53 protein-coding genes (1 of these 53 only partly in view) are annotated in these 56358 nt (G+C 69.2%); 26 read left to right on the top strand and 27 right to left on the bottom strand.

Annotation, left to right across the window (positions count from 1 at the left end):
• Together GVV86_RS15930 and GVV86_RS15925 are read left to right on the top strand one after the other, a co-directional pair.
• Positions 1 to 321 carry the 3' portion of an FAD-dependent oxidoreductase gene (locus GVV86_RS15930; RefSeq protein WP_343033085.1) on the top strand. The gene continues 1170 nt to the left of window position 1, outside the view, so only the last 321 of its 1491 coding nucleotides appear in the window; its start codon lies beyond the left edge, outside the window; its stop codon occupies positions 319 to 321.
• A 112-nt stretch (positions 322 to 433) separates the two neighbouring features.
• The gene (locus tag GVV86_RS15925; RefSeq protein WP_159803351.1) at positions 434 to 1510 is read left to right on the top strand and encodes a phosphatase PAP2 family protein; all 1077 of its coding nucleotides are present in this window, start codon (positions 434 to 436) and stop codon (positions 1508 to 1510) included.
• A 156-nt stretch (positions 1511 to 1666) separates the two neighbouring features.
• Here GVV86_RS15925 and mscL read toward each other — a convergent pair whose 3' ends face one another.
• Both mscL and GVV86_RS15915 read right to left on the bottom strand, forming a co-directional pair.
• Complete coding sequence (mscL, locus tag GVV86_RS15920; RefSeq protein ID WP_159620508.1) at positions 1667 to 2089, bottom strand: large conductance mechanosensitive channel protein MscL; 423 nt, start codon at positions 2087 to 2089, stop codon at positions 1667 to 1669.
• On the bottom strand, positions 2082 to 2645 hold the full coding sequence (locus GVV86_RS15915) for a TetR family transcriptional regulator (RefSeq protein WP_133403547.1): 564 nt from the start codon (positions 2643 to 2645) through the stop codon (positions 2082 to 2084). The genes mscL and GVV86_RS15915 overlap by 8 nt, the downstream gene beginning before the upstream one ends.
• Positions 2646 to 2707: 62 nt before the next feature.
• Here GVV86_RS15915 and GVV86_RS15910 point away from each other — a divergent pair, with 62 nt between their 5' ends.
• Together GVV86_RS15910 and GVV86_RS15905 are read left to right on the top strand one after the other, a co-directional pair.
• Positions 2708 to 4261 carry an MFS transporter gene (locus GVV86_RS15910; RefSeq protein ID WP_159803350.1) on the top strand — a complete coding sequence of 518 codons (1554 nt, stop codon included), beginning with the start codon at positions 2708 to 2710 and terminating at the stop codon, positions 4259 to 4261.
• A gap of 117 nt (positions 4262 to 4378) precedes the next feature.
• Positions 4379 to 5989, top strand: a complete 1611-nt coding sequence (locus GVV86_RS15905) for a peptide chain release factor 3 (RefSeq protein ID WP_159620170.1) — start codon at positions 4379 to 4381, stop codon at positions 5987 to 5989.
• 101 nt (positions 5990 to 6090) lie between these two features.
• Here GVV86_RS15905 and GVV86_RS15900 read toward each other — a convergent pair whose 3' ends face one another.
• The 11 genes from GVV86_RS15900 to GVV86_RS15850 form a co-directional block, all read right to left on the bottom strand.
• Positions 6091 to 6729 carry a thioredoxin-like domain-containing protein gene (locus GVV86_RS15900; RefSeq protein ID WP_159803349.1) on the bottom strand — a complete coding sequence of 213 codons (639 nt, stop codon included), beginning with the start codon at positions 6727 to 6729 and terminating at the stop codon, positions 6091 to 6093.
• A gap of 82 nt (positions 6730 to 6811) precedes the next feature.
• Positions 6812 to 7459 (bottom strand): DUF305 domain-containing protein, encoded by a 648-nt coding sequence (locus tag GVV86_RS15895; protein ID WP_159803348.1) that lies wholly within the window; start codon positions 7457 to 7459, stop codon positions 6812 to 6814.
• 202 nt (positions 7460 to 7661) lie between these two features.
• A complete protein-coding gene (locus GVV86_RS15890) occupies positions 7662 to 8963 on the bottom strand; it encodes an ADP-ribosylglycohydrolase family protein (protein WP_159803347.1) in 1302 nt (433 codons plus the stop codon).
• 115 nt (positions 8964 to 9078) lie between these two features.
• A complete protein-coding gene (locus GVV86_RS15885; protein ID WP_159803346.1) occupies positions 9079 to 10359 on the bottom strand; it encodes an ABC transporter substrate-binding protein in 1281 nt (426 codons plus the stop codon).
• A 59-nt stretch (positions 10360 to 10418) separates the two neighbouring features.
• A complete protein-coding gene (locus GVV86_RS15880; RefSeq protein WP_159803345.1) occupies positions 10419 to 11180 on the bottom strand; it encodes a ThuA domain-containing protein in 762 nt (253 codons plus the stop codon).
• A gap of 43 nt (positions 11181 to 11223) precedes the next feature.
• Positions 11224 to 12036 carry a sugar phosphate isomerase/epimerase family protein gene (locus tag GVV86_RS15875; protein ID WP_246670017.1) on the bottom strand — a complete coding sequence of 271 codons (813 nt, stop codon included), beginning with the start codon at positions 12034 to 12036 and terminating at the stop codon, positions 11224 to 11226.
• Positions 12033 to 13079: a zinc-binding dehydrogenase gene (locus GVV86_RS15870; protein WP_159620158.1), complete on the bottom strand. Its 1047-nt coding sequence runs from the start codon at positions 13077 to 13079 to the stop codon at positions 12033 to 12035. The genes GVV86_RS15875 and GVV86_RS15870 overlap by 4 nt, the downstream gene beginning before the upstream one ends.
• Before the next feature lie 59 nt (positions 13080 to 13138).
• Positions 13139 to 14053 (bottom strand): carbohydrate ABC transporter permease, encoded by a 915-nt coding sequence (locus GVV86_RS15865; RefSeq protein WP_159620156.1) that lies wholly within the window; start codon positions 14051 to 14053, stop codon positions 13139 to 13141.
• Positions 14050 to 14973, bottom strand: a complete 924-nt coding sequence (locus tag GVV86_RS15860; protein WP_159620154.1) for a carbohydrate ABC transporter permease — start codon at positions 14971 to 14973, stop codon at positions 14050 to 14052. Before GVV86_RS15860 ends, GVV86_RS15865 begins: the two co-directional genes overlap by 4 nt.
• 1 nt (position 14974) lies before the next feature.
• Complete coding sequence (locus GVV86_RS15855; RefSeq protein WP_159803344.1) at positions 14975 to 16264, bottom strand: ABC transporter substrate-binding protein; 1290 nt, start codon at positions 16262 to 16264, stop codon at positions 14975 to 14977.
• A gap of 58 nt (positions 16265 to 16322) precedes the next feature.
• Positions 16323 to 17465, bottom strand: coding sequence for a Gfo/Idh/MocA family protein (locus tag GVV86_RS15850; RefSeq protein WP_159803343.1), 1143 nt, complete (start codon positions 17463 to 17465; stop codon positions 16323 to 16325).
• A 136-nt stretch (positions 17466 to 17601) separates the two neighbouring features.
• Between GVV86_RS15850 and GVV86_RS15845 the strand changes: the two genes are divergently transcribed.
• The 8 genes from GVV86_RS15845 (at position 17602) to GVV86_RS15810 (ending at position 26651) form a co-directional block, all read left to right on the top strand.
• Positions 17602 to 18816: an ROK family transcriptional regulator gene (locus GVV86_RS15845; protein ID WP_159620149.1), complete on the top strand. Its 1215-nt coding sequence runs from the start codon at positions 17602 to 17604 to the stop codon at positions 18814 to 18816.
• 113 nt (positions 18817 to 18929) lie between these two features.
• A complete protein-coding gene (locus GVV86_RS15840) occupies positions 18930 to 19277 on the top strand; it encodes a metal-sensitive transcriptional regulator (protein ID WP_159620147.1) in 348 nt (115 codons plus the stop codon).
• A gap of 33 nt (positions 19278 to 19310) precedes the next feature.
• Positions 19311 to 19535 carry a heavy-metal-associated domain-containing protein gene (locus tag GVV86_RS15835; RefSeq protein WP_159803342.1) on the top strand — a complete coding sequence of 75 codons (225 nt, stop codon included), beginning with the start codon at positions 19311 to 19313 and terminating at the stop codon, positions 19533 to 19535.
• Entirely contained in the window at positions 19532 to 21769 is a 2238-nt protein-coding gene (locus tag GVV86_RS15830; RefSeq protein WP_159803341.1) for a heavy metal translocating P-type ATPase, read from the top strand. The genes GVV86_RS15835 and GVV86_RS15830 overlap by 4 nt, the downstream gene beginning before the upstream one ends.
• A 127-nt stretch (positions 21770 to 21896) precedes the next feature.
• A complete protein-coding gene (locus GVV86_RS15825) occupies positions 21897 to 23027 on the top strand; it encodes a glycosyltransferase family 4 protein (protein WP_201291482.1) in 1131 nt (376 codons plus the stop codon).
• A 15-nt stretch (positions 23028 to 23042) separates the two neighbouring features.
• Positions 23043 to 24401: a UDP-glucose dehydrogenase family protein gene (locus tag GVV86_RS15820; protein ID WP_159803340.1), complete on the top strand. Its 1359-nt coding sequence runs from the start codon at positions 23043 to 23045 to the stop codon at positions 24399 to 24401.
• 14 nt (positions 24402 to 24415) lie between these two features.
• Complete coding sequence (locus GVV86_RS15815) at positions 24416 to 25234, top strand: SGNH/GDSL hydrolase family protein (RefSeq protein ID WP_159803339.1); 819 nt, start codon at positions 24416 to 24418, stop codon at positions 25232 to 25234.
• A gap of 160 nt (positions 25235 to 25394) precedes the next feature.
• On the top strand, positions 25395 to 26651 hold the full coding sequence (locus tag GVV86_RS15810; RefSeq protein WP_159620137.1) for a hypothetical protein: 1257 nt from the start codon (positions 25395 to 25397) through the stop codon (positions 26649 to 26651).
• Here the strand turns inward: GVV86_RS15810 and GVV86_RS15805 are convergent.
• Positions 26611 to 27582: an EamA family transporter gene (locus GVV86_RS15805; RefSeq protein ID WP_159803338.1), complete on the bottom strand. Its 972-nt coding sequence runs from the start codon at positions 27580 to 27582 to the stop codon at positions 26611 to 26613. The two genes, GVV86_RS15810 and GVV86_RS15805, sit on opposite strands and share 41 nt — an antisense overlap.
• 110 nt (positions 27583 to 27692) lie before the next feature.
• On the opposite strand from GVV86_RS15805, the gene GVV86_RS15800 reads away from it, so the two are divergent.
• Positions 27693 to 28235, top strand: coding sequence for a CGNR zinc finger domain-containing protein (locus tag GVV86_RS15800; protein ID WP_159620133.1), 543 nt, complete (start codon positions 27693 to 27695; stop codon positions 28233 to 28235).
• A 123-nt stretch (positions 28236 to 28358) separates the two neighbouring features.
• Here GVV86_RS15800 and GVV86_RS15795 read toward each other — a convergent pair whose 3' ends face one another.
• The 8 genes from GVV86_RS15795 to GVV86_RS15760 all read right to left on the bottom strand — a co-directional run bounded on the left by GVV86_RS15795 (position 28359) and on the right by GVV86_RS15760 (position 35228).
• A complete protein-coding gene (locus tag GVV86_RS15795; protein WP_201291481.1) occupies positions 28359 to 28952 on the bottom strand; it encodes a DM13 domain-containing protein in 594 nt (197 codons plus the stop codon).
• 337 nt (positions 28953 to 29289) lie between these two features.
• A complete protein-coding gene (locus GVV86_RS15790) occupies positions 29290 to 29670 on the bottom strand; it encodes a hypothetical protein (RefSeq protein WP_246199871.1) in 381 nt (126 codons plus the stop codon).
• Positions 29671 to 29737: 67 nt separating this feature from the next.
• Entirely contained in the window at positions 29738 to 29890 is a 153-nt protein-coding gene (locus tag GVV86_RS18780; RefSeq protein WP_246199870.1) for a hypothetical protein, read from the bottom strand.
• Between the two features lie 238 nt (positions 29891 to 30128).
• Positions 30129 to 31478 carry an MATE family efflux transporter gene (locus tag GVV86_RS15780; protein ID WP_159803337.1) on the bottom strand — a complete coding sequence of 450 codons (1350 nt, stop codon included), beginning with the start codon at positions 31476 to 31478 and terminating at the stop codon, positions 30129 to 30131.
• A gap of 43 nt (positions 31479 to 31521) precedes the next feature.
• Entirely contained in the window at positions 31522 to 32346 is an 825-nt protein-coding gene (locus GVV86_RS15775) for a glycerophosphodiester phosphodiesterase (protein ID WP_201291480.1), read from the bottom strand.
• 107 nt (positions 32347 to 32453) lie between these two features.
• Entirely contained in the window at positions 32454 to 33026 is a 573-nt protein-coding gene (locus tag GVV86_RS15770; protein WP_159803336.1) for an MOSC domain-containing protein, read from the bottom strand.
• A gap of 10 nt (positions 33027 to 33036) precedes the next feature.
• Positions 33037 to 34431, bottom strand: coding sequence for an FAD-binding oxidoreductase (locus GVV86_RS15765; protein WP_201291479.1), 1395 nt, complete (start codon positions 34429 to 34431; stop codon positions 33037 to 33039).
• 131 nt (positions 34432 to 34562) lie between these two features.
• Positions 34563 to 35228 (bottom strand): COG4315 family predicted lipoprotein, encoded by a 666-nt coding sequence (locus tag GVV86_RS15760; protein ID WP_201291478.1) that lies wholly within the window; start codon positions 35226 to 35228, stop codon positions 34563 to 34565.
• Positions 35229 to 35481: 253 nt separating this feature from the next.
• Between GVV86_RS15760 and GVV86_RS15755 the strand changes: the two genes are divergently transcribed.
• The 3 genes from GVV86_RS15755 to GVV86_RS15745 all read left to right on the top strand — a co-directional run bounded on the left by GVV86_RS15755 (position 35482) and on the right by GVV86_RS15745 (position 37954).
• Entirely contained in the window at positions 35482 to 36462 is a 981-nt protein-coding gene (locus GVV86_RS15755; RefSeq protein ID WP_201291477.1) for a DUF1996 domain-containing protein, read from the top strand.
• A 225-nt stretch (positions 36463 to 36687) separates the two neighbouring features.
• On the top strand, positions 36688 to 37242 hold the full coding sequence (locus tag GVV86_RS15750; protein ID WP_159803334.1) for a sigma-70 family RNA polymerase sigma factor: 555 nt from the start codon (positions 36688 to 36690) through the stop codon (positions 37240 to 37242).
• On the top strand, positions 37229 to 37954 hold the full coding sequence (locus GVV86_RS15745) for an anti-sigma factor family protein (RefSeq protein ID WP_159803333.1): 726 nt from the start codon (positions 37229 to 37231) through the stop codon (positions 37952 to 37954). The genes GVV86_RS15750 and GVV86_RS15745 overlap by 14 nt, the downstream gene beginning before the upstream one ends.
• 101 nt (positions 37955 to 38055) lie before the next feature.
• On the opposite strand, the gene GVV86_RS15740 is transcribed toward GVV86_RS15745, so the two are convergent.
• Both GVV86_RS15740 and GVV86_RS15735 read right to left on the bottom strand, forming a co-directional pair.
• Positions 38056 to 39096 carry a M14 family zinc carboxypeptidase gene (locus GVV86_RS15740; protein ID WP_159620113.1) on the bottom strand — a complete coding sequence of 347 codons (1041 nt, stop codon included), beginning with the start codon at positions 39094 to 39096 and terminating at the stop codon, positions 38056 to 38058.
• Positions 39097 to 39156: 60 nt separating this feature from the next.
• Entirely contained in the window at positions 39157 to 39753 is a 597-nt protein-coding gene (locus tag GVV86_RS15735) for a hypothetical protein (RefSeq protein ID WP_159803332.1), read from the bottom strand.
• Positions 39754 to 40029: 276 nt separating this feature from the next.
• Here GVV86_RS15735 and GVV86_RS15730 point away from each other — a divergent pair, with 276 nt between their 5' ends.
• The 3 genes from GVV86_RS15730 (at position 40030) to GVV86_RS15720 (ending at position 43558) form a co-directional block, all read left to right on the top strand.
• The gene (locus GVV86_RS15730) at positions 40030 to 41508 is read left to right on the top strand and encodes a glyceraldehyde-3-phosphate dehydrogenase (RefSeq protein ID WP_281406968.1); all 1479 of its coding nucleotides are present in this window, start codon (positions 40030 to 40032) and stop codon (positions 41506 to 41508) included.
• Between the two features lie 131 nt (positions 41509 to 41639).
• Positions 41640 to 42485, top strand: coding sequence for a class I SAM-dependent methyltransferase (locus GVV86_RS15725; RefSeq protein ID WP_159620109.1), 846 nt, complete (start codon positions 41640 to 41642; stop codon positions 42483 to 42485).
• Positions 42486 to 42583: 98 nt separating this feature from the next.
• On the top strand, positions 42584 to 43558 hold the full coding sequence (locus GVV86_RS15720; RefSeq protein ID WP_159620107.1) for a DMT family transporter: 975 nt from the start codon (positions 42584 to 42586) through the stop codon (positions 43556 to 43558).
• Here the strand turns inward: GVV86_RS15720 and GVV86_RS15715 are convergent.
• Both GVV86_RS15715 and GVV86_RS15710 read right to left on the bottom strand, forming a co-directional pair.
• A complete protein-coding gene (locus GVV86_RS15715; RefSeq protein ID WP_159803331.1) occupies positions 43524 to 44642 on the bottom strand; it encodes a glucose-1-phosphate adenylyltransferase family protein in 1119 nt (372 codons plus the stop codon). The genes GVV86_RS15720 and GVV86_RS15715 overlap by 35 nt on opposite strands.
• 103 nt (positions 44643 to 44745) lie before the next feature.
• Positions 44746 to 45963, bottom strand: coding sequence for an ROK family protein (locus tag GVV86_RS15710; RefSeq protein WP_159620103.1), 1218 nt, complete (start codon positions 45961 to 45963; stop codon positions 44746 to 44748).
• A gap of 114 nt (positions 45964 to 46077) precedes the next feature.
• Here GVV86_RS15710 and GVV86_RS15705 point away from each other — a divergent pair, with 114 nt between their 5' ends.
• From GVV86_RS15705 to GVV86_RS15675, 7 genes are read left to right on the top strand one after another with little or no spacing between them, the layout of a single operon-like run.
• Complete coding sequence (locus tag GVV86_RS15705; RefSeq protein WP_159803330.1) at positions 46078 to 47586, top strand: sugar ABC transporter ATP-binding protein; 1509 nt, start codon at positions 46078 to 46080, stop codon at positions 47584 to 47586.
• Entirely contained in the window at positions 47583 to 48599 is a 1017-nt protein-coding gene (locus GVV86_RS15700; RefSeq protein ID WP_159620099.1) for an ABC transporter permease, read from the top strand. Before GVV86_RS15705 ends, GVV86_RS15700 begins: the two co-directional genes overlap by 4 nt.
• Positions 48596 to 49693 (top strand): ABC transporter permease, encoded by a 1098-nt coding sequence (locus GVV86_RS15695; protein WP_159620097.1) that lies wholly within the window; start codon positions 48596 to 48598, stop codon positions 49691 to 49693. Before GVV86_RS15700 ends, GVV86_RS15695 begins: the two co-directional genes overlap by 4 nt.
• Positions 49693 to 50925 carry a substrate-binding domain-containing protein gene (locus tag GVV86_RS15690; protein WP_159620171.1) on the top strand — a complete coding sequence of 411 codons (1233 nt, stop codon included), beginning with the start codon at positions 49693 to 49695 and terminating at the stop codon, positions 50923 to 50925. Before GVV86_RS15695 ends, GVV86_RS15690 begins: the two co-directional genes overlap by 1 nt.
• 33 nt (positions 50926 to 50958) lie before the next feature.
• Complete coding sequence (locus tag GVV86_RS15685; RefSeq protein WP_159803329.1) at positions 50959 to 51816, top strand: sugar phosphate isomerase/epimerase family protein; 858 nt, start codon at positions 50959 to 50961, stop codon at positions 51814 to 51816.
• Positions 51817 to 51828: 12 nt separating this feature from the next.
• Positions 51829 to 53001, top strand: coding sequence for a Gfo/Idh/MocA family protein (locus GVV86_RS15680; RefSeq protein WP_159620093.1), 1173 nt, complete (start codon positions 51829 to 51831; stop codon positions 52999 to 53001).
• 49 nt (positions 53002 to 53050) lie between these two features.
• Positions 53051 to 54049 (top strand): sugar phosphate isomerase/epimerase family protein, encoded by a 999-nt coding sequence (locus GVV86_RS15675; RefSeq protein WP_159803328.1) that lies wholly within the window; start codon positions 53051 to 53053, stop codon positions 54047 to 54049.
• A gap of 198 nt (positions 54050 to 54247) precedes the next feature.
• On the opposite strand, the gene GVV86_RS15670 is transcribed toward GVV86_RS15675, so the two are convergent.
• Positions 54248 to 55999, bottom strand: a complete 1752-nt coding sequence (locus GVV86_RS15670) for a pyruvate dehydrogenase (RefSeq protein ID WP_159803327.1) — start codon at positions 55997 to 55999, stop codon at positions 54248 to 54250.
• Positions 56000 to 56358: the final 359 nt, after the last annotated feature.

Here is a 56358-nt window from a genome sequence, read left to right as displayed (position 1 = left end):
GCGCTGTCGACGGCACGGGTCAACGCCGAGGTCGGGCTGGAGATGCTGACCGGCTGGGTGTCGGGCCTGGCGAAGACGGCCCCGGCGTCCCCGCCGGAGGGGCAGGGTGTCGTGGTCCGTGACGGCAGGAGCCCGATCGGGGTCTGCACCGTCGACGGCGTCGAGCACCGTGTGTCGGCGGTGTGCCCGCATCTGCGCGGAATCGTGAGCTGGAACACCGCCGAAAGGACGTGGGACTGCCCCCTGCACGGGTCCAGGTTCACCGCCGACGGAACGGTGCTTGAGGGGCCGTCAACCTCGAATTTGGGCAGCGGCATCTAACCACAAGTGCGGCCTTGGTGCCATTGGGTGGATGGCCTATGGGAAGATGGGGGTAACTGTTAAGATGCCTGTCACTCTTTTGACACTGTCGCGCATAGGATAGATATATATAATGACCACCCACGTCGGGCCCGAACGCCCACCATGGCGCCGACTGTTCGGCGTTCCCCTGATCGTGACCCTCGCCTTCGCCGGCCTGATGGTGCTGACGGCCGTGCTGACCGGGCTGCCCCTTCGTGATCCGGAGGGCTTCCTCGGCCCCAGCTACGTCCGGTTGCCCCTGACCGTGCTCGGCGTCATCGCCGCCGACGTCATCCCGCGGGTGCTCCTGCAGCGCCCCGCTCCGCGCGACCTCGTGCGCGTGACCCGCAGGATTTTTAAGCAGAGGTGGACCGGGCACCGGATGTCGGTCGCGGCCGCCGGCCTGGCGAGCTTCTACCTCGCTTACGTGGCGTACCGGAACCTCAAGAGCTTCCTGCCCTTCCTTCAGGACCACCTGGCCGACGCCGCACTGGTCGAGACCGACCGCTGGTTCGGGGGCGGCGGCAACCCCGCCGACGTGCTCCAGCAGCTGCTCGGCACCGGCATCACGGCGGAGGTCCTTTCCTTCGTCTACATGATCTTCCTGATCTTCGTGCCGATCTCCCTCGCCGTGGCCCTCGTCTGGTCCAAGGACCTGTCCCTGGGCGCCTGGTATGTGGGCGCGCTCTGCTTCAACTGGGTCATTGGAACGGTGACCTACTACGCGGTTCCCTCGCTGGGCCCGATCTACGTGCAGCGCGCATCCTTCACCGATCTCCCGGACACCGCGGTCTCAAGCCTCCAGGAGTCGCTGTACCGCAACCGGTTGACGGTGCTTGCCGACCCGCATTCGACGCAATCGGTGCACGGCATCGCGGCCTTCGCCTCGCTGCACGTGTCCATCGTCTTCACCGCCGCTTTGGTCGCCCAGATGGCGCGCCTGCCCCGGGTAGTCCGCTGGGTGATGTGGATCTACTTCGCCCTCACAGCCGTGGCCACCGTCTACTTCGGCTGGCACTACGTCATTGACGTCTTCGCCGGCCTCGCGGTGGGCGGACTGTCGGTCTGGCTTGCCGCGGTGTCGGTCGGCCGGGCGAACCTGCGCTTCGGGGCAGGAACGGACCAGAACCTGCTCGACGCACGCACCGGGACCGCCGCGCTGCGCTGACGCACTGCCCGGCTGGGTCCGGCGCCCGGCCGCAGGCCGGGTGCACACCGCTGACTGACCCCGAGAGGGCCGGCACACAAGCTGATCCCAAAAGGGCCGGCGCCTTGGGCGCCGGCCCTTTTGCAGTTCCTGCCGGTTCGCAGTTCCTGCCGGTTTTCAGTTCCTGCCGGTGGATTCGGTGAGCTGGCGGAGCAGGTCGCGCATCTCGGTCAGCAGGGCCGTGTCCACGGGAACCGGCTGCTCCTCCGACTCAGCGGCGGCCGTCCGAGCCAGGGCATGGGCGTTGATCCGGTTCATGGGAAGCACGACGCCGAAGTAGACGACCGCGGCCGTGATCAGGAAGGTGACGGCCGCTGTGAACACCGCGCCAAGGTCCACGAAGGTCTCGGGGTTCCCGGGCCAGATGCGGAATCCGAATCCCTCGGCGCTGACTCCCCCGCCCGCGGCGGCGATCAGCGGCCGCAGCAGGTTGTCCGTGACGGATGCGACCAGGGCCGTGAAGGCCGATCCGATGACGACGGCGGTGGCTAGTTCGACGACATTTCCGCGCAGGATGAAGTTCCGGAAGCCCTTAAACATCGGCGGCACCCCGCGGGATGCAGTGGTTGAGCACGATCAGGTCGACCACCGAAAGGACCCGTTCAAGGTCCTTCTCACTGGGGCCCGCGGCGCCCTCACCCCGGAAGAACGCCGCCTCGTAGTAGAGCCCGTCACCGAGGAGCTTAATGGCCAGGGCCGCCGTACGGTCCCCCAGCCGGTCCTCAAGGGTGGTCAGCCACAGTTCCTGGATGCGCGAGAGCGTCCGGCGGGCCACCGGGTGGCCCTGCTGCGCCAGGCGCGCCATGGAGACGAGCGCCCGGTCCAGCGGACTGTCCTCATAGACCGAGGTCCGCACGTAGTAGCGGCCGGGGCCCTCGGGGTCGGCCGACATCTGCTCGCGGTCCTTTTCGACCAGGGCCAGCAGCCGTTCGGCGAGGGCCTCGACGAGGGCCTCCTTGGCCGGAAAGTGGTACAGCAGGCCGCCCTTGGAGACCTCAGCGGCCGCCGCTACGGCCTCCATGGTGGCGGCCCGTTCCCCGTCGCGGATCAGGGTGTCTTCGAAGCTGTCGAGGATGCGTTCTCGTGAACTTGGCATTCCTCCATGATAGGGGTCACTAAACTTGCACTGTACCGGCTGGACGGTATAGTATCCTCGACATGACTTCGTCCATCTCCACTTCCGCATCCCCGGCCGGGGTGAGCTCAGCGCTGTCACTGGCCTCCACCCGCACAGGGGTGAGGGGTTGGATCTCCCTCGCCGTCCTGATGCTCCCCGTGCTGCTCGTAGCGGTGGACAACACGGTGCTCAGTTTCGCCATTCCCGCCATCTCACTCGCGTTCGCCACCACCGGAGCGACCCAGCTGTGGATCATCGACAGCTACCCGCTCGTGCTGGCCGGACTCCTTGTCGCCATGGGCAGCCTCGGCGACAGGTTCGGCCGCCGCCGCCTGCTCATCATCGGCGCCTGGGGCTTTGCCGCCTTCTCCGTTGCCGCCGCCTTCGCCCCGAGCGCCGGGTTCCTCGTCGGAGCCCGGGTCGGCCTCGGAATCTTCGGCGCGATGCTGATGCCCTCCACGCTGTCTCTGATCCGCAACATCTTCACCGACCGCGACCAGCGCCGCGTCGCCATCGCCGTGTGGGCCGCCGGGTTCTCCGCCGGGGCCGCCCTGGGTCCCCTGCTCGGTGGCGCGCTGCTCGAGCACTTCTGGTGGGGCTCGGTCTTCCTCCTGGCCGTACCCGTCCTGGTGCTGATGCTCATCCTCACCCCGATCTTCGTCCCCGAGTCGCGCGATCCTAGTCCGGGGCGTATCGACATCCTGAGCATCGGGCTCTCGGTCGCTGCGATGCTTCCGGTCGTCTATGCCATCAAGGACTTCGCCATGGAGGGTCCCAACCCGCTGGCCATCTCCGCAGCCGTCGTCGGGCTCACCGCCGGCGTCGTGTTCGTGCGCCGGCAGCTGCGCCGGCCCGGGCCGATGCTTGACGTGCGGCTGTTCACCGTGCGCGCCTTCACCGGCGCGGTGCTGGTGAACCTGCTGGCCATCTTCTCCCTGGTGGGCTTCCTCTACTTCGTCTCGCAGCACCTGCAGCTCATTCTGGGCTACAGCCCGCTTGAGGCCGGAGTGATCCTGCTGCCCGGGCTCCTGATGACAATCGCCGCCGGTTTCGCCGTCGTGCCCGTGGTCAAGCGGGTCCCGCCGCACATCGTGGTCCCGGTGTCGCTCGGATTCTCCGCCGCCGCGTATGCCTTCGTCGCCTTCACGGGCGAGTCCGCCATGGCACTGCTGTTCGCGTTCATCCTGCTGGGCATCGGCGTCGGGGCCTCGGAGACCGTCTCCAACGACCTGATCCTTTCCACCGTCCCGCCGGCGAAGGCCGGAGCGGCCTCGGCGGTCTCGGAGACCGCCTACGAGGTCGGATCGGTGTTCGGCACCGCGGTGCTCGGCAGCATCCTGCTCGCCTCCTACCAGGCCCACCTGAGCCTGCCTGCCGGGCTGAGCGCCGGGCAGGTGGCCGAGGCCACCGAAACCCTGGGCGGGGCGGTCAACACCGCAGCCCAGCTGCCGGCGGCGAACGCCGCCGCGCTGCTCGAGTCGGCCTTCTCCGCCTTCGACAGCGGAGTGATCCTCACCTCCGGGATCGGGGCCGTGCTCATGGTGCTGGCCGCCGGGCTCGGCTGGTGGTCTCTGCGCCCGACCGCCGCACGCTGACCGGGTTCCTGCTGACCGGGTCCGCTGGGCGGGCACTGCCCCGCCCAGCGGACCCCCCGCTGTCCGTGCCCCGCCGGCCCCGGCGGGGCACGGACAGCGGATCAGCGACAATGGAGTGTGCCAGTTCTTACCGAAGCCCCCCTCACCGATCCCGCGGCCGTCCGGCGCGAAGCCTCCCGGCGCCGCACCTTCGCCGTGATCTCCCACCCCGACGCCGGCAAGTCGACCCTGACCGAGGCCCTGGCCCTGCTGGCCCGCGCCATCCAGGACGCCGGGGTAACCCACGGCAAGTCCAGCCGCCACGCCACGGTCTCCGACTGGATGGGCATCGAGCAGGAGCGTGGAATTTCGATCAGCTCGGCCGCCCTTCAGCTCACGTACCGGGACACGATCCTCAATGTCGTCGACACCCCCGGCCACGCGGACTTTTCCGAGGACACCTACCGGGTGCTCGCCGCCGTCGACTCCGCCGTGATGCTCATCGACGCCGCCAAGGGCTTCGAGCCGCAGACGGTGAAGCTGCTGGCCGTCTGCAAGGCCCGGAACATCCCCATCATTACGGTGATCAACAAGTGGGACCGTCCCGGCCTCGACGCACTGGGCCTGATCGACGACATCGGCGAGCGGACCGGCATGACGCCGGTGCCTCTCACCTGGCCCGCGGGGATCGCCGGGGACTTCCACGGGCTGCTCGACATTCCGGGTAAGCGGGCGTTCCGGCTCGAGGCCGTCGACGGCGGTGCCCAGGCGGCGACGGAGACCGAAGTGCGGCCCGCGGAGCTCGACCCGATCGAGGCGGCGCGCTGGGTGGACGCCGAGGAGGAGGCCGGGCTCGTCGAATCCTCGAACGGCGCCTTCGACACCGCCGAGTTCGCCGCGGCCAGGCAGACCCCGGTCCTGTTCGCCGCCGCCGCGAAGAACTTCGGCGTCTCCCAGCTGCTCGACACCCTCGTCGACCTGGGCCCGGCGCCCTCACCGCGGGAGACACTCAGCGATGCGCCCCGCCCGCTGGAATCTCCGTTCTCCGGGTTCGTCTTCAAGGTCCAGGCCGGCCAGGACAGCTCCCACCGTGACCATATCGCCTACCTGCGGATCTGTTCCGGCAGCTTCGAACGCGGCATGGTCATCACCAACCAGCGCACCGGCAAGCCCTTCGCCACCAAGTACGCCCACCGCGTCCTGGGCCGCAGCCGCGAGGTCGTCGACACCGCCTGGCCGGGCGACGTCGTCGGGCTGGTCAACGCCACCAGCCTGCGCGTCGGGGACAGCCTCTTCGCCGAGGAACCGGTGCGTTTCCCCGACATCCCCCGGTTCTCCCCCGAGCTGTTCGCCGTCGCCCGGGCCAAGGATCCGGGCCGGTACAAGCAGTTCCGCCGCGGGATTGAGCAGCTTGAGCACGAGGGCGTGGTGCAGGTGCTGCGCTCGGACCTGCGTGGCGACCAGGCGCCCGTGCTGGCCGCGGTGGGCGCGCTGCAGTTCGAGGTCGCCGCGCAGCGGCTGGGCACGGAGTTCAACGCGCCCACCTCGCTCGACCACATCTCCTACACCCTGGCCATGGCCGTGGCCCCCGAAAGCACCGGGGTCCCGGAAACCTTCCGCGGCGGGGAGATCCTGCACCGCGCCGACGGCGAAATCATCGCCGTCTTTGGCGACAAGTGGAAGGTCGGACACTTCCGCAAGGACTACCCGGGCGTGGTGCTTGAACCGATCGGCGCCGCAATCGACTAGGCCGGCATCGAGAAAGACGGCCGCAAACAAATCGGCTTCACGGAAAACGGCGGGCCCGGTTGTAACGGGCCCGCCGTTCTATGTGTTGCTCGTAGGCGCTGTTACGGGGTGATGCCGCCGGAGCAGGACGCGCCGGGCTCGGGGGTCTGCTCGCCCTGGATGTACTTCTCCATGAACGCCGCCAGCCGGGGATCGTCGGCGGAGTCGACCTCGAGCTGCAGGCCCCAGGCGCTGGCCGCGATCGGGGATTCCTGATCGGGGTGGGGGCTCAGGACCACGTAGCTGCGGGTGCCGACGAGGTCGGTGAGCGCATCGATTTCGGCCGAATCCAGCCCGGGCTGGTAGCTGATCCAGACGGCGCCGTGCTCGAGGGAGTGGACGGCGTTCGTGTCGGGCACCGGCTCGGTGTAGACCCCGCAGTTGAGCCAGATGGGACTGTGATCCCCGCCGACCGGAGGCGACTGCTCGTAGGTGACCTCCTCCTCGGTGTGCTCCCGGCCCAGGTCCTCGAAGGTTGCCACGCCCTCGATCGGCTTGGCGGCGGCCTCCCTGGCGGCGTTGTTGGCCTGGACCTGATTGACGATCACCAGGGTCACGGCGATGATGATCGCGAGGATGACAGCGCCGATGCCGCCGAAAATCAGAGCGCTGCGCTTGCGTTCACTGGCCCGCTGCTGGGCCTGGATGGCGGCAAGCCGTGCCTGGCGGTCCGAGTTCTGCTGGGCTCTCTTCTTATTCAACGGTTATCTGTCCTTCGTGGCGGGATGGGGAGCGCCCTGCACAGGGCGTACCGGCTGTAGTCCAATCTACCGCCGGTGCCGGCTATCGCCGGTCAAGCAGGTCCTGCAGGGCACCGATTTCCGACTGCTGCGCCGTGGCCATCTTGGTGGCCAGCGAGCGCACCTGTTCGGTCTCGGCCAGTTCCGCGCCGGCCTCGGCCATCTCGGCCCCGGCGGTGTGATGGTCGATCATGAGTTCAAGGAAAAGGCGTTCGGCCTCGACGCCGGAGGAGGCCTCCAGCTGGGCCAACTGCTCCGGCGTGGCCATCCCCGGCATGAGTGCTCCGGCGGTGTGTGCCGGGGCGCCGTCCTTCCCACCGTGGTGGCCGTCGGCGGAGGAGTCAAGCCATGCCATCGCCGGCGCGGAGCTGCTCTGGGGCAGGCCCCACTCCCGAAGCCATGCGTACATCTGCCCGATCTGGTGCTGCTGGGTGAGCGCGATGTCGTAGGCGACGGCCCGCAGGTCCTCGTCGGTGCTGCGGTCGCGGATCAGCAGGGACATCTCGACGGCCTGCGCGTGGTGTACCTGCATATCGCGGGCGAACCCGGCGTCCGCGCTGGCCCCGTTCGGGTGGTCCTGTCCGGCAGAGATGCGCCCCGCGGTGAAGACCAAGCCCAGCAGCGCCAGCACCGCGACTCCGGCCAGGATGAGCAGCAGCCGTTTTTGCCAGGAGAGCAGGGAGTTCGTCATGGGTTTCCTCGGTGGAAGGTGGGGTTCAGCCTTCCACCGTAGGCCATCAGGCTGGAAGTTCCCTTGATGCCCCTGCTCCAGGAGTGCACGTGGTTTGGGATTGCAAGTGGTTCGGGAGTGCAGGCAGGAGTGCAGCCTGCACGGAGTGGCCGGCGGTGCCGGGCCTCCGGCACCGCGGGCCGTGGGGAGGGCGGGCGTCCTCCTATCCGGCCTGGCCGGGAACCAGCCGCAGGGTGCGCTGGGCGAGTTCGTCGATGGTGATGTGGTCGTAGCCGCGCACATCGCTGCGTACGTGCTCGTGCGTGGTGCCCACGAGGTCGGCGGGAACCGCGTTCGCCCCGTGCAGGGCACCGTAGGCGCTGCCCACCGTGGCCGCCGTTGAGTCGGTGTCACGCCCGCCGGAGATCGCGATGGCGACGGCGCCGGCGAAGTCCCTGCCCCACAGCAGGCCGATCGAGATCAGGGCGGCGTTGTGGATGGTGTGGACCCAGCTGTAGTGGCCGAGCGTCTCGTCCACCCAGTTCAGGGCCTCCTCGGAGGACGCACCGCCGTCGAAGAGCTCGAGGACCCCGCGGAGGGCCTCGGCCAGCCGGGAGCGGTCGGGGACAACACGCAGTGCGGTGCCCAGGGCGTCCCGCGCCGAGTCGGTGGTGAATGCGGCCGCCAGGAGGGCTGCGGCCCACATCTCTCCGTAGGCGCCGTTGGCGGTGTGGCTCAGGCGGGCGTCGACCAGGGCCAGGCGCGCGGCCTCCGCCGGGTCCCCGGGGTTCACGTAGCCAAAGATGTCCCCGCGGATGAGTGCGCCGATCCACTCCCGGTAGGGGTTGGCCTCGGTGGCGGTCGCCGGCGCCTGCAGGCCAGCGATCAGGTTGCGGTAGGCGGCGCGTTCGGCCGTGTAGATCTGGGTGAACGGGAGCCGGCCCAGCCACTCCGCGGCGATGTGTTCGGTGGTGAGGCCGCGCCCGTACGTTTCGAGCAGGTTCAGCCCAAGGATGGTCCAGTCGATGTCGTCGTCGCGCGGCACCTCGGTGAAGGTCCCCTCGGAGGCCGTCGGGGCCGACGGGTGGAGCCGGTCCACCCCCGCCGGCAGTGGGTCGAGCAGCCGGACGAAACCGGTCTGGGGCCACTGGCCGGCGGCCCGCAGATAGGTCTCGACCTCGCCCCGGGTCAACCCTTCGATCGGCTTACCCATGGTATTGCCCACCGCCCGGCCCAGCCAGGCACCCCGGACCCTGCCGGGGAGTTCGGATGGCTCGTACGCCGTCTTCTCCACCCGGCCGGCCAGTTCGAGCAGGACGGCCTCGTCCCCGGGCTCCTCGTAGGCCCAGTCCGGGTCGCGCTGCAGTCCGGCGAGGGTCTGCCCGATGGCGGCCAGGCGGAGCAGGTCGGAGGCCTCCGCCGCTTCCCGGGCCTGCTGTTCGAGGTCGCCGACGGCGTAGCCGGAGTGCGCCAGCTGTTCGGCCTCGTCGGGAATGATGTCGCGGGGATCGAGTACGTCGTGCATGGTTTTCCTCGTTGCTGGTCAGGAGTGGGGAGATTTGGTGGGGAGTTTGGGAGCGGGGCCCGGGATGGAGCCCCAGGGGATCCTGGGGGACGGCCCGGGCCGTCCTCCGAGCGTGTTACTGCTGAAAGGCGGCGTCAAGATCGGCGGCGACGTCCTCAGCGCTCTTCTGGTTGGTCAGCATGGCCTGCACGCCCTTCCACATGGCGTCGTTGAAGACGTCGGTGGACAGCACGTCGACGTTGGAGCCGAACTCGCCGGTTCCGTCCGAGATCTTCGAGGCGTCCTCGATGACCTGCGCGAACAGGGGGTCCGCGTCGATGCCCTCGGTGTCCACCGGGAACGGCGGGATGGTGTTGAAGTTCTCAACGGTCCACCGACCGTGCTCCGGGCTGACCAGGTAGTCGAGGAACTTCTCGGCCGCCTCGGTGTTCTTCGAGGACGCGGAGATGTACGGGCCGGAGCCGAGGCCGCCGCTGAAGATCCCAGGGCCGTCCTCGGCCGGGAAGGGGATGAAGCCGACCTCGAAGTCGGTGTTCTTGGCGATCTCGTCGGTGGCCCAGCTGCCGGTGGGCAGGATGGCGGCCTCACCGGAGTAGAACAGGGCGTTGGCGCCGTCGTAGGTTAGGGACGTGGGGTAGTCGGGCAGGTACCCGGCCGCGTTGAAGGACTTCCACGTGTCCAGGGCCGCTACTACCTCCGGGGAGGTCCAGGGCATCTCACCGTTGAGCAGCTTGTCCACTCCGTCGGCACCGACCCGGCTGGACAGGGCCATGCTCAGCAGGTGACCGCCCTGCCATCCTTCCTTGTCGCTGGCCGCGATCGGGGTCAGCCCCTCCTTGGCGATGGCGGCTGCAGCGGCCTCGAGTTCGCCGAGGTTCGTCGGTTCGCTGATGCCGAGGTCCTCGAAGACCTGCTTGTTGTAGAACAGGCCGATGGTCTCGATGTCCCCGGGCACCCCGTAGACCTTGCCGTCGAAGGTCACGCCCTCCTTGGCGAACTCGTAGACGGGCCAGTCGTGCTCCTCGTAGGCGTCCGTTAGGTCGTGGAGCAGCCCGGCGTCGGCGAGCGCGCCGGCGTAGCCGGGGCCGGATCCCCAGCTGAAGATGTCGGGGCCCTCGCCGGAGCGCAGCTGGGTCTGGAGCACGGTGCGCATGTTGTCGGTGGGCAGGACCTCGAGTTCGACGTCGATGTCGGGGTTCTGCTTTTCGAAGACGGCGATGTCCTCGTTGATCAGGTCGACGGCGGCCGGGTCCTCGGGCTGCTCGATGAGATAACGGATCTGCTCACCATTCCCGCTGTCGTTCTCTGCGGCCGACGAGGTGCCGGTGCATCCCGTGACGGCGAAGGCGAACGCGGCGGTGACCGCGGGGATCCGGAGAGCTGCAAGGCGTTTCATAGGGTGCTTTCTGGTCGAATCGGTGGGGTGCGTACGGGTGTGCCTGGGGTGCTGCCCGGTCAGGCCGGGGGGTCCTGGAACCAGCCGCGGGTCGGGTTGGTGACCGCGGGCGGTGTCCGCCCGGCGGAGGGCTGCGCCGCCCAACGGACGCCGTTGGCCAGGACCGTCCGGATCTGGGGATGGTGGTAGACGGGATACGCCTGGTCTCCGGGGCTGAAATAAAAGATGCGTCCGCGCCCCCGGGTGAAGGTCACTCCCGAGCGGAAGACCTCGCCGCCGCTGAAGGAGCTGATGAACACCAGGTCATCCGGGGTGGGGATGTCGAAGAACTCCCCGTAGGTTTCCTGTTTCTCGATCACCAGCGGACCCTCGATCCCCGCCGTGATGGGGTGGGTGGGGTTCACATTCCAGACGAGTTCCCGCTCCGCCCCGTTGCGCCACAGCAGGGAGCAGGTGGTGCCCATCAGGCGGGTGAAGATCTTGGAGAAGTGGCCCGAATGCAGCACGAGCAGGCCCATCCCGCCCAGGACGTGCCGCTGGACCCGGTCAACCACGTCGTCGGACACCTGGTCGTGGGCGATGTGGCCCCACCACAGGAGGACGTCGGTCTCCGCGAGGACCTCTTCGCTGAGCCCGTGGTCGGGATCGGCCAGGACGGCCGTCCGGATCACCGGGTCCCCGTCGAGGAGGAGCCGGAGGCCTTCGGCGATGGCGCCGTGGATGCCGTCCGGGTAGATGGCGGCGACCTCCGGTTCGGTTCTCTCGTGGATGCCCTCGTTCCAGACGGTGATCCGCAGGGGCGGGATGGTGTTGTGCTGCATGAGAATCCGTTCGTCGCGGCTTTCGCCTAGTTCTTCAGCAGGCCTAGTTCGCCAGCAGGGCCGGGCTCTTCAGCAGGGCCGAGACCTTCGGGAGGACGTCGCGGACCGGGCCGCTGAGGCGGCACTCCATGGCGAGCCACCCGTCGTAGCCGATCTCCTCCAGCGCGGCGAGCGTCGCGGGCCAGTCGTAGTGGCCGGCGCCCGGCTCAAGCCGGTTGCTGTCGCCGAGCTGGATGTGGCGGATATGCTTCCCGGCGGCCCGGATGGAGGCGGGGATGTCCGCCTCCTCGATGGACATGTGGAAGGTGTCGGCGATGACGGCGACGCCCGGGGAGGCCACCTCCTCGACGATGGAGACGGCGTCGGCGAGGGTGTTGACCATGAAGTCCTCGTACCGGTTCAGGGGTTCGAGCAGGACCAGGGCGCCTTCGGCCTCGGCGTGGGCGCCGAGCTCCGCCAGGGCCTCGACGAGGACTGCACGCGATTCCTCGTCGCTGCGGGGCGGCTCGAACGGGGGAAGCCGGCGGCTGAACAGGGCGTAGGCGTTGGGCGTGACGGCGCCGAACCCTCCGGCCTCGGCGATGCCTGAGAGCAGGTGCTTCATCTGTTCGCGTGCGTCCTTGGCCCGGGCGGGATCGAAGTCACCGATGAAGTGGTCCATGTTGACGCAGACGCTGGGCAGGACGACCCCGGCGGCCCGGGCCTCACGGAGTTCCGCGGAGCGTCCGGCGAAGATCCCGTCGCCCTTGCCCAGCAGCTCGATGCCGTCGAAGCCGCGTTCCTGAGCGAACTCGAACTTGTCCATGAGGTTCCTGCCCTCGAGGAAGTGTTCCTGGATTGCCAACCGGAAAGTCACTGGTTCTCCTCAAAGCTGAGGACGACCTGGAGGGCGTCCTGAGGGTTTTCGTCGAGCATGCTGAAGGCGGCTGCGGCGTCGGCCAGCGGGACGGTGTGGGAGATCAGGTCCACGAGGTTCAGCTTCCCGGCGACGGCCAGGTCGATGGCGGTGGTGTTGAGCCGGTAGGTGTCCCACCGGTGCTGCAGGGCCGGGGACACGCCGGAGATCTGCGAGGAGATGACCTGGATGCGGTTGTGGTGGAACTCCTCGCCGAGGCGCAGGCCCATGCCGTCGCCCTGCAGGAAGCCCGCGGCGCAGACGCGGGAGCTGTAGGCCACCGAGCGGATGGCCTCGTGGAGGGCCCGGTAGTTGCCGGTCACCTCGAGGGCGGCGTCGGCGCCGCGGCCTCCGGTGAGCTCGCGGATGCGCTCGGCGACGTTCCCGTCGGCCGGGTCGAGGACGATGTCCGCGCCGAGTTCCTCGGCGAGCTTTCGCCGGCCGGCGATGCCGTCGACGGCGATCACGCGGGCGCCGTTGAGCCGGGCCAGCTGCGCGACGATCTGGCCGGGAACTCCAAGGCCGAAGACGGCGACCGTCTCGCCGACGTGGATGTCGGCGTCGAGGACGACGTTCAGGGCGATGGCGCCGATCTGGGAGAAGATGCCGATGCGGGGGTCCGCGGAGGGGTCGAGGATGCGCGCGGCGGCGTACTCCTCGGTCTTCACGGTGGAGGACCGGTGGCCCCAGGTGCCCCAGATGCGGTCGCCGAGGGCGACGGTGGTCACGTCGGAGCCGATCTCGACGACCTCGCCGACCTCCTCGTAGCCCCAGCCGTGAACCGGGTAGGAGAGGGTGGATTCGCCGTCGACGAACAGCCGCCGCTCGGGGCTCCACTGCTTCTGCAGGTAGGGGTTGCTGCCGCGGTAGGCGGTGAGCTCGGTGCCGGCGGAGATGCCGGAGTAGAGGGTCCGGATGCGGACCTCGTTGCCGGCGAGTGCTGCTTCGGACTCGTCGGTGATTTCCGCGACGCGGGGGGAGGTGAAACTGACAACGGATGCCATGGGGGCGGTGTCCTTCGTGTGTTGGTGATTCTCGATCTGGTGGGGAAGATGTGTCCTGGTCAGCCCTTGACGGCGCCGGAGATGAAGCCCTCGGCCACCTGGCGCTGCATGAGCAGGAACAGGACGACGACGGGGATGATCGTGATGAGGGTTCCGGCGGCCAGCGGACCGATGTCCAGGGAGCGTCCGCCGGTGAACTGGTACAGCCCGGTGGTGAGGGGCCGGAACTCCCCGCCCGGCAGGTATAGCAGGGGCACCAGGAAGTTGTTCCAGTTCTGGATGAAGGTGAACACGCCCAGCGCGCCGGCACCGGAGGAGACCAGGGGGAGCATGACCTTGATGAAGATCTGCCACTCCGAGGCCCCGTCCACCCGGGCCGCCTGCTCCAGTTCCAGGGGGAGGTCCGAGAAGAACGCCCGCATGAAGAAGGTTCCGAAGGATACGCCGGTGGAGGTCAGCACCAGGATCGCGCCGGGGAGGGTGTCGAGGAGGCCGAGCCCGCGGAGCTGGAAGTACAGCGGGATCATATAGGCGAAGAACGGAACGAGCAGGCCAAGGACCACGAGGTAGAAGGCCGCGGTGCGCCCCCGGAACGGAACGCGGGCGAAGGTGTAGCCGGCCATGGTGGAGAGCAGGACGACGAGCAGGGTGCTGGGCACGCTCAGCAGGATGCTGTTGAGCAGGTAGCTGCCGAAGTCGCCCACGACCCAGGCGTTCTGGAGGTTCTCCAGGGAGAACGAGGTGAACAGCCCGAAGGGATTGGTGCGCACGTCCTCCTCGGACTTCAGCGCCGTGGAAATCACCAGAATTACAGGGAAGAGGGAGACCGCGGAGAGCACGATCAGCAGGAGGTGTTTCCCGGTCAGGGCCGTGCGGCGGCGGGCCGACATGGTGTTGTCCTGCCGGGCATCCCGTGCCTGGCGTCGGGGGGTGGGATCCGTTTCGGGGGTGGTCGGTGCCGTTGTGGTGGTCATGCGCCTGTTCCTTGGAGAGAGAGCCGCCGCTGCAGCCGGTTGAGCGCCACGGCGAAGGGTACCGAGAGCGCGGTGATCAGCAGGGCCAGGGTGGTGCCGTAGCTGATCTGGCTGAGCTGGAAGGCGTTGGTGTAGGCGTAGGTGCCAATGACGTTGGTGGCATTGGCGGGGCCGCCGCCGGTCATGATGAAGATGATGTCGAAGACGCTGAACCCGCCCACGAGGGTGACGGTGGTGACCATGAGGAAGACGGGCATGATCTGGGGCAGGATGATGTACACCAGCTGCTGCACGGCGTTGACGCCGTCGAGCCGGGAAGCGTCCATGAGCGCTCCGTCGACGTTGCGCAGTGCGGACAGGAAGATGATCAGCACGAAGCCGGTCGTGGCCCAGATCGCGGTGACCAGGACCGCGTAGAGCGCCGTGTTCGGGTTGCCCAGCCAGCCGGTGGCGAGCTGGTCCAGACCCACCACCTGCAGGGCCTTGTTGACCCAGCCGCTGACCGGGTCATAGATCCAGCCCCACACAATGCCGATGGCCACCTGGGGAAGGACGTACGGGAGGAAGAACGCGAGCCGGTAGAAGATGCCGGCGTTGCGGACCTTCCAGAGCAGCAGCGCCTGCGCGAGTCCGATCAGCAGGGGTGCGGCGGTGCCGATGACGATCCAGATGGCGTTGTTGCCCAGGGCGTGCCACACCTCGGGGTCCGTGAGCAGCCGGGTGTAGTTCTGCAGGCCCACGAAGGCAGGCGTCGGGTCGATTCCGTCGAAGTCGACGAAGGAATAGTAGATCGCGTTCCCGAGCGGGAAGAGGAAAAACACGATCACCAGCAGCATCAGCGGGCTGATGAGCGCGATGCCCAGGCGGGTCTGGGCCCGCCGGGTGACCTTGGGGGTCGTCAGAGAAATAGGTGTGCTCATGTCACTTGTCCTCGGCAGCTTGCTTGCTTGCGGTCTGGAGGTCCTGGGCGACGGCCTCGGCGGTCTTCTGGCCCGTGAGGATGCCCTGGAAGCCGTCCCACATGGTCTTGTTGAAGGTGTCGGTGGTCAGGACGTCGATGTTGTAGCCGAACTCGCCCGTGCCTTCGGCGATCTTCGCCGTGTCCTCGATGACCTGGGCGAACAGCGGGGAGACTTCGAGTCCTTCGGTGTCCACCGGGAAGGCCGGGATGGTGCCGATTTTTTCGACCTGCCAGCGCCCGTGCTCTTCGGACTGGAGGTAGTCCAGGAGCTCGACGGCTCCTTCGGGGTTCTCCGTGTCGGCCGAGATGAAGCTTCCGCCGCCGAGGCCGCCGGTGAAGATACCGGAGCCGTCCTCGGCAGGGAAGGGCAGGAACCCGACCTCGAAGTCCACCGTCTCCTGCAGTGAGGAGATGAGCCAGCTTCCGGTGGGGTTCATGGCGGCGTCGCCCTTGTAGAACAGGGCGTTGCCGTTGTCGTAGGTCAGGGCGTTGGGAGAATCGGGCAGGTGTCCATCCTTGGCGAAGCCGCTCCAGGTCTCCAGGGCGGCAACCACCTCGGGCGAGGTCCACGGCATGCTGCCGTCGAGCAGCTTCTCCATCCCGTCCGGACCGACGCGGCTGGACAGGGCCATGCTGAACAGGTGGCCGCCCTGCCAGCCTTCTTTGTCGTTGACGGCGAAGGGGGTCACGCCCGCCGCGGTGAAGGTTTCCGCCGCCCGCTGGAGGTCGGAGAGGTCCTTCGGCTCCTGCACACCGTGCTTCTTGAACAGGTCCTTGTTGTAGAAGATGCCGACCTCCTCCAGCTGGGTCGGCACGCCGGAGATCTTCCCGTCGAAGGTGACCCGCTCACGGGCGAAGTCGTAGATTCTCCAGTCGTTTTCCTTGTACGCGTCGGTGAGGTCGTACAGGAGGCCCGCTTCGGCGAGGGTGCCGGCGAAGCCGGGGCCCGTGTCGTAGTTGAAGACGTCCGGGCCTTCGCCGGAGCGCAGCTGGGTCTGCAGGACGGTGCGGAGGTTCTCCAGCGGCAGGACGTCGAGGGTGACCTCGATTCCTGATTCCTTCTCGAACTCCTCCAGATCGGACCGGATCGCATCAAGTTCCGAGGGGCGTTCGGGCTGGCTGATGAGGTAGCGCAGGCCGTCGGATCCCTTCCCCGCGGCATCCGGCGCGGCTCCGGTGCATCCCGTCACTGCCAGGGCCAGGATTGCTGCGGCGGCTGCCGCCGCCCGGGTCGAAGCTGGTTTCTTCATCGTTGACTTCCTTGTCGTGGTGTTGTGCATGGAGGAACGCTGAGGGAGCTGCGGACGGCTAGCTTTCCGGCAGGGAAGCCCCGGCCGTCGACGCGGTGAGCAGCGCCGGGGAGAAGTCCCCGACCCGCACCCAGGTTCCGCGCTCGGCGGAGGCAAGGACCGCCTCGGTGATCGCCACCGTCCGGAGTCCGTCCTCGAAGGTCGGCATCCGGTCCACGGCAGCGCCGCCGGAGACACTGGCATAGACATCGGCGACGAAGGCCCGGAAGGCGTCGTGGTAGCCCTGGGGATGCCCGGCGGGAAGCGTCGACAGTTGGGCCGCCTCCGGGGAGAGCGTGTTCGGGTCGCGGGTGAGAACCTGGTTCCCTTCGCGTCCACCCACCCACAGGGTCTCGGGCTGTTCCTGGTCGAATCCAACGCTCACGTTGGCCGTACTGATCTCGAACCACAGCCTGTTCTTGCGCCCCGGCGACACTTGGCTGATCACGACCGAGCCGACGGCGCCCCGATCGGTGCGGAAGGCGACGCTTGCGATGTCTTCGGTGGATACCGTTCCGGCCGCACCGGGCCGGTCCGCGTAGGCAGTCTTGGTGAGTGCGGAGACCTCCTGGATGCGGTGGCCGCTGACCCACTCGACGAGGTCGCACCAGTGGGACCCGATGTCGGCGAAGGCCCGCGATGCGCCGCCCTTCCCGGCATCCACGCGCCAGTTGGTGTCCTCCGGGTTGGAGAGCCAGTCCTGGAGGTAGGAGCCGTGGATGAGGTGGATGCTGCCCGCCGAACCGGCCTGGACCCGCGCCCGGGCCTCGGCGACGAGCGGGTGGTAGCGGTAGATGAACGGAACGGCCGCGGTCAGCCCCGATGTGCGGGCGCTGCCGGTCAGGGCGCGGGCCCCGGCGAGGTCCAGGGCGAGGGGCTTCTCGCAGACAACGTGCTTGCCGGCCTCGAGGGCCCGCGCGGCGAGCGGCTCATGGAGGTGGTTGGGCACGCAGAGGTGCACAACATCGACATCAGGGTGGGTGATCAGGTTCTCCACTCCGAGGGCGGCGCTGCCCCCGGCCCATTCCCGCACGGCCCGCTCGGCCGAGGTGCGTGAGGATCCCGCGACGGCAACGACGCGTGCACCGACCCGGCGCGCGGCGTCTGCGTGGATCCGGCCCATCATGCCCGTTCCCACAATGCCAATACCCAGCTGTGTCACATGGCTCCCAAAGTTGAATGGATGACCGAAGTATCACTGGGATCACCAGCAACATTCTGAGCATATGTTCTGTTTGATATGTAGACAAATGGTGGAAGTTATCCAAATCTTGGCTAAACAATGGGAGGATACTTGCATGACCTCCCCTTCCGGACGATCCCGCCCCGAGGCCCTCCCGTCGGTGCACGCCGACCTCAGCGCCCTCCTGCACGCCATCGCCCGGCGGCCCCGGTGCACCCGGGCCTACCTGACCCGGCTCACGGGCCTGTCCCGGGGAACGGTGGCGACCCGGATCGAGGAGCTGATTGCCACGGGCCTCGTGGTCGAGGAGGCGGGCGCCTCCAAGGGCGGCAGGCCCCCGGGGGAACTGAGGCTCAACGGGGCGGCCGGGGTGATCCTGGGGGCGGATCTGGGATCCTCGCACTGCCGGGTCTCGGCGAGCGACCTCGCAGGTGTCCCCCTCGCATCCGCTTCCTACGACCTGCGGATCGCCGACGGCCCCGCCGCGGTCCTCGGGGGCCTTGATGAGGCATTCCAGGGGCTGCTGTCCTCCGCCGGAAAGCGTCCCTCGGACGTCCGCGCCATCGGGATCGGCGTCCCGGGCCCGGTCGAGCACAGCACCGGCACCGTGGTGCGCCCGCCGATCATGCCGGGCTGGGACGGATTCGCCATCCCTGAGTTCTTCGCGGACCGGTACGCCGTCCCGACGCTTGTGGACAACGACGCCAACCTCGCGGCGCTGGGTGAGTACTGGGCGCGCAAGGAGGACTCCGAACACATCCTGTACGTCAAAATCAGCACCGGCATCGGCTGCGGCATCGTCAGCGGAGGCGCCCTGCACCGGGGCGCCCAGGGCGCGGCCGGGGACATCGGCCACATCCGGGTGCCCGGCGGAGAGGACCTGCTGTGCTCGTGCGGGAACATGGGCTGCCTCGAGGCCGTCGCGGGAGGAGACGCCCTGGCGCGCCGGCTGCGCGACCAGGGGGTGGCGGAGGCGCGGACCAGCCGGGACGTGACCCGGCTGGCCGCCGAAGGCAACCCCTTCGCGCGGCGGGCCGTGCGCGAGGCCTCCGAAAGCATCGGAAGGGTGCTCGCGACTCTCGTGAGTTTCTACAACCCGAACGCGATCGTGGTCGGCGGGCCGTTCGCTGAGCTGAACGAGGAACTCCTGGCCGGGATCCGCTCGGCCATCTACCACCGCGCGCTGCCCCTGGCCACCCGGTCGCTGCGCGTTGAGTCGAGTTCCCGTGCCGAGACGGTGGGCGTCCGGGGCGCCGAGGTACTGGCGCTACAGCAGGCGCTGTCCCCGGCGGGCCTGCAGCAGCTGCTGGCGGCGCGCGTCGGCTCCTGAACGGCGCCGGGTGAAGGCCCCGCAGCCCGCGCCCCGCGGATCGGCCGGCCGACACCTGCGCACGCTTTCCCTCCGATACCCCCTCGGGGTATGATTGAGCGGAGGAGGCACCCATGACCCAGGAAATCACCACAGCATCAACCGCTGCGCCGGCCGGCGCACCGACCACGCACGGCTACAGCGGCGAGAAGGACGCGTACCTCAAGCGTCTGAAGCGCATCGAGGGACAGGTCCGCGGCATCGCCCGCATGGTCGACGAGGAAAAGTACTGCATCGATATCCTCACCCAGGTGGCGGCGATCAACAAGGCCCTCCACGCGGTCAGTCTGGGCCTGCTCGAGGACCATATCGCCCACTGCGTCGTGGACGCGGCCCAGGAATCCCAGGCCACGGGAAACCCCGATCTCGTCCAGGACAAGGTCCAGGAGGCTGCTGCGGCCATCGGCCGCCTGCTGCGCTGAGTCCCACCCATCACCCGCTAAGGAGCACACACCATGACAACCACCACCGTCAGCATCTCCGGAATGACCTGCGGCCACTGCGTCGATGCGGTCACCAGCGAACTTCAGTCCCTCGAGGGCGTTCAGGGCGTTGAGATCGACCTGAACAAGAAGGGCATCTCCACGGCCACCGTCACCTCCGCGGGCCCGCTGGCTCCGGCCTCCATCGGCGAAGCCGTCGCCGAGGCCGGCTACCTCGTGGTCTCCAACGACGCATGACAACCCGCGCCGACAGGCCCGCGCCGGCCGCGGAAACCCGGCTGGTCGAACTGGCCATCCAGGGAATGACCTGCGCCTCCTGCGTCAGCCGTGTCGAGCGCAAACTGGGCAAACTCGAGGGCGTCGAGGCCAGCGTCAACCTTCCACTTGAGTCGGCCGTGGTGCGGGTTCCGGCCGGCGTGCCGGACCAGGTGCTGCTCGACACGGTCAAGGCCACCGGCTACTCGGCCCGCCTCAAGGACCCCGAGGAGCCGGGGGTCCAGGATGGCGACGACGGAGCTCCCACGGCCGCCCGGCTGCGCCCCCGCCTGCTCACCGCCGCCGTCCTGACAGTGCCCGTCCTGCTGGTCTCGATGGTTCCCGCTCTGCAGTTCCCGGGGTGGGGCTGGCTCGTCTTTGCCCTGTCGGCGCCGGTGGCCACCTGGGCCGCCTGGCCCTTCCACCGCGCCGCCCTCGTCAACGCCCGCCACGGCGCCTCCACCATGGACACCCTGGTGTCCATCGGGGTGGCCGCAGCCTTCGGTTTCTCGGCGTGGCAGCTCCTCTCGGTGCCGGACCTGACCGCCCACCCCGGCATGGACATGGGGGCGCACGCCCTCTACTTCGAGGTGGCCGCGGTTATTGTGACCTTCCTCCTGCTCGGCCGCTACCTCGAGGCCAACGCCAAGCAGCGGGCCGGAAGCGCGCTGACGTCGCTGCTGAACCTCGGAGCGAAGGACGCCCGCGTGCTGCGCACCGTCGACGGCGAACGGGTCGAACTCGGCATTCCGGCCTCCCAGCTCATCCCGGGGGACGAGATCGTGGTGCGCCCCGGGGAGAAGATCCCCACCGACGGCGTGGTGGCGCACGGGCACAGCGCCGTCGACACCTCCCTGCTGACCGGTGAGTCGATCCCGGTGGAGGTCGGGCCCGGTGACCGCGTCACCGGCGCCACCATGAACACCTCGGGCCGCCTCGTCGTTCAGGCCACCCGGGTCGGCAGCGAGACGACGCTGGCGCAGATGGGCCGGCTGGTCAGCCAGGCCCAGAGCGGCAAGGCCCGGATTGCGCGCCTTGCCGACCGCATCAGCGCCGTCTTCGTGCCGGTCGTCCTCGGCATCGCCGTCGTCACCTTCGCCGCCTGGATGCTCCTTACCGGGGACCTCCAGGGCGCCTTCACCGCGGCGGTCGCCGTACTGGTCATCGCCTGCCCCTGCGCGCTCGGCCTCGCCACGCCGACGGCCCTGCTGACCGGGTCCGGGCGGGGCGCGCAGCTCGGCATCCTGATCCGCGGCCCCCAGGTGCTCGAGGACACCCGCACCATCGACACCATCGTGCTGGACAAGACGGGCACCGTCACCAGCGGCCGGCTCTCCGTCAGCGGCGTCGAAGTCCTCGGCCGCTACGGATCCGACGAACTGCTGCGCCTCGCCGGAGCGGTCGAAGCCGCCAGTGAACACCCCATCGGCGCGGCCATCGCCGCCCGGACTCCGGCCCTGCCCGCCGTCACCGCCTTCACCAGCGCCCCCGGCGGCGGCGTCCGCGGCACCGTCGAGGGGCTGAACGTGGTCGTGGGCCGGACCGGCTGGCTTCAGGAGCACGGCATTCTCCCCGGAGCGGCCGAGGCCGAGGTGTTCGGGGCGGCCGAGGGCGCGGGCGCCACGGCCGTCTGGGTCGCCGTGGACGGCGCCGTGGCGGGGGTGATCTCCCTGACCGACACCGTGAAGGACGGGTCGGCACGGGCTGTCCGGCAGCTGAAGGAACTGGGCCTGCGGCCGATCCTGCTCACCGGGGACAATGCGGCCGCCGCGGCCCGCGTGGCCGCAGAGGTCGGCATCCCCCCGGCCGACGTGCGTGCCGGTGTGCTGCCGGAAGGCAAGGTGGCGGTGGTCCGTGCGCTCCAGCAGGAGGGTGCGACAGTCGCCATGGCCGGAGACGGCGTGAACGACGCCCCGGCGCTCGCCCAGGCCGACCTCGGGATCGCGATGGGCTCGGGCACCGACGTGGCCATCGAGGCCGCGGACATCACCGTGATGGGAAGCAGCCTCGAACAGGTGGCCCAGGCCGTTCGGCTGTCCCGCCGCACCCTGGCCACCATCAAGACGAACCTGTTCTGGGCCTTCTTCTATAACGTGATCGGAATACCTGTTGCCGCGCTGGGCCTGCTGAACCCCATCCTGGCCGGCGCCGCCATGGCGGCAAGTTCGGTGCTGGTGGTGGCCAACTCCCTGCGCCTGCGCCGCTTCGGCCGCTGAACCGCTGACCGCAGGCACCCCGGCCGGCCGCCGGGGTGCGCGGCCGGCTCCTGGTATTCACTGGAGCTTCCCCCACCAGCCACCTTCCGGACCCGGCCTATCACCGTAGGAGTGCGACGGTGATCCGGTGAGGATCGTGGTCGTCGCCGAAACATTCCTGCCCGCCGTCAATGGGGTCACCCACTCCGTACAGAAGATGCTCGAGCATTTCGCCCTGCGCGGAGACGAGGTCCTGGTCATCGCGCCCTCCGCCGGCGGCCCTCCGGGGCCGTTGCCGGGAGCCGCCGCCCGGGTCGTACTGCTTCCGTCGGTTCCCCTGGCCCGGTACGCCAGCGTCCGCATCGCGGTCGGCGGCGTCGCTCGAATCCGCCGGATCCTCGCCGAATTCGCTCCGGACGTGGTCCACCTCGCGTCCCCCTTCGAACTGGGCTGGCGGGCCGCCCGCGCCGCCGAGCAGCTGGGACTGCCGGTCATCGCGGTCTACCAGACCGATATTCCCGGCTACGCGGCCAGGTACGGCGTGCCGTTCCTTGAGAACTGGGCCTGGCAGCGGGTCGAGAACATCCACGGCGGTGCCGCACGCACCCTCGCACCGTCGGGCCCGGCCGTTGCCCAGCTGCACGACCGGGGCATTCCGAGGGTCCGCCTGTGGCGGCGCGGCGTCGACACGCACCGGTTCCACCCCTCTCGACGCAGCACCACACTGCGGGCCGGCATCGCTCCGGACGGGGCCCGGCTCATCGGTTATGTGGGACGGCTCGCCGCCGAGAAACAGGTGGAGGACCTGCGGGCCCTGGCCGGTATCGACAACACCCGCCTCGTCATCATCGGCGACGGGCCCCAGCGGCCGGCCCTTGAGGCAATGCTTCCCGACGCCGCGTTTTTGGGGTTCCTGGGCGGGAATGCGCTGGCCGCGGCGATGGCCAGTCTCGACCTCTTCGTCCACCCGGGTGAGCTTGAGACGTTCTGCCAGACCATCCAGGAAGCGATGGCCTCGGGCGTCCCGGTCGTCGCCACCGCCCGGGGCGGTCCGCTGGACCTGGTCGACAATTCCCGGACGGGCTGGCTCTACGAACCGGGCAACCTTGACGAATTCCGGCGCTACGTGGAGGACCTGGTCGGAGACGACGCGAAACGCGCGGCCTTTTCCGCCGCTGCCTTCGCAGGCGTCCAGGGGCGCACCTGGCCGGTCGTGTGCGAGCTCCTGGTCCAGCACTACGAAGAAGCCATCAACGATCATGCCCTCCTTCACCTCTGAGCTTGGGGAAACACCATGAAGATCTCCGTCATCGGATGCGGCTACCTGGGTGCCGTCCACGCCGCCGCACTGTCCTCGCTGGGTCACACCGTCACCGGCATCGACACCGACCCGGCCCGGGCCGCGCAGCTGGCGGCCGGTTCGGTGCCCTTCCACGAGCCCGGGCTTGAGCCGCTGCTTCAGGCAGGACTCCGGGGCGGTACGCTGCACTTCACCACGGACCCCGCCGCCGCGGCCGCCGCCGACGTCCACTTTCTCTGCGTCGGCACCCCGCAGGAGAAGACAACCCGGCGCGCCGATCTGGGCTACGTCACCTCGGCGGTCGAGGACCTCGCTGCCCACCTGAGCCCCGGGTCGACCGTGGTGGGCAAGTCGACAGTCCCCGCCGGGACCGGCGCCATCCTCACCCGCCTCCTCGCCGGAACCGGGGCGGACCTGGGCTGGAACCCCGAGTTCCTCCGCCAGGGCACCGCGGTCGCCGACTCCCTGCAGCCGGACCGGCTGGTCTACGGCGTGCCCGACGGCGCGGCGGGAGCGCGGGTGGCCCGCGTCCTGGACGAGGTCTACGCTCCCCTGCTCCACGACGGTGTGCCCCGTATCATCACCGGCCTCTCGACGGCCGAACTCACCAAGTCGGCGGCCAACGCGTTCCTGGCCCTGAAGATCTCCTACCTGAACGGCATCGCCGAGCTGTGCGAGAACGCGGGCGGCGACGTCGTCCACCTGGCCCGGGCCCTCGGCCTCGATGCCCGGATCGGTCCGAAATACCTGCAGGCCGGCGCCGGCTTCGGCGGCGGATGCCTCCCGAAGGACATCCGCTCACTGCAGGCCCAGGCCGAGGATGCCGGTGCGGGCTCCCTCGGGCGGCTGCTGGCCCTGGTCGACACACTGAACACCGAAACCCGGCACCGGATCCACGAGACGGCCCGCCGGATGTGCGGAGGGCAGCTGGCCGGGCGCCGCGTCACGGTGCTGGGGGCCGCCTTCAAGCCCGACACCGATGACATCCGCGACTCCCCTGCCCTCGACATCGCCCTTCGGCTCGCCGGCTCCGGCGCGGTGGTCACGGTCACGGATCCCCGGGCGGCAGGCCAGCCGTGGTTCCGCTACCCGGAGCTTCGCTTCGAGCCGGACACGGCAGCGGCACTGCGCGGTGCCGAACTGACGGTCCTGCTCACCGAATGGGCCGAGTACCTCGCGCTCGACCCGCGCGAGGCCTCGTCCCTGGTGGACCGGTGCGCGGTCCTGGACGGACGCAATGCGCTCGATGCCGCCGCGTGGCGGTCTGCGGGGTGGTTCCACCGGGGTATCGGACGCGGCCGACGTGCTGGACTCTCCACCGTCGACGCGGCCCACTCGGGCGTGGGGTTCTGAGGCCGGGGCCGCTCATGCACCTCCAGCCGCCGGGGCTCCCGGGGCGCTACGTCGCTCTCGGCGATTCATTCACCGAAGGAGTGGGGGATCCGAGCAGGATCCTCCCCAACGGCGTCCGCGGCTGGGCAGACCGGGTGGCCGAGCGGCTCGCGAAGTCCGCGCCCGGATGGGAATACGCAAACCTCGCCATCCGAAGCAAACGCCTGCGCCACATCGCCGCCGAACAGCTCGGCCCAGCCCTGGCCATGGAACCCACCCTGATCACGCTGTACGCCGGAGGGAACGACATCATGGATGCGGGGACCAATATCATCGAACTCCTCTCTTCCTATGAGCGGCTCGTCGCCCCCCTTTCGGCGACGGGGGCCCGGCTCCTGCTCTTCACCGGATACGACGTCGAGGTCTCCCCGGCGCTGCGCCTGCTCCGGAAACGCAACCATGCCTACAACGACGGGGTCCGCGCCATCGCCGACCGGCATGGTGCGGTCCTCGTGGACTTCTGGGCCATGGATGCCTACCGGGACCGGAGGATGTGGGCGGCCGACCGCCTCCACATGTCGAAGGCAGGACACAAATACATGGCCGCGCAGGTCCTGAACCTGCTGGGCGTGCGGCACTCACTCACGCCCAAGGAATGGGACCCGGTACCCCCGCGGACGCTCCGCGAATGGGAGTATGCCCAGCGCCGGTGGGTGCATGACTGGGTCCTCCCACTGGCGCACCGGAAGCTCCGCCGGATCACCCTTGGCGATCACCTCCAGCCCCGCTGGCCCGAGCCGGTGCGGGTGCCGCCGAAGGGCGGCCTCCGCAGGCTGGCCAAGGCCGCGCGGTGACACCGCGCCGGTCGGCCTGCACACCAGAAGAGGTGTGCTGTTCAGGTACCTGTCACGCCGCCGTCCGGCCCTGTTGGCCCCGGCTTGGAACCCTGAAGGTGCCCGCCCCGCAGCGCCGCAGCGGCGGAAAGACCCTGCCCGCCCCGCCAGGAGACCGCTGATGAATTTCGTCCTGACCGCACCGCCCGGCCCGCCGGCCCCCGCAGCGGCGCCGCCGACCGCACCACCCCGGCAGGACCTCCCGCCGCGCATCGACAGCGGGATGTGGCGCGCCGGGCACGTCCAGGGCATCGCGGTCGACACGGCCCAGGGCTTCGTCTACTTCTCCTTCACCACCCTGCTGGTGAAGACCGACCTTTCCGGCACCGTCATCGGTTCAGTCACGGGGTTCACGGGCCACCTGGGCGATGTGGCCCTCAACCCGCACGACGGCCGGGTCTACGCTTCCCTTGAGTACAAGGCTGCGGCGTCGTTCTACGTGGCCATCTTCGAGGTGGACCGGGTGACCCGCCGGGGAATGGACGCGGAATCCGACGGGGTGGTCACCACCGTGTACCTGAAGGAAGTCGCCGACGATTTCACGGCGACCGTCCGGACCGACGACGGACGGCACCTGCCGCACCGGTACGGCTGCAGCGGGATCGACGGCATCTCCTTCGGCCCCGCCCCGGGCGATCCCGGCGGCCCGTGGCACCTCATGGTGGCCTACGGCATCTACTCGGACACCAGTCGAAACGACAACGACCATCAGGTGCTCCTGCAGTACAACCCGGCGGCATTGAGGCCCCACGAGCGGACCCTGCAGCAGGACCATCCCCACCGGAACGGCCCGGACAGACCACAGGACAAATTCTTCGTCCGCACCGGAAACACCCGCTTCGGGGTGCAGAACCTGAAGTACGACCCGCACACCGGGCACTGGTTCCTCGGTGTGTACCAGGGGGCCAAGGACGCCTTTCCCAACTACCGCCTGTTTATGGTCGATGGAACGGTCCCGCCGGTGCGGGCTCCGCTCCGGACGGACGCCGGGCCGGCGCACGGCCGGATGCTGCAACTGCACCCGTCCGGGCTCCACGATCCCGCCTCGGGCATCAGCGGCTGGGATTTCCGCGCCGACGTCGGATTCGAGGCGCTCGGGAACGGCTACTACTACGTCTCGGAGCAGCGCACGGGCCCGGCGGGCAGCGGAAGCCTCCTGCGCCTCCACAGGTGGACGGGGAACGCACCGGCACCCTTCGACCCGGCGCCTCCCGGTCCGTTGGACCGGACGGCCCGACCAGCGCCGGTGCCGGTTCGGCCTTCGGCCCCCATGCCGGCCCGGCCGCCGGTCCGGTCCTCGGTTCAGGTCCGGTCCGCGGTGCCCGTCGACGGCGGGCTCAGGCGCGCGGCAGCGGCTCCACAACATTCGGCTGGTTGAGCGGATCGCGCGCCGCCCTCCCGGCGGCACGCAGTTCATCCACCCGCACACACACCACGCCCGCGACGATCAGGGCGCCGCCGGCCAGCTGGATCAGCCCCGGGAGCTCCCCCAGGATCAGCCAGGCCGCGAGGACGGCGAAGACCACCTCGGTGAGCGCGGCGAAGGACGCCACCTTGGAGCCAAGCCGCTGGGCGGCGATGATGCCCGCGACGTACGCGGCAACCGTGGAGATGAGGACCAGACCGGCCACCGGCACCAGCCAGGATGTCTGCCAGCCCGCCAGCACCACGTCGGTGAACACGAAACGGAACGGCATCAGGCCGGTCAGGCCCAGGACCAGGATGGTGAGTGCCCCGGCCACCATGCCGCCGCCGGCCATGACCAGCGGCGGGAGGGAGTCCTGCACCCGGGCCGACATCAGGAAGAAGACGACGAGGCACACCGCCGCGGCGAGTCCGAAGAGCACCCCGACGGGGTCGAGCCGTTCCTCGGCGCCCAGGTCGAGCACCAGCAGCAGGCCGAGGACGGCGACAACGGAGCCCGCGGCGGTCAGCCGGTGCGGTGCCCGCCGCGAACGGATCCACAGCCAGCCCACCAGCAGCACCGGAGCCAGGTATTCGAGCAGCAGTGACACGCCGACCGACATCCGGGCCACCGCGTTGAAGTAGAAGAGCTGGCACAGGGCGATCGCCGTGACGCCGTAGATGGTCAGGGTCAGGGCGTTGCCGCGCAGTGTCGACCAGCGCCCCCGCAGGGACACGAGCACCGGCACCAGGAGCACCAGGGCCGCACCGCCGATGCGAACACCGACCGCCGCACCCGGGCTCCAGCCGATCTCGAGCAGGGACTTCGCGAATGGTCCGGAGACCCCGAAGGTTGCAGCGGACAGCAGCGCCACCCAGATGCCGGACGGTGGACGCTGTGCCATACGCTTGCCCCTCAGGTGACGATCCGCGGGTTGCCCCCGCCTACCGTGGTGTAATGACCAAAATATGGTTATGGTCGTGACACTAGTGGGCCGGTTTGTCAGGAGTCAAGATGTCTTTCGCCTATGACACGGAAGTTGCGCTGGTGTCCGCTGCGGCGCTGATCAACACCGCCGCGGAGGACCCGGACGGGCTTTCCACGCTCGCCGACCTCGACGCATTCCTTGCCGCCCAGCAGTTCTCCGGATCCCGGACCCACACGCAGGCCGAGCTCGACGACGTGCGCGCGCTCCGCACCGAACTTGAGGCCATCTGGCATTCCCCCGAGGACGAGGCCGTTGAGCGCGTCAACCGCATCCTCCGCGCGGCGCACGCGCTGCCGCAGCTGGTGCGCCACGACCATTGGGACTGGCATCTTCACGCCACGGGGCCGGAGGCGCCCCTCGCGGACCGGATGGCCACCGAGGCAGCGATGGCCCTCGCCGACGTCATCCGCGGGCACGAGCTTGAGCGGCTGCGCACGTGCGCGGCGGAGGACTGCGCGGCCGTCGTCCTTGATCTCAGCCGCAACCGTTCCAAGCGCTTTTGCGACACCGGAAACTGCGCCAACCGGACGCATGTGAAGGCCTACCGCGCCCGCCGGGCGGGGGCCTGAACCGCGGGCAGGACCGAAGGCACCGCCGCCGGAGTCCGGCGACCGACCGGCCGCCCGAAACCGGTTGGCCGGCGAACCATTCCTAGGGAGCGGGCGGCACGGGACTCCCGGTGGTCGACGGCGTCAGGACAGAAGTTGTGCTGCGCCGAAGGAGACGCCGAACTGAACGCACCACAGGTCGACGGCTACATATCGGGAGAGGTCGACGTCAGGCGGGATGTTGTAGAGCTGGTCACCCTGGTTGCCCTTGATCGGGCCCAGATCAACGAAGTCAGCACCGCCTGCGGTGTACCAGCCGTCGCGCCCCTCGACGACGTCCGCGGCGCTGAGCCAGACATGGATGTCGGGACCGGTCGTGGTGTCGAGGCCGGTGATGGCCAGGAGACGGCTGCCGTCAGGTTGCTCGATAACCCTCACGCCGCCCGTCGTGGGGTGCTCGTGGCTGATGAAGGTGCCGGCGCTGAGTTGACGTGGCTGCGCCTCAGCGGTCGCAGTCTCCGGGCTTCGGGGGGCATCCGGGGTGCCGGGCTGCAAGGGTGCAGCGGAAGCCGGCCTGGGCCGCGCTTCGCCCGAGCCGAGGGGCTGGGCGACCTGCGGGATGGTGTCGTTGACCCGCGAGTCGACGAACAGCAGCCAGGGCTTGAAGACTAGACCTGCCGCCGCCACAGCGAGGACGCCAACCAGGACCACCAGCATGGTGAGGCGGCGGCGCGTCATCTCTGGGCCCCGTCCGGCCCAGAGGCGGTGGGCGGGGCAATCAGCAAGGGGACGGCGGCACCGAGGGCCGGGCTCAGCACCCGTGTTGAACACTGACCCCGAGAGCATGAATCCGTCCGCTTGAGCGCAGAGGAAAGTCTCGGGCGGGGACTGGGCAACGGGTGTGCGGGGCTGGCTGCTCTCACAGCGGTCCTATCGGTGGATGGGCCCGCCAGGAGCGACGCGGCGGTCGGTGTCGGTGGGCTGCACCGGTCGGTAGATTAGCAGTGGATCCAGATTTCCGACAGAGCCGTCGCATGGCACGCAACGACCGACCGCGTCGGTGACGCCTTGGTTTTCAGGCGTCGGGGCTGCGCTGCCCGTAGCGCGGCTCGTCCGTTCCGCCTTCCGGCGCCGTCGGCGTGCCCGCGGCGCCCGACATTCCGGGCCCGCCGGCCCCGGCCGAGGACCGGTTGACCCCGGAACCTTTGCCCATGTGTTCAGGGTTGGGCTTGGCGGAGATCATGAGCATCGCACAGATGACCAGGGACACGATGAAGGCGATGCCTGCTGCCGTGATGCCGAGATCAACGCGCAGGGCCCTGCCTCCCCCACCGGTCGCGAAAACCGTGGTGGCGACGCCGGCCACGACCGCAAGGACCGCCGAAAAGACGAGGGGCCCCTTCACGCCGAGGCGCTCGCTGCCCTGGCCGGGCTGCCCCGGTTGGCTCTTAGCCACTGTCAATCCTTCCGGTGGAGCATAGATGGTCGGGGCTTCTACGACCAGTAGAAGCACCGCTCCTAGTTTACGGCGTTCCCGGAGGGGCGCGCACCGCCCTCCCCGGTGCCGGCCGGCCGGCCTCCTGCCGGTAACTCAGGGCGGCGATGCCCAGCACGACGGCGGTCAGCAGCGCTCCCCCACCGGCCACGCCGAGGAGCGCATGGGCACCAAGCAGCACGACGAAGGGCAGGACGTAGACGGACGGCTCCTGCCAGAAGATGGTGAGCAGGCCGAAGACCGCGGCCGTGGCGGCCCGGAGCAGGAAGGGCTTCTAGATAGAGGAACCGTCCCGGCTGTCCGGCCCGGAGGCGCCGTCGGCACGGGAAGTCGTGGTCATCCCGCTCTACCTTTGGGGGGAACCGGGCCGCAAAAACCACCTCCGGCACCGACAAGTGTAGGCGGCCGCGCGGGACCGTTCATGCCGGACGGCCGCCGGGGCCGGTGACCATCCACCGGTCATCGCGCACGCGCCAGCCCAGGGTGGCGGCCCGTGCCGCCATGTAGCCGAGGGCGAAGGCGGCCCACAGCCAGACCAGGCCGGCACCGCCGGTCAGCCCGGTGCTGTGCAGCCAGGCGAGCAGTGGAAGATAGACGATCAGGTTGAGGACTCCGGCGAGGGCGAGGTAACGCGCGTCGCCGGCTCCGATCAGCACGCCGTCGAGCACGAACACGAATCCGCACACCGGTTGGGCGGCGGCGAGCACCCAGAGGCCCGCGGCGAAGGCCGCCTGGACCGATTCGTCGGGGGTGAAGATCCAGCCGGCGAAGGGCGCGGCCAGGGCCAGCAGGGCGCCGGTGAGCACGCCGAAGCCGACGCCCCACACGATCATGCGCCGGGTCAGGGCACCGGCAAGGGTTTTGTTTGCCGCGCCGAGTTCCTTCCCGATCAGCGCCTGGGCCGCAATGGCCAGAGCGTCGAGCGCGAAGGCGAGGAATGTGAACACCGTCATGACCAGCTGGTGGGCCGCGAGGGACACCGGACCCTGCGCGGTGGCGACGAAGACCGTGGCCAGGATGGCCAGGCGCAGGCTGAGCGTCCGCAGCATCAGCCACGAGCCGACAGTGGCGGTGGACCGCACCCCGCGCCAGGACGGCCGCAGCGGCACCGCGCCGGCGCGTGTGGACCGGAAGATGATCGTCAGGAAGGCCGCTGCCATGCCGCACTGGGTGATGCTGGTCCCGAGGGCGGATCCGGCGACTGACAGTCCCGCTCCGTACACGAGCAGCAGGTTAAGCACGATATTGACTCCGAAGCCCACCGCGGCGACGATCAGCGGTGTTCGGGTGTCCTGCAGGCCGCGCAGCACCCCGGTGGCGGCCAGGACCACGAGGATCGCGGTGAGCCCGGGCATGGACCAGCGGAGGTAGTCGACGGCGAAGGCGTGCACCTCGCCCCGGGCCCCCAGGCCCGCGGTGAGCGCCGGGGCAAAGATCCAGCCGGCCGCGGAGAGCACAACGCCCAGGAGCACCGCCAGACCGATGCCGTCGCGCCCGGCGGCCAGGGCCTCCTCGCGTCGGCCAGCCCCGAGGAGGCGGGCCACGGCCGGGGTGGTCGAGTAGGCGAGGAAGATCATCAGGCCCACCCCAGTCTGCAGGACCGTGGAGGCGAGGCCGACGCCGGCAAGCTCGGCGACGCCCAGGTGCCCGACGATGGCCGAGTCGGCCAGCAGGAACAGGGGTTCTGCGATGAGCGCGCCCAGCGCGGGCACGGCCAGCCGGAGGATGCTGCGGCTGAGCTGCCGGTTTCCGGGGAGGGTTTCACTCACCGGCTCAGCCTATAAGCCCGGCTCCCTGGAATGGCTCGGCCCATCACGGCCCCGCCCGAACCAGGCCGGCCAGGAACCTCCGGACGCGGCGGAACCTGCTGAGGACCGGTTCGGCGGCCAGGACCTCGGCCAGGAGCGCCGGACGGTTGGTGATGACACCGTCGACCCCCAGTGCGATCAGTTCGCGCATGCGGCGCGGGGTGTCGACGGTGTAGGGCCACAGGACCATCCCGCCGCCGTGGACCCGGCGGACCAGGTCGGCGGTCACCTTGGTGTTCTTGGGATTGATGCAGTGCGCCCAGCCCGCCGCGCCGTCCAGCTCGGGCTGGGGCGGCGGCCCGCCCAGCAGTCCGACGGGGACCTCCGGCAGGAGGAGGTGGAACTCCTTCACGAAGGTCCAGTCGGCTGACTGCACCACCCGCCGCCCGGCCGGGGCATCCCCCAGCCAGCCTGCGGCGTCGAGCACCGACCGAAGGTCGGCGGCGATGCCCGGGGCGGAGGCGGGATCCTTAACCTCAAGCAGCAGGCCCGCCCGCCCGGCCAAGGCCCCGAGGACCTCCTGAAGGGTCGGCACGCGCTCCCCCGCGAAGGCGGGCCCGAACCAGCTTCCCGCATCGAGGGACCGGATCTCGGCCAGGGTGAACCCGGCGACGTCGTACCGGCCGCGGCCGGGGAACACCCGGAGCACATCCGTGGTCCGCTCAAGGGTGGAATCGTGGATGACGACCAGCGCCCCGTCCAGGGTCCGGCGCACGTCGATCTCCACGAAGTCCGCGCCGTGGTCGACGGCGAGGTCGATCGCCTGCAGGGTGTTTTCCGGGGCGTCGGCGGACGCGCCGCGGTGCGCAATGACCTCAACTTTTACCACGAAGCCGCTTTCCTCCCGCCGTACCCGAACCGCCGGGGCATCGCCCACCCCGGACAGGGCACAGCCTACCCGTCCGGCCAACTGCGAACGCCCGGCGGCGTGCGGGATCAGGGCAGCCGGGTGGCCCGGCGCAGGGCCGGAACATGCGCCTGCCCGGGCTCCAGCGGAACGGGGCTGACCAGCACGGCCGGCCCGCGGTGCAGCACGCCGTCCGAAAGCACCTGGCAGCGGATCCCCCCGCGCCCGCGCATCGCGGAGTGCACGCCGGGGGCCATCACCCGGTCCATCCAGACACAGGGGTGGGCCGGACGCCCGCCGCGAAGCCTCACGGTGTCGCCCCCGGATTCGAGCGCGAACTCCTCCCCGACCAGGGGTGCCAGCTGAGCACCCCGAAGGATCACATTCCGCCGGGGAAGCAGCGGGTCGAAGTGCTCGACCCCCAGTTCATCGGCGATCGCATCGAGTGCCTCGACCGCCATCAGCGTCACCGCCGCATCCATGTGCGCCGCCTTGCCGAAGAACCGGTCGCCGACGATCCCCTTGCCCGCCACGAGGTCAACCCTGTCTGCGTCCGTCGTCGGGACGTCCGCCGCCCCGTCGCGTGCGCGGCCGAAGTAAGCGTGCGCCGGTGACACGAGCAGGTGCAGCACCTCCACCTCGTACCGGAACGATGTCGTCATACCGTTCGATTCATCCCCGCGAGCCCGCGGGCACGGCATATGAGGCGTCGCGGCCGAACCTGCCCTGCGGATCCACCCGCCGGCGGACCGCCTCGACCTGCTCCGCCACCGAGTCGTCGAAGGACCGCTGCGGCCCGTCGAAGCGGTCAACGAAGCTTGGAGCGGTTCGGCCGGTGTCCCAGGGCTCAAGCGCCGCACGCAGTGCGGCCAGTTCGGCCTCCACCCCCTCCGCGGCATCAGGGCCGGCCAGGATGCCTACGCTGACCGCGCCGTACGTGCCGGACAGGGAGTTCACGACGCCCCCTCGCGGGTCGGGGGCGGCCAGGGCCCCGCCCAGCTGGCGGAGCTCAACGATCGTCAGGTGGGCTCCAGCGGCCGTGCCGGCGATCGAAAGCAGCGCCTGGCGCCCGGCGGCACCGAGGGGTTTCAGCATCTGGTGGTCGCCCACGAACGGCGCCGGGTCCGGCGGGTCCATGTGGGTTGCGGGCACGTCGGTCGGGACCCCGGGGTGCCAGGTGTCGAGGATCGGTTCGACCCGCCGGCGGAGGGGCTCCAGCAGGTCCGCGGCGATCTCCGCCCCGGAGCGCCCCTCCCCGTCGAGTACGGCTCCGTCAATGCATACAACCGGGCCCGCCGTGAGCGCCGGTGGGATCCCGGGCAGGGGCGGCAGGCTCATGACGCGGAACGCCGTGGAGGCCTCGGGCGGGGCGGTTTCGGCCCATTCCTCCCACGCCTGAAGCAGGAACGGGGCCTCGGCGGCCGGCCAGAACGCGGCCCCGGTGAACACCGAGTCGATGGCAAAGAGGGACACGGTCACCGAGACGACGACGCCGAAGCCGCCGCCACCGCCGCGCAGCGCGTCGAACAGTTCACGGTCGTTGTCGTGGTCCACCGTGACCACGGCACCGTCCGCGGCAACAAGCGTGATCGAGGTGACCGAGTTCGAGGCAAGGCCGTACCGCCTGCCGTAGAAGCTCAGCCCCGTCCGCAGCAGGTAACCGACCGCCCCAACCGTCGGGGAGGACCCGTGCAGCGGAACCAGGCCGTGGGGGGCGGAGGCGGCCAGCACCTCCCCCCAGGGAGTGCCCGCCGGAATCACCGCCGTCCGGGCCTCCGGGTCGACGGCGACTCCGCCTTCCATCCGCACCCGGATGAGCACGTCATCCGCCCCGTAGGGAAGCGCCGATCCGGAGGCATGCCCGGTGGCATGCACCCGAACCGACAGGTTCTGAGCCGCCGCCTCCCTGAGGATGGCCTGGACTTCTGCGACGGTGGTGGCCGTCGCGGCGAACTGCGGACGGATCTCCACCGCAAGGTTGTAGCTGGAGGTCGCGGCTGCGTAGGCGCTCTCCCCGGCGGCAGCCAGAATGGGGCCGGTGGCGGCTGGATTCGGTTCTGCGGTCACTATGGTCTCCTGAATTTCCTGGGTTTCCTGGGTCCCCTCAGAAGGGCACTCGCGCCCGGGCAGGCCGTCACCGACGCCTGGTCGATGCGCGGTCTTGAGGGGAATGGGTTCAATCGGCCCGGGATGCCGGCTTAGTATCCCGGGACCTCCGACGGAGCAGCCGTCTGGGCGGCCTTCTTGCCGGTTCCGTCGATCGTGAACCAGGTGCCCCCAATGCCCTGGCCAAGCGCCTGACCCGGGGCTGTATCCCCGGCGAAGTAGTAAACGGGCCATCCGCCAAGAGTCACCTGGCAGGTCCCGTCGGACCGTTCGACGTAGCCGATCAGGCTGGCGTCGACGTTCTCAGTGTAGATTTTGGCGGTGCCGTCCACCAGTAGCGGCGGCCAGTTCACCGCGCAGTCATCGACACAGGTGGTCGTGGACGGGCTGGCGGTGTCGTTGTCGAAGCGGTAGAGGGAGAATCCGCCTGCGTCCGTCACGGCGGTGCCGGCCGCCGGCCCCGCCGTAAGCTGGATGGCGTTCTTGGCGCTGTACCTGTCGGCGGTGTCCAGCAGAGTCGGGGCGGCGCCGTCGAAGATCTGAACGGCGCCCTGGGTGCGGACCAGCGTCGGAGCCTTTGCGGGCGCCGGGGATGCTTCGCCCGGTGCGGGGGCAGCCTCCGCCGGGGTGGGCGCGGCCGTGGAGGACGGCGCGGCGGAGGCGGACGAGGCCGGCTCGGCGGCCGTGCTGCAGCCGGCCAGGGTCGCCAGGAGAACGGGAATCAGTGCTGCTTTGAGGGCGGTGCGGTTCAGGGTCATTCGATCATCCTTTGACTGGGGGTGGAGGCGATGGCGGTCCATCACCTCCACCACACGGACCATGGCTCCGAACGGTTCACCGGGGGGCTCCGGCCGATCCGCGGCCGGGAACCGGGTAAAGTAGTGGGGTCCCGGGCACGCAGTTCCCCGCATCATCGCTTCGGGATCTTTGTTCGGAAGGCGCACCACCTGAATTCCAGATTTGTCCGGCGCAACGGAGCAAGAGTTCTACCGTCCGCCGTGGGTCCACTCCGTGTTTCGTAAACCGGGAGGGAAGTTCAAGGCTCCCGCCCTTGCCTTCCTCCTTGCCGTTCTCGCCGCGCTCACAGCGGGTTTGTTGTTCCTCCCGGGGGCCGCAGGGTCGTCGCCGAGCGCCGCCGCGTACGAGCCGATTTCGAAGGCCCCCCGTGCCGCTGCCTCCCCCGAAGCGCAGCCCGGGGCCTCCCTCGGGTCGTTCACCGTCGACTGCGGAGTAAACAGCGGCAAGGTGCGGAACTCCGACAATCTCGTCGTCAGCCCCGGCAAGCGGGGCGCTGCGCACCACGTCCACGATTACGTCGGCAACCTCTCCACCAACGCCTTCTCCACCAAGGAGAGCCTGACGGCTGCTGGGACCACCTGCACAAACGGCGACCGGTCGTCCTACTACTGGCCCGTGCTCCGGGTCGGTCCGGGGGCGGGGCTCGGCACGCACGGCTCAGCAGCCGACGACAACGGTATCCTCACCCCGAACTCGGTCCTCATCGAGTTTCGGGGCAGCCCTGCCGCCAATGTGGTGGCGTTGCCCCCGAACCTGCGTACCGCCGCCGGGAACGCCCACGGGTACACCGAGGCCGGGGCGGGCACGGACCACCTGCGGTGGTCCTGCTCGGGCAGCCCCGACCTCGCCAGCCGCCACTATCCGCTCTGCCCCTCGGGCGAAGACACGGTGCGCATCTTTGATTTCCCCAGCTGCTGGGACGGCCGGTCGACCGACAGCCCCAACCACCGCTCCCACCTCGGGTATCCGGACGGCGCCGGCTTCTGCCCGCCCGGCACGTTCCCGGTGCCGCAGCTCCACCTCGAGGTGGCCTATACCGTGCCCGACGGCGCCCGGTACGTTGTCGACGCGTTCCCTGAGGAACGCTCAAGCCCGGTGAGCGACCATGCCCACTTCATCAACCTGATGTCCGCCGGGCTGATGGAGAGCGTGCTGGCGTGCCTCAACGAGGGGCGGCACTGCGTCCGTGAGTAGCGCCTTTCTGTCCGCGCCGACGCGCAGATCGGGGTGTTTCACGATCCGCCGGCCGTCCATTGAACCGGTTCGGCCCGGGGCACGTGTTCCCCTTTGTACCGCTGAAAAGAAGCAGAGGAGGGACATGCACGCGTCTGCGCGACAGAACGCTGCTCCCGTAATGGGTAGGGGCTGGGCACGGGGGCATTCCGCCTGCCGGTCGATGCCGATGAAGGGACAGGGCGAATGATCCTACGACGGCGGGCGCAGGAGGATCCCGGGGACGAATTCATCCGCACCCTCTTTCAGGAGCACGGCAACGCGATGCTCGCGTACGCCACCCGCCTTACCGGCGACCGGGCCGCCGCCGAGGATATTGTGCAGGAAACTCTCATCCGGGCGTGGAAGCACGAGCAAACCCTCGGCAACGGCAAAGGGTCGGTGCGCGGATGGCTCCTCACGGTGGTCCGCAACATCATCACCGACCGGGTTCGGGCGCGCAACGCCAGGCCGCTCGAGGTTGCGGAGAACGAAATGACGGTGCCGCTGGAGCCCGACCATTCGGCGTCGGTCGTGACCACCATGGTGACCATGGATGCGTTGGCGCAGTTGTCCTCCGACCATCGTGATGTGCTGAGATGCGTCTACCTTGAGGGGCGGACGGTTGGGGAGACGGCGGAGCGGCTCGGCATTCCGCCGGGCACCGTGAAATCCCGAACTTACTATGCCCTGCGCACTCTGCGGGAGCGCTTCAATGATCTGGGACTCAACATGGAAGGAGTAGCCCATGAACATGTTTGATGCCCACCTCGATGTCCAGGCAGTGTGGCTGGACGAGCTGACCGGCGAGGAGGAGAGGCACGCGCGGGACCATCTTGCGTCGTGCCAGGCCTGCCGGGATGAGCTCGCCTCCCTGCGGGCGCTCGAAGGCTCCCTGCGGTCCCTTCCCCCGGAGGCCCTGCTTGATGGACCGCCGCCCGACGCGGATCTGCTGCTGCAGCGCACCCTTCGGCAGCGCCGCACCCTCGAGGCACCGCAGGCACGCGCCGGACAACGGCGGGTGGCCACCTTCGCGTCAGCCGCAGCGCTGGTGGCGCTTGTCGCTGGAGTCAGCGGGACGCTGGGGTACACGATGAACGCCCCGCAGGCGTCCACCCCCGTTCCGCCCGCCCCGCCGGTGGCCACCGCTCCCGCGACCGAGGTGCCGGGAACCCGGTATGCAAGCACCGTCGACGCGGCCACCGGCACCCGGCTCACCGTGAGCGTGCAGCCGGCGGCCGGGTTCGTGAAGGTCAACGCTGCCGTGACCGGCATCCCCGCGGGGGAACGGTGCCGGCTCATCGTTGAGGGCATCGACGGGAACCGGGAGATCGCCGGAAGCTGGGTCATTTCCGAGAAGGGCGCGGCCGAAGGGGCAACGATCAACGGAAGCGCGATCTTCGATCCTTCGAAGGTCCGGGCCGTCATGATCGAGAACTCGGACGGCAAGCGGTTCGCGGCGGCGACCCTCTGACCCCTGCTGCGGGCGCCGGTTCACACGGCCTCCGTAACCCGGCGGACACTGGACGTCGCCGGCGCCGGCGGGCACGGAGGGGCCGTACCCGCCGGCGGCGGCTACTCCGTCGGGCGGGTGGTCTGCTCCGCGAGGGTGTCCCAGAAGGACGTGTCGGCGGAACTGATTGACCCGTCGGCGATGGCGCGGGCCGTCGCATCGAGGGTGATAACGGTCTGCCGGATCAGGTAGCCGTTGCTCTTCTGGCCCAGCACCGCGGACTCGGCGGTGTTGTCCGACATTCCGCGCATTTCGAAAAGCAGCGTCGAGATGCCGTACTCCACGGCGATCCCGTTGCGGCTGATCGTCTCCGCCGTGCCGCCGACGTACCGGCCCAGGTGTCCCCACCCGGTGGAGTCGACGGCATCGAACACCACCGATCCGAGCCGCTTGGAGCCCTCAAGGACCGCAGGCTCGACATTGGCGGTGGTCGGATAGAGGATCGAGCCCGAAACCAGCTGCCCGTCGCGTTCGCTACGGGTCCCCTGATGGTGAAGGTCGATCATGTAGTCAATGTCGTAGGCCCGCATGACGTTGTTGTGGAGGGCCTGGGTCTCGGGCTGGAGCTTGGTCACGTGGTCGCGGTTGAGGTCGACCCCGTTCGCGTTGGCCCGCGTCAGCGTCCTTCCGCCGTCGGCGATGTAGCCGTCCAACGGGAAGTTGACGTCCCCCATGGCACCGTCGGGGTTCAGCATGGGCACCACCAGGATGTTCACGCCCGCGAGTGCCCCCCGGGACTTTCCGGTCCCCAGGTGCTTGATGAATTCGAGGGCACCCTCGGTGGTGAGCTGCTCATTGCCGTGCTGCTGCGTCAGGTAGAGGATCGTGGGGTTGTCCGGATTGTTGATGTACTTCGCCAGGTACAGGTCCCGGCCCTTGACCGACTGCCCGATCACCTCCAGCTCAAGCGCGGACTGGCGGGCGTCCTGGTTCTTCAGCTCCGCGACGACCTCGTCGTAGGAGCGCAGGATCGAGGTGTTGATGGTCTCGTGGCCGCCGTAGTTCGGGCCCTCGCCCACTGCGAAGGCCGGGGCCGCCGCCGTTGCGCCGGTGGTGAGCAGCACGGCCAGCGAGAGGGCGGCGAATTTCCTGGATGACGTCATGGTGTTCCTCCCCAAGGAGCGGATGTGGTGTCCTGAGTCAACCGTTACCGGTTGCCCGTGTCAACCTTTTCTACGGAAGCCGAGCCACACCAAGAACTGGTGCCAGATCGTCCTTCCCGTATAAACAACCCACGCGATCACGGGCCACACCGCGGCATTGGTGGCCGAGTACCCCAATGCCATCAGGACCAGGAAAAGCCCGAGCGCGATCAAAGCCGCCACCAGCACACGGGCCCACCACGGCATACGCCGCAGGCGTGCAAGGCTTGACCAGAAGGGCGGTGTCCGCTGGGGCTGTACGCCGGGGTTCGCATCCTGCAGGGCCCGCCCGAACTCGGCGAGCGCCGCCGCGCGCGCCGGACGGTCCTCCTCGAGCCACCGTTCCAGTTCCTCGCGGGATTCGACAATGCCAAGGGCCCGGGCGGCAACCGGCGGCGACGAATGCCCCCTCTCGTTGTGGACGGCGGCGAGGCTGAGCCAGACATCGTTGTCGTCCGCGCCGCGGGAGAGCGCGAAGGCCTTGTCAACGCCGAAGTCGCTGCGGATCCAGGCGGTGGCCTCCTCCAGAGTGGCCCCTTTCGCAAGATGGTCCCCGAACTCGCGCCGAACGTCCAAAGCGTCGTCGTTGTCGAAAATTTCCGTCCCCCAGGAGCCCATCCGATGAGCCTAAGGGCGCGAAATCCTCCGGCAGCCCCGGTGGGTGAAGATTGCGCAAATACTGCGCCGCGCGCCACCGCCGCGGACGGCCTGCACCCCCGGGGCGGGCGCCCCGAATCGACGGCGGCATGCAAGGGCCGTGTTTGAAGTTGGCTGGCACGCACCGGAAGCGGTGTAATGAGTCAAACGACCAGTCGACGATGCCTGGCGCTATCCCTGCGTCCCATCCGGCTGGATGAGTACGCGCCGGTGCTCCCGGCGCAGTGAGGGACACAGTTGACGCACGACGATCCGACCACGAGCCGCGGGACCTGGATGGACCGGGAGGCGCTCGCCGAAGCGATGATCCCGCTGATCGGCCGCCTGTACCGCACCAACAATGTGGTGACCAGCATCCATGGCCGCAGCCTCATCAATAAGTCGACAATGAACATCCTCAAGGCGCACCGGTTCGCGCGGCGGATCAGCACGGAGGAACTCCGCCTCGAGGACACCCTGCCGATGCTCGAGATCCTCTCGCGCCTCGATCTCGGCGCGGCAGCGATCGACATCGCAAGGCTGCGTCTGAAGTACGACCTCGAGGGTGGGAGCCGCTCACTTGAGGACTTCCTCCGCGACGAACTCGCCGACGTCGTGGGCAAGGGCGGCCGTGACGAGCGGACGAGCACCGACGTCGTCCTCTACGGTTTCGGCCGGATCGGGCGCCTCCTGGCCCGCCTGCTCATCGAAAAGGCCGGTGGCGGCCATGGCCTGCGGCTGCGCGCCGTCGTCGTCCGCCGGGGCTCCGACAACGACCTCGTGAAGCGGGCGAGCCTGCTGCGCCGCGATTCGGTTCACGGCTCCTTCGAAGGCACCATCCAGGTGGACGAGGAAGCGGAGATCATCACCGCGAACGGGATTCCCATCCAGGTGATCTACTCGAACGATCCCTCGACCATCGACTACACCCGGTACGGCATCCACGACGCGCTCGTGGTGGACAACACCGGCCGCTGGCGCGACGCCGACGGGCTGTCCCAGCACCTGCTCAGCAAGGGTGCGGCGAAGGTCCTGCTGACCGCGCCGGGCAAGGGCGCGCTGAAGAACATCGTGCACGGCATCAACCACGGCACCATCAGCGGCGATGACACCATCATCACCGCGGCATCGTGCACCACGAACGCCATCACACCCGTCCTGAAGGCCGTCAACGACCGGTTCGGGGTGGTGCACGGGCACGTGGAGACGGTCCATTCCTTCACCAACGACCAGAACCTGATCGACAACTTCCACCGCGGGGACCGGAGGGGGCGGTCGGCAGCCCTGAACATGGTGCTCACGGAGACCGGTGCGGCAAAGGCCGTCGCCAAGGCGCTGCCCGAACTCGAGGGGAAGCTGACCGGCAGTTCCATCCGCGTTCCCACCCCGGATGTCTCCATCGCGATCCTGAACCTCACCCTGCGCACCGGCACGACGAAGGAGGAGGTCAATGCCTACCTGCGGGAGATGTCGCTGCAGTCGGACCTGCGCAAGCAGATCGACTACATTGACTCGCCGGAGGTTGTCTCAACCGACTTCGTCGGCTCGCGGCGCGCGGGAATCGTCGACGGCCTGGCGACCATCGCCGACGACACCTTCCTCGTCCTGTACGTCTGGTACGACAACGAGTTCGGCTACAGCTGCCAGGTGGTGCGGGTGATGGAGGAAATGGCAGGGGTCCATCCTCCGGCCTTCCCCGCGAAGGAAGCCGACGCGCGGGTCGCCGTCGGGCGCTGAGTCCGGGTGCCGGGAAGGCGGGCGGAAACCTTTACAACTCCGCCCGCCGCGCGCACAATGGCTCGCATCACAGCCTCCACTGCCTCGACAGCGCGCTGCCTCTCCCCACCCCAACAGCAGAAGGTAGAACGATGGATGACGTGAAGATTGCGTCCGACGCGGACCGGGCGCTCAAGCAAAAGCACCGCGCCATGTGGGCACAGGGCGACTATCCGACCCTGGCCAGCGACCTGATCTCCGAGCTCGGAGCGGTCCTCGTCGAAGCGTGCGGAATCCGGCCCGGGCAGCGGGTCCTTGATGTTGCAGCCGGTGCGGGCAACGCGGCCATCCCGGCGGCCATGATGGGTGCGGACGTGATCGCCAGCGACCTCACCCCCGAGCTGTTCAACGCCGGCCGTGACCACGCCGCGGCCCGGGGCGCGAGCCTCGAATGGCAGGAGGCCGACGCCGAGGCCCTGCCCTTTCCCGAGAACGGATTCGACGTGGTGATGTCCTGCGTGGGGGTGATGTTCGCACCGCACCACCAGGCGGCCGCCAACGAACTGGTTCGGGTGTGCCGGCCCGGCGGCACCATCGGCTTGCTGAGCTGGACCCCCGGAGGGTTTATCGGGAAGATGTTCGCCACCATGAAGCCGTTCGCTCCCCCGCCCCCGCCCGGCGCCCAGCCGCCGCCCCTGTGGGGCAGCGAGGACCACGTCCAGGAACTGCTGGGAGCGCAGGTCACCGATCTCCGGGCGTTGACCCAGACGGTGGTCATCGACAAGTTCGCCGGGCCGGAGGAGTTCCTCCACTACTTCAAGGACTTCTACGGACCGACGATCTCGGTGTACAAATTCATTGCCGATGACCAGGAGAAGGTCGATGCCCTGGACAAGGCCCTGATCGAACTGGCCGGCAGCTCCGGCCAAGGGGCGCCGCTGCGGATGGAGTGGGAGTACCTGCTGCTCACCGCCCGGAAGATCGACACCGGAGGATAAACTGACCTACCGGGCTCCCTCCCCCGGGATGCGGAGCTGCCGGTGGATGTTCGACGATTTCAAGCCCCTGCCGGGGCCGCCGCCCGGGTGGTGGGCCGGTGAGCCGCGGCCTGCCGCTGGGGGCTGCCGCAATCCTCGTGACCTCTTTCCTGTGGGGCACCACCGGCACGGCCGCGACCTTTGCCCCCGGCGTGGGGCCCCTGGCGATCGGGGCCGCCGCCCTGGGGATCGGCGGGCTCCTGCAGGCGGTGATCGCCGTCCCGGCACTACGCCGGGCCCGCCCCGGCCTGCGCCGCCACGCGCCCCTGGTCGCCGCCGGCGCGGTGTCCGTCGCCGTCTACCCCCTTGCCTTCTACAGCTCGATGCACCTGGGCGGGGTGGCGGTCGGCACGGTGGTGTCACTGGCCTCGGCCCCGCTGGCCTCGGGCGTGCTCGAACGGGTCCTTGAGGGCCGCTCCCTCAGCCGCTGGTGGATGCTTGCCGCGGCGCTGGGCATCGCGGGAAGCGTCCTGCTCTGCCTGTCCAGGCTGGAAGGCTCCCCGGCTGCCGTCCTCCCGCTGGCCGGAAGCATCGCGCTCGGTCTGGTTGCCGGCGCCACCTATGCCACCTATTCCTGGGTGGTGCACCGCCTGATGTCCTCCGGCGTGGAACGGGCCGCCTCCATGGGCGCGGTGTTCGGCACCGGCGGGGCCCTCCTGCTGCCGGTCCTGCTTCTCACGGGGGCACCGCTGCTCGCCTCCGGGCAATCGATCGCCGTTGGGGCATATATGGCGCTGGTGCCGATGTTTCTGGGATACCTGCTGTTCGGTTACGGCCTCACCCGGGTGCGCCCCAGTACCGCCACCACGCTCACCCTCAGCGAGCCCGCCGTCGCGGCGCTCCTTGCGGTCCTCGTCGTGGGCGAACACCTGACGGCGGCCGGGTGGGCCGGACTGGCAACCATCGCCGCGGCCCTGGTGGTGCTCGCCGTCGCCCCGGCGACCAGCGGTCCCCGCCCGGACGCTGCGGGGCCCGTGCGCCGCCGGGATCCGGAGGGAATCAGGAGTGTTCCTGCCCCGCCCCATCGACGGTGATGAGGCCCTCCGTCCCGTCGATTCTCCGGCCCGCCTCAATTGACGCGCCGGCGTCGACGATTGCCATTGTGACCTCCGCCCCCGCGGCCACCGTGACCCCCTCGAGCAGCACCGAGTTCCGGACGATAGCCCCGGCTTCCACCACGGCGTCGGGGCCGATGACGCTGCCGGAGACGTGGCCGCGCACTGTGGATCCGGGGGACAGCAGCGAATTCTCGATGCGTGCGCCCGCGGCCACGAAGGCCGGCATCCGGCGCGGAGCCCCGGTGAGCATGGGCCACTTCGGGTCATCGAAGTTCAGGCCTTTGCCTTCGAGCAGGTCCATATGGGCGCGGTGGTAGTTCTCGGGCCGCCCCAGATCCCGCCAGTAACCCTCGAGCCGGTGCTCGGCAACCTTGGCGTTCTTCACCAGGTGAGGGACCAGTTGGTGGCCGTAGTCCTTCAACTCCCCCTCCGTCTCCTGCAGCATCGCCAGGGTGTCAAGGAGCGTTGAGGCGTCGTAGAGGAAGATCTCGGCTGCGACGAGGTCCGTCGAGGGCTCGTCCGGTTTGTACTGGAACCCGGTGACCACGCCGTTCTCCGCTTCGACCACGCCGTGCTGGGAGGCGTCCCCGTCAAAGCGGGTGGTGACCATGGTCAGCACCGCCCCGGAGTTTAGGTGGGCCTGCACCACCTCCCGGTAGTCCAGCTGATAGAGGTGATCGGCGCTGAGGACCAGCACGAGGTCAGGGCCGTACTCGCGGATGAAGTCCGCCTGCCTGTAGATCCCATCGGCGTTGCCTTCGGCGAATCCCTCACCGTCGTTGCCTTGGAAGGGCGGCAGCACCCGAAGGCCCCCTTTGGTCCGGTCAAGGTCCCAGGGCCGGCCGTTGGCCAGGTGGTCGTTGATCGATGTGGGCTGGTACTGCTCAACGATCCACACGTCGGCATAGCCGCTGTGATAGAGGTTCGACAGGGGAATGTCGATCATCCGGTAGGTGCCGCCGACGGGAAGCGCCGGTTTGGCCCGGTGGTCCGTCAGGACACCCAGCCGGCCGCCGGCGCCTCCGGCCAGGATGAGGGCAAGGACCCTGGGCTGTTGCATGTGCTCTTCCTCCCGTTCGGATTCCCCATCATCTGATTCCCCATCGACAGTTCAATTGCACCAAATGGGGCCGATAGGGGCACCCCTTCCCCCGCGGTACGGATCAGGTGAGGGTGGCGCTCGCCGCCTCGATGGCCTCCGGCGATAGGACGTGGGCGATCGCCATGACCGCGGCACCGAGCACACCGGCGCGCTGGCCTGCAACGGAGGGCACCACCCGCAGGTGCTCGGTGGCCAGCGGCAGGGACCTCCGGTACACCACCTCCCGGATTCCGGCCAGCAGGTGCTCCCCCGCCTGCGCGAGGCTGCCGCCGATGACGATGACCGAGGGGTTGGTCAGGTTCACGCAGGTCGCCAGGACGTCCCCGATGTCCCGGCCGGCCTGCCGGATCACCTGGATGGCGGTGCTGTCCCCGGACCTGACCAGCCGGATGACGTCCGCGCTGGAGGAGAGCGTCAGCCCGGTCTCCGTGTTGAGGGCCGCGGCGAGCGCGGGCCAGCCGGCCAGCGCCTCGAGGCAGCCGGTATTGCCGCAGCGGCACCAGATCTCCCCGCCGCGGGGCACCCGGACGTGGCCGAGGTCCCCGGCCGTGCCCTGGGCTCCACGCTGGAGGGAGCCGCTTGAAATAATGCCGGCCCCTATCCCGGTGGCCACCTTGATGAACATGAACTCGGTGATGTCGGGCCAGTGGAACCGCTGCTCCCCAAGCGCCATGATGTTCACATCGTTGTCGACGAGCACCGGAACGGAATAGCTCCGCTGCACGAGGGTGGGGACATCGATGCGGTCCCATCCGGGCATGATCGGCGGGTTCATGGGCCGGCCCGTCTCGTGCTCGACCGGCCCCGGGAGGCCGATGCCGATAGCGGCGAGCTCGGCGACGCTGCGGCCGGCGCGGGTCAGGAGCGCCCCGATGGTCTCCGTGAGCCAGCCCACGACGCGCTCCGGCCCGTCGGTGATCGGGAGGTCCGCCTGGGCGCTGTCGAGCTCGGTGCCGGAGAGGTCGCTGAGGATCACCCGGGCGTGGGTGGCACCGAGGTCGGCGCCGATCACCACGCGCGCTCCGGGGTTGAGAGCAAACAACGACGGCGGACGGCCGCCGGTGGAGGCAGCACCACCATACGGGGCGACCAGGCCCAGCCGGATAAGGGTGTCAACGCGCGAGGCGACGGTAGAGCGGGCGAGGCCGGTCAGCTGCGCGAGTTCGGCCCGGGTGCGCGGCTGCCCGTCCCGAAGCAGCTGGAACACTTCGCTCGCCCCCGGCGCGGGAACCGTTGACGGGCGGGCTCCCGTCCATGGAAGCGCTGGAAAAGATGACACGCGTTCAGTAAAGCACGCGCACTTTCACTCGTCACGTCAGCAGGTAACGAGCAAGTAGTACGCGACTTTTGAATGAGTATCGACAGAAGTTGTGAGCTCTGTCACAGTGATTCCATGAACGGGATCGTCTCTCGGCCGGTGCTCCGCGTGACCGGCCTCTCCAAGGCCTTCTTCGGGGTGCCGGTGCTCCAGGACGCGGCCCTCGAGCTGCGCGCAGGTGAGGTCCACGGCCTCGTCGGCGAGAACGGGGCCGGCAAGTCGACGTTGATGAAACTGCTGGCCGGGGTCTACCAGCGCGACGCCGGAACCATCGAAATTGACGGGGAGCCGGTGGAGTTCCACCACCCCACGCAGGCCCACCTCGCGGGCCTCTCCACGGTGTTCCAGGAGTTCAACCTGCTCCCCGACCGTACCGTGGCCGAAAACATCTACCTGGGCCGGGAACCGCGCCGGAGCCTCCTCGTCGACACCAAGGCGATGAACCTCCGGACGGCCGAACTGCTCGACCAGCTCGGCATCGGCAACATCCGGCCCAGCGCAGCTGTCAGCTCGTTGTCGGTGGCCCAGCAGCAGATCGTCGAGATCGCCAAGGCCGTCAGTTACGACGCCCGCATCATCTCCATGGACGAACCCACCGCCGCCCTCGCCGGCGCGGAGGTCGAACTCCTCTACGCCATCGTGCACCGGCTGAAGGAACGCGGCACGGCCATCCTCTACGTCTCCCACCGGCTCAAGGAGATCTTCGACCTCTGCGACACCATCACGGTGCTCAAGGACGGGCGGATCGTCGGCACCCAGCCGGCCTCCGAGCTCAACGACGCCGCCCTCGTGCGCATGATGGTCGGCCGTCCCATCTCGGCCTACTACCCGGAGGAACACCCCGGCACCACTGTGGGACGGGTCCTGCTGAGCATCGAAGGAGGCGGCAACCACCAGCTCGATGCTATCGACCTCGACCTTCGGGCCGGGGAGATCGTCGGGGTAGCCGGACTGCAGGGCTCGGGGCGCACCGAGCTGGTCGAGGCGATCTTCGGCGCAGCACCCTTCACCCGCGGCCGGATGGAACTGGACGGCAGGCCCTTCACCGCCACCTCCCCGCGCGAGGCCATTCGGAGGCGTATCGCCCTGATCACCGAGGACCGCAAGGCGCAGGGGCTGAGCCTGAACCAGTCAATCCTCAACAACGCCCTCGGCGTCATCCGGTCGGTCTTTCCGCGGCGCACCCCCGAGGCGCGCGCAGCGACCCCCGGCATCCTGTCCTCCCTCGAGGTCGTCGCACGCGACCTCGACCAGGAGGTGCAGTACCTCTCGGGCGGCAACCAGCAGAAGGTGGTGCTGGCCAAGTGGCTCGCCATCGACCCGCTGGTGGTCCTGCTCGACGAACCGACCCGCGGCATCGACGTCGGGGCCAAGCTCGCGGTCTACAACCTCATGCGGGCCCTCGCCGCCGAGGGCAGGGCGCTGCTCATGGTCTCAAGCGAACTGCCCGAACTGCTGGGCATGAGCACCCGCATCCTGGTGATGCGCGACGGCAGGATCGCCGGCGGGCTGCCGGCCGGCGCAAGCGAAGAACAGGTCCTGCAGCTTGCCACCGGGGCCCGGAACGAAACGGCACTTCCATGAAAATCACCTCCCGGCTCACCTCGACCCACATCGTCTACCTCGTGGTGTTGCTGACCATCATCGCCGGCACCATCCTCGTGGCCGCCGCAGGGCGCAGCTTTTTCAGCGCCGGCAACATCTCCTCGATCCTCACCGGAACCAGCGTGCTGGGCTTCATCGCCATCGGACAGACCCTGGTGATCCTCGTGGGGAGCCTCGACCTCTCCGTGCCCTACGTGGTGAGCCTGAGCAGCCTGCTCGCGGCGGGAATCATGGCCAACCAGCCGGCCAATATCCTCCCCGGCGTCCTCGTGGCACTGGCGGTGGCCGCGGTCATCGGCCTCGTCAACGGGCTCGTCGTGTCGGGGCTGAAGGTCCACGGTTTTATCGCCACCCTGGGCACGGGCCTGATCATCAGCGGCTACCTGGCCACCAACTACAAGGGCAGCTCCGGGCAGGCCCCGCTGTCCTTCCGGCTGGTGGGTGCGACCGGCCTGGGACCGGTGCCCATCTCCACCCTGATCATGCTCGCCTGCGCCGCCGTCGTCCTGCTGGTGCTCGACCGCACCCGGCTCGGGCACTCGATGTACGCCGTGGGGGGCGACATCAACGTCGCCCGCATGTCGGGCATCCGCACCAGCACCCCCATCATCGCCGCCCACGTCATCTGCTCCGTCCTGGCCGGCATGGCGGGACTGCTGCTGGCGGCGCGGCTCGGCGTGGGCAGCCCCACCATCGGCAGCCAGGGCGGTTACGACCTGCTTTCCATCGCCGCCGTCGTCCTCGGCGGCACCCTGCTGGCCGGCGGGAAGGGCTCGCTCGTGGGAACCCTCGGAGGCGTCCTGATCTTCGCGATGATCGACAACATCATGAGCGTGATGCAGATCAATCCCTTCCTCAAGGACGTGGTGCGCGGCATCGTCATCGTTGCCGCCGTCGCGGTCTACGCCGGACGCCGGGTGGCTAGCCGGACCGCCCGGTTCGACGACACGCCGCAGGAAACCGTGTCGACCCGGCAGGAGGTCGGCGCATGAGTACCCTCGCCCCGGACCGGAAGGCCGAACTGCGGCGCGACCGCTCACCCCGGAAGGACCGCCTGCTGCGCGGCATGCGTACCCCCGGGGGCGCGGTGTTCATCCTGCTGCTGGCCCTGCTCGCCGCCGTCATCTTTGTCAACCCGTCCTTCGGCGAGCCGGGCTCCCTGATCCGCTTCATCGGCCGCACCGCACCGATCGCGATCGCCGCGATCGGGCAGTACTTCGTCATCGTCTCGGGCGAATTCGACCTCTCCATGGGATCGGTGGTGACGGCCCAGGTCATCATCGCCGGGAACCTCATCGGCCAGGACGACGCGAAGGTCCTTCCCGTACTGCTCCTGATGCTGGCCTTCGGCGCGTTGATCGGCCTGATCAACGGCCTGGCGACGACGCTGCTGAAGATCCCAAGCTTCATCGTCACCCTCGGCATGATGCTCGCACTGCTCGGCCTGGTGCTCTACTGGACCGGCGGCGCCGCCACCGGAAACCCCGCGGACACCTTCCGCCAGATCGGCCGCGGCGGCATCGAGAACATTCCGGTGCTGGAGATCCTGCCCTACCCAGTGCTGATCCTCCTGGCCATCGCCGCCGGGGCCTTCTGGCTGATGCGCCGGCCCTACGGGCGCACCCTGATCGCCGTCGGCGACAACGCCCGCGCCGCGGCCCTGACCGGGGCCCGGGTGTGGTGGATCCGCACCCGCGCCTTCATCCTCTCCTCGCTCGCCGCCACGGTCGCCGGCATCATCCTGGTCGGCTACGCCGGGGTGCACCCCTCGGTGGGGCGCGGCTACGAGTTCACGGCCATCACCGCCGTCGTCCTCGGCGGGGTGGTCCTGGGCGGCGGCCGCGGCTGGGTGCTCTCCGCGGCCGCCGGGGCCTTCGCCCTGGAGATGCTCTTCGCGCTGCTGAACTTCGCCGGCGTCGCATCGACCTGGCGCGACACCGTCCAGGGCATCATCATCGTCACCGCCGTCGCGGCCGGAGCACGCACCTGGGAGCGCCGCCGGCGCGGGGCGTCAAGCGCCACCCACGACAAGCAGATACCAATTGCACAGCCGCCCGCAGTGGGCACCAATGAGGGAGGAAAATGATGCGCCGAAGCATCCAATCAAAGGTTACGGCGGTCGCAGCGGCAGCGCTGCTCGCCCTGACCGCGTGCACCACCGATCCATCCATCGAGAATCCGCCGGCCGCCGAGACCGAAGGCGGGCAGGCTGCGGCGACCCCGGCCGAGGAGGGCGGCGACGAGTGGTTCGACCAGGAGGCGTTCGACGAGCAGTCCGAGCAGCGCTCGGCCAGCTTCACCGGCGACCCGGAGCAGCCGTGGCTGCAATACCTCGAGGGGGAGATGACCGACACCTCCGAGTTCGCGTCCGAGGGCGCCAAGAAGGTGTGCTTCGCCAACGCGTCGATCTCCAACCCGTGGCGCCAGACCGGCTGGATCACCATGAACCAGCAGCTTGAGGTGCTCGTGGAGCAGGGCGTGATCTCCGAGATGGAGACCCGGGACGCGCAGGACGACGACAACACCCAGATCGCCGACATCGACTACTTCATCGCCGAGGGCGACTGCGACGCGTTCATCATCTCGCCCAACTCCACCGCCGCCATGACCCCGGCCGTCGAGCGGGCCTGTGAGACCGGCAAGCCCGTGATCGTCTTCGACCGCGGCGTCGATACCGACTGCGCCACCACCTTCATCCACCCGATCGGCGGTTTCGCCTGGGGCATCGACACCGCCGAATTCCTAGTCGACAACCTCGAGGAGGGCGACAAGGTGGTGGCCCTGCGGATCCTCCCCGGCGTCGACGTGCTCGAGCAGCGCTGGGCGGCGGCGGAGAAGATCTTCGAGGAGAACGGCATCGAGGCGACCGACTACTTCACCGGGGCGGACCCGACCGAGATCAAGAAGATCATCTCGGATGAGCTGGCGACCGGCGACGTGCAGGGCGTGTGGATGGACGCCGGTGACGGCGCCGTCGCCGCCATCGAAGCCTTCGAGGACGCCGGCAAGGACTACCCGGTCATGACCGGCGAGGACGAGATGAGCTTCCTGCGCAAGTGGGAGGAGACCGGGCTCACCGGACTCGCACCCGTCTACTCCAACTTCCAGTGGCGCACCCCGCTGCTGGCCGTGGAGAAGATCTTCGCCGGCGAGGAAGTGCCCAAGGAGTGGGTGCTCCCCCAGACCCCCATCCCCGAAGAGGAGCGGGCCGACTTCCTTGCCTCGAACGAGGGCATGCCGGACGGCCACTACGCCAAGTTCGGCGGCACCGACCTCCCGGGGTACCCCGAGGTCTGGCAGGAACGTCAGATCCCGTAACCGGCCGGCAGCACGTTCAGGAGGCAGGGCAGCATGCACCGCAGCATCGGCGTCAACACCTGGGTGTGGGAATCCCCGCTCACCGACGCCACCCTGCCTCCGCTGCTTGCCCGCATCGCCGCCATTGGCTTCGATGCGGTCGAGCTGCCCCTCGAGAACGCCGGGGACCTCTCCGCTGAGGCGGTGCGTGCCGCCCTGGGCGGCCTGCAGCCCTTCGTGGTCGGGGCCATGGCCCCGGGCCGGGACCTGGTTTCGGCCGAGGAGCCCGTGATCGCCGAAACCCAGGGCTACCTCCGCGCGTGCATCGCCCTCGCCCGGGACATCGGTGCCGGGGCGGTGTGCGGGCCGTTCTACTCCTCCACCGGCCGCGTCTGGCGGATGGACGAGGCGGCGCGGCAGGACGCCTACGCCCAGCTGCGCCGTAACCTGGCCCCGCTGGCCGATGAGGCGCTGGAGGCCGGTGTCGTGCTGGGAATCGAACCCCTCAACCGGTACGAGACCTCGCTGCTCAACACCACCGCCCAGGCGCTGGAGGCACTCGGTCCGCTGCTGGGCCGGGGCGTGGGCCTGGCCCTGGACACCTACCATCTGGGCATTGAGGAGCGCTCCTCGGCGGACGCCATCCGGGCCGCCGGGGAACACCTGGTGCACCTGCAGGTCTGCGGCAACGACCGGGGCGCCCCGGGCGGTGACCAGACCGACTGGACCGGCATCTTCACGGCCCTCGACGCCATCGCCTACCGGGGCGCGGTGAACATCGAAAGCTTCACGGCGGACAACGCCAGCATCGCAACGGCCGCCTCCATCTGGCGCCCGCTAGCGGAGTCACAGGACGCCCTGGCCCGGGACGGACTGCGGTTCCTGCGCTCGGTCCCCGCAGCCGCCCCCTAAGGAGATCCCTACATGACCACCACCGTTCCGGCACCCGCCCCTTCCCCGTCCGATGTTTCGGCGGACCCCCTGGGGGTGGCGGTCCTCGGCTATTCCTTCATGGGCAAGGCCCACTCCAACGCGTGGCGCAATGTGAATGCCTTCTACCCCTCGCCGCGGGTCGCCCAGAAGGTGCTGGTGGGCCGGGATCCGGCGCAGGTGCGGGAGGCCGCGCGGCAGTTCGGCTGGGAGGAGAGCGCCACCGACTGGCGCTCCGTCCTTGAGCGGGACGACGTCGCCATCGTTGACATCTGCACGCCCGGGCACCTGCACGCCGAGCTCGCGATCGCCGCCCTGGAGGCCGGCAAGCACGTCCTCGTGGAGAAACCGCTGGCGAACTCCGTGCCGGAGGCGGCGCTGATGGCGGCGGCCGCGGTGAAGGCCCGCTCCCGCGGAGTGCAGTCGATGGTCGCCTTCAACTACCGCCGACTGCCGGCGCTGGCCCTGGCCCGTAAGCTCATCGCCGAAGGCCGGCTCGGGGAGGTCCGCCAGGTGCGCCTGAGCTACCTGCAGGACTGGCTCTCGGACGAGGGCGCCCCGATGTCCTGGCGCCTGCGCAGGGAAACCGCCGGCTCCGGTGCCCTCGGCGACCTCGCCTCCCACGCCGTCGACCAGGTGCTGTTCCTCCTTGGGACGCCCGTCGTCTCGGTGTCCGGAACCGTGAACACCTTCGTTCCAACGCGGGAGGGAGGACACGGACCGGAACCGGTCACGGTCGACGACGCGGCCTGGGCGACGCTGCGGCTGGGCAGCGGCGCCGTGGCCAGCCTCGAGGTCTCCCGGGTCGCCACCGGCCGGAAGAACTCATTCCAGATCGAGGTGTTCGGCTCCCGCGGCGGGCTGCAGTTCAACCTGGAACGGCTCAACGAGCTGCGGTTCTTCGACGCCGGAGCCCCGGCCGACGCCCAGGGCTACAGCATGATCCTCGCCACCGAGCCCTCCCACCCCTACCTCGAGGCCTGGTGGCCGCCCGGCCACCTACTAGGCTGGGATTCGACGTTCACCAGCCAGGCCGCCGACCTGCTCCGGGCGATCGAGTCCGGGACGGCGCCGTCCCCCTCGTTCGAGGACGGGCTCGCGGTGCAGCGGGTGCTCGAGGCCCTGCTGGTCAGTGCGGCCCAGGGCAGCCGGGCGGTGGACCTGTGACGCCGGAGGCCGGGCCCCACGCCCGCTTCCCGAACCGAGGAGATGCTTAGTGGGACGAAACTACACGCTGTTCACGGGCCAGTGGGCCGACCTGCCCTTCGAGAAGGTGGCCGAACTGGCCGGCCAGTGGGGGTATGACGGCCTGGAAATCGCCGTCTCCGGGGACCACCTCGACGCCTGGCGGTGGGACGACGACGCCTACATCCAGGACCGGCTGGACACCCTCGAACGCAACGGGCTGAAGGTCTGGGCCATCTCCAACCACCTCAAGGGCCAGGCTGTGTGCGACGACCCGATCGATTTCCGGCACGAGGCGATCGTCGGGCCCAGGGTCTGGGGCGACGGCGACCCCGAGGGCGTGCGCTCCCGGGCCGCCGAGGAGATGAAGCTGACCGCACGCCTGGCGCAGCGGCTGGGCGTGAAGACCGTCGTGGGCTTCACCGGTTCCTCCGTCTGGCAGTACGTCGCAATGTTCCCGCCGGTCTCCGCCGAGGTGATCGAGGCCGGGTACCGGGACTTCGCCGACCGCTGGAACCCGATCCTCGACGTGTTCGACGAATGCGGGGTCCGCTTCGCGCACGAGGTGCATCCGTCGGAGATCGCCTACGACTACTGGAGCACCCAGCGCGCGCTGGAAGCCATAGGGCACCGCGAGGCGTTCGGCTTGAACTGGGATCCGAGCCATTTTATGTGGCAGCAGATCGACCCCGTGGCGTTCATCTCCGACTTCGCGGACCGGATCTACCACGTCGACTGCAAGGACACGAAGATGCGGATGGGCGGCGGGCGCAACGGCATCCTCTCCTCGCACCTGCCCTGGGGGGACCAGCGCCGGGGCTGGGATTTCGTCTCGACCGGCCGCGGCGACGTCCCCTGGGAGGCAAGCTTCCGGGCCCTGACGGCGATCGGCTACGACGGGCCGATTTCGGTGGAGTGGGAGGACGCGGGCATGGACCGTCTGCAGGGCGCCCCTGAGGCGCTGGCCTTCCTGAAGTCCTTCGACTTCGCCCCCTCCGGCGCCTCCTTCGACGCCGCCTTCAAGCAGTAGCCAACGCGGTACGGCAGCCGGTCGCGGGCCACCCGCAGGCAGGGGCCCACCGCCTCCGCCGAGTGTGCAGCTCACCACGCTTTGCCCTGCGTGAAGGGTGGTTAACTGCAGTTTCGGCGAGGAGAGGAGGCGACGGGGAAGGGGCGCCCGCGCCTCGCCCTGCGACGGCCCCTCGTCGCAGGGCCGGACGGCCGGCGCCTACCGCCTGGGGAGGTTGCGGATATTGCTGCGGGCCATGCTGACGGCTTCGCCCGCCCCTCCGTTGAGGACCACCTTGGACATCGCCGTGGCGAAACCCACGACCTGGTCCCGGGTGATTTTGGGCGGGATGGACAGGGCCAGCGGGTCGGTGATGAGTTCCACGAGCGCAGGGCCGGGATGGGCGAACGCCTCGCGGTAGGCGCCGGCGATCCCTGCGGGGTCGGTGACCCGGGCCGAGTGGAAGCCCATCGCGCGGGCTACCTCGGCATAGTTGATGTCCGGCACGTCCACACCGAAATCGGGGAGGCCGTCCACGAGCATCTCGAGTTTGACCATGCCCAGGGTCGAATTGTTGAAGACGACGACCTTGACCGGGAGCCGGGACGCCACGGCGGTGAGAAGGTCCCCCAGCAGCATGGACAGGCCGCCGTCGTCGGACACCGACACCACTTGACGCCCGGGGTAGGCCGCCTGGGCGCCGAGGGCATGCGGCAGGGCGTTGGCCATGGAGCCGTGGAGAAAGGAACCGATCAGCCGGCGCGTCCCCAGGGGGTTGATGTAGCGGGCGGTCCAGACATTGCACATGCCCGTGTCGGCGGTGAAGACGGCGTCGGAGGCTGCTGCGTCATCTAGGAGCGAGGCAGCGTACTCCGGGTGGATGGGCCGGATCTTCTCCACGTCATGGGTGTATGCTCCGACCGCCTTGTTCATCAGGCGGTCGTGTTTCTTCAGCATCTTCTCGAGGAACTGCCTGTCGGTCTTGGGGACCACCAGCGCCTCGAGTGCCCGCAGCGTGGGCAGGACCTCGGCGTGGACGGCGACGTCGACGTCGGTCCTGCGGCCAAGGTGGTCCGGCGCGCTGTCGACCTGCGCGGTACGGACGCCGTCGGGCAGGAACTGGTCGTAGGGGAAATCGGTTCCCAGCAGGAGCAGGAGGTCCGCCCCCTCGATCCCGGCCGCCGCTGCCCCGTAGCCGAGCAGGCCGGTCATGCCGATGTCGAGCGGATTGTCGTACTGGATGAAGTCCTTGCCGCGCAGGGTATGCCCGATCGGGGCGCCGATCTTCTCCGCAAGGGCGATCACGTCGTCGTGGGCGCCCTCGACGCCGGCTCCACAGAAGACGGCGACGGTTCCGGCGTCATTGATCGCTGCGGCAAGGGCGCGGACCGCGTCGGGGTGCGGAACGAGGGTGCCCCGGGTGAAAGGAGCACACAGCGGAGTGTCAGCCACCGCATCGTGCTCGGCAAGGTCCCCGGGAAGCACGACGACGCCAACGCCGCGCAGCCCCACGGCGTGCTGGATGGCGCTCTGCATGACCCGGGGGGCCTGCGCCGCGGTGCTGATCAGTTCGGAGTACACGGAACATTCGCTGAAGAGCCGGTCCGGGTGGGTCTCCTGGAAGTACCCGGTCCCGATCTGCCGGCTGGGGATATGCGAGGCGATGGCCAGGACGGGGGCGCCGCTCCGCTGGGCGTCAAAGAGCCCGTTGATCAGGTGCAGGTTGCCCGGGCCCGCCGAACCGGCGCAGACGGCCAGCCGGCCCGTGAGCTGGGCTTCGGCCGCCGCGGCAAAGGCGGCCGATTCCTCATGGCGGACGTGGATCCAGTCGATTCCCCCCTTGGCGCTCCCTCCGGTCTGCCGGACGGCATCCACGATGGAATTGAGGCTGTCCCCCACGATGCCGTAAATGCGCTGCACCCCTGCGGATTGGAGCTGTTGAACGAGCTGGTGAGCAAGATTTTTGGCCATCAGGGTCTCCTGGAGGTAAGCGCTGGTGCCCTTGCAGTCGCCAGTGTAGGCGGGCTCCGGCGCCCCCACCCGAAACTCCGTCACAAAGGGTCAGCCCGCTGCCACAATTCCTCCTCCGGGGACGCCGGCTCCGCGCAGCGGGGCTCGTCCCCCTGACTCCCACGACGCTGCCGCTGAGTCATGCCGGGCCCGGACGGCGATCGGCTACGGCGGGCCGACCTCGGTGGAGTGGGAGGACGCGGGCATGGACCTCCGCCTCGCGCCGAGTGTGCAGATCACCACCCTTCGCCGCCCTCGGAGCGTGGTTTCTGCAGTTTCGGTGGAGGGAACCCCTCGTTGGAACGCCGCTCCCAACCGCT

It is taken from the genome of Arthrobacter zhaoguopingii, from assembly GCF_009828595.1.
GTDB classification, from domain to species: Bacteria; Actinomycetota; Actinomycetes; order Actinomycetales; family Micrococcaceae; genus Arthrobacter_D; species Arthrobacter_D zhaoguopingii.
Note: the sequence above shows the minus strand (reverse complement) of the source record. Positions and strands in the feature narration are given on the sequence as shown.

What these genes read in the sequence shown, in the direction of transcription:
- GVV86_RS15925 (WP_159803351.1), top strand. Translation starts at nt 434, where the DNA reads ATGACCACCCACGTCGGGCCCGAACGCCCACCATGGCGCCGACTGTTC.
- mscL (WP_159620508.1), bottom strand. Translation starts at nt 2,089, where the DNA reads ATGTTTAAGGGCTTCCGGAACTTCATCCTGCGCGGAAATGTCGTCGAA.
- GVV86_RS15915 (WP_133403547.1), bottom strand. Translation starts at nt 2,645, where the DNA reads ATGCCAAGTTCACGAGAACGCATCCTCGACAGCTTCGAAGACACCCTG.
- GVV86_RS15910 (WP_159803350.1), top strand. Translation starts at nt 2,708, where the DNA reads ATGACTTCGTCCATCTCCACTTCCGCATCCCCGGCCGGGGTGAGCTCA.
- GVV86_RS15895 (WP_159803348.1), bottom strand. Translation starts at nt 7,459, where the DNA reads ATGACGAACTCCCTGCTCTCCTGGCAAAAACGGCTGCTGCTCATCCTG.
- GVV86_RS15890 (WP_159803347.1), bottom strand. Translation starts at nt 8,963, where the DNA reads ATGCACGACGTACTCGATCCCCGCGACATCATTCCCGACGAGGCCGAA.
- GVV86_RS15885 (WP_159803346.1), bottom strand. Translation starts at nt 10,359, where the DNA reads ATGAAACGCCTTGCAGCTCTCCGGATCCCCGCGGTCACCGCCGCGTTC.
- GVV86_RS15880 (WP_159803345.1), bottom strand. Translation starts at nt 11,180, where the DNA reads ATGCAGCACAACACCATCCCGCCCCTGCGGATCACCGTCTGGAACGAG.
- GVV86_RS15870 (WP_159620158.1), bottom strand. Translation starts at nt 13,079, where the DNA reads ATGGCATCCGTTGTCAGTTTCACCTCCCCCCGCGTCGCGGAAATCACC.
- GVV86_RS15865 (WP_159620156.1), bottom strand. Translation starts at nt 14,053, where the DNA reads ATGACCACCACAACGGCACCGACCACCCCCGAAACGGATCCCACCCCC.
- GVV86_RS15860 (WP_159620154.1), bottom strand. Translation starts at nt 14,973, where the DNA reads ATGAGCACACCTATTTCTCTGACGACCCCCAAGGTCACCCGGCGGGCC.
- GVV86_RS15855 (WP_159803344.1), bottom strand. Translation starts at nt 16,264, where the DNA reads ATGAAGAAACCAGCTTCGACCCGGGCGGCGGCAGCCGCCGCAGCAATC.
- GVV86_RS15845 (WP_159620149.1), top strand. Translation starts at nt 17,602, where the DNA reads ATGACCTCCCCTTCCGGACGATCCCGCCCCGAGGCCCTCCCGTCGGTG.
- GVV86_RS15840 (WP_159620147.1), top strand. Translation starts at nt 18,930, where the DNA reads ATGACCCAGGAAATCACCACAGCATCAACCGCTGCGCCGGCCGGCGCA.
- GVV86_RS15835 (WP_159803342.1), top strand. Translation starts at nt 19,311, where the DNA reads ATGACAACCACCACCGTCAGCATCTCCGGAATGACCTGCGGCCACTGC.
- GVV86_RS15830 (WP_159803341.1), top strand. Translation starts at nt 19,532, where the DNA reads ATGACAACCCGCGCCGACAGGCCCGCGCCGGCCGCGGAAACCCGGCTG.
- GVV86_RS15820 (WP_159803340.1), top strand. Translation starts at nt 23,043, where the DNA reads ATGAAGATCTCCGTCATCGGATGCGGCTACCTGGGTGCCGTCCACGCC.
- GVV86_RS15815 (WP_159803339.1), top strand. Translation starts at nt 24,416, where the DNA reads ATGCACCTCCAGCCGCCGGGGCTCCCGGGGCGCTACGTCGCTCTCGGC.
- GVV86_RS15810 (WP_159620137.1), top strand. Translation starts at nt 25,395, where the DNA reads ATGAATTTCGTCCTGACCGCACCGCCCGGCCCGCCGGCCCCCGCAGCG.
- GVV86_RS15805 (WP_159803338.1), bottom strand. Translation starts at nt 27,582, where the DNA reads ATGGCACAGCGTCCACCGTCCGGCATCTGGGTGGCGCTGCTGTCCGCT.
- GVV86_RS15800 (WP_159620133.1), top strand. Translation starts at nt 27,693, where the DNA reads ATGTCTTTCGCCTATGACACGGAAGTTGCGCTGGTGTCCGCTGCGGCG.
- GVV86_RS15795 (WP_201291481.1), bottom strand. Translation starts at nt 28,952, where the DNA reads ATGACGCGCCGCCGCCTCACCATGCTGGTGGTCCTGGTTGGCGTCCTC.
- GVV86_RS15770 (WP_159803336.1), bottom strand. Translation starts at nt 33,026, where the DNA reads ATGACGACATCGTTCCGGTACGAGGTGGAGGTGCTGCACCTGCTCGTG.
- GVV86_RS15760 (WP_201291478.1), bottom strand. Translation starts at nt 35,228, where the DNA reads ATGACCCTGAACCGCACCGCCCTCAAAGCAGCACTGATTCCCGTTCTC.
- GVV86_RS15750 (WP_159803334.1), top strand. Translation starts at nt 36,688, where the DNA reads ATGATCCTACGACGGCGGGCGCAGGAGGATCCCGGGGACGAATTCATC.
- GVV86_RS15745 (WP_159803333.1), top strand. Translation starts at nt 37,229, where the DNA reads ATGAACATGTTTGATGCCCACCTCGATGTCCAGGCAGTGTGGCTGGAC.
- GVV86_RS15740 (WP_159620113.1), bottom strand. Translation starts at nt 39,096, where the DNA reads ATGACGTCATCCAGGAAATTCGCCGCCCTCTCGCTGGCCGTGCTGCTC.
- GVV86_RS15735 (WP_159803332.1), bottom strand. Translation starts at nt 39,753, where the DNA reads ATGGGCTCCTGGGGGACGGAAATTTTCGACAACGACGACGCTTTGGAC.
- GVV86_RS15725 (WP_159620109.1), top strand. Translation starts at nt 41,640, where the DNA reads ATGGATGACGTGAAGATTGCGTCCGACGCGGACCGGGCGCTCAAGCAA.
- GVV86_RS15715 (WP_159803331.1), bottom strand. Translation starts at nt 44,642, where the DNA reads ATGCAACAGCCCAGGGTCCTTGCCCTCATCCTGGCCGGAGGCGCCGGC.
- GVV86_RS15705 (WP_159803330.1), top strand. Translation starts at nt 46,078, where the DNA reads ATGAACGGGATCGTCTCTCGGCCGGTGCTCCGCGTGACCGGCCTCTCC.
- GVV86_RS15700 (WP_159620099.1), top strand. Translation starts at nt 47,583, where the DNA reads ATGAAAATCACCTCCCGGCTCACCTCGACCCACATCGTCTACCTCGTG.
- GVV86_RS15695 (WP_159620097.1), top strand. Translation starts at nt 48,596, where the DNA reads ATGAGTACCCTCGCCCCGGACCGGAAGGCCGAACTGCGGCGCGACCGC.
- GVV86_RS15690 (WP_159620171.1), top strand. Translation starts at nt 49,693, where the DNA reads ATGCGCCGAAGCATCCAATCAAAGGTTACGGCGGTCGCAGCGGCAGCG.
- GVV86_RS15685 (WP_159803329.1), top strand. Translation starts at nt 50,959, where the DNA reads ATGCACCGCAGCATCGGCGTCAACACCTGGGTGTGGGAATCCCCGCTC.
- GVV86_RS15680 (WP_159620093.1), top strand. Translation starts at nt 51,829, where the DNA reads ATGACCACCACCGTTCCGGCACCCGCCCCTTCCCCGTCCGATGTTTCG.
- GVV86_RS15670 (WP_159803327.1), bottom strand. Translation starts at nt 55,999, where the DNA reads ATGGCCAAAAATCTTGCTCACCAGCTCGTTCAACAGCTCCAATCCGCA.